The sequence below is a fragment of the Paractinoplanes globisporus DSM 43857 genome (assembly GCF_000379645.1).
Classification (GTDB): domain Bacteria; phylum Actinomycetota; class Actinomycetes; order Mycobacteriales; family Micromonosporaceae; genus Actinoplanes; species Actinoplanes globisporus.
The window spans coordinates 109,476-164,738 of record NZ_KB903310.1 but is presented as its reverse complement, the minus strand read 5'-3'; the positions used below and the strand labels follow the sequence as shown (position 1 = coordinate 164,738).

The 55,263-nt window shown below is 71.8% G+C and carries 56 protein-coding genes (2 of these 56 running past the window's edge); 31 read left to right on the top strand and 25 right to left on the bottom strand.

Annotated features, from left to right (window positions below; all coding sequences use genetic code 11):
- Positions 1-945, top strand: the end of a protein-coding gene (locus A3CQ_RS0125820) for a beta-glucosidase family protein (RefSeq protein ID WP_245577327.1). The gene continues 1,296 nt to the left of window position 1, outside the view; only the last 945 of its 2,241 coding nucleotides appear in the window; its start codon lies beyond the left edge, outside the window; its stop codon occupies positions 943-945.
- A 231-nt stretch (positions 946-1,176) separates the two neighbouring features.
- Here A3CQ_RS0125820 and A3CQ_RS53990 read toward each other — a convergent pair whose 3' ends face one another.
- Positions 1,177-2,706 (bottom strand): MFS transporter, encoded by a 1,530-nt coding sequence (locus A3CQ_RS53990; protein WP_020513845.1) that lies wholly within the window; start codon positions 2,704-2,706, stop codon positions 1,177-1,179.
- Between the two features lie 86 nt (positions 2,707-2,792).
- On the opposite strand from A3CQ_RS53990, the gene A3CQ_RS0125810 reads away from it, so the two are divergent.
- From A3CQ_RS0125810 to A3CQ_RS0125795, 4 genes are read left to right on the top strand one after another with little or no spacing between them, the layout of a single operon-like run.
- On the top strand, positions 2,793-3,554 hold the full coding sequence (locus A3CQ_RS0125810) for a TetR/AcrR family transcriptional regulator (protein ID WP_020513844.1): 762 nt from the start codon (positions 2,793-2,795) through the stop codon (positions 3,552-3,554).
- 34 nt (positions 3,555-3,588) lie between these two features.
- Complete coding sequence (locus A3CQ_RS0125805; RefSeq protein ID WP_020513843.1) at positions 3,589-4,353, top strand: class I SAM-dependent methyltransferase; 765 nt, start codon at positions 3,589-3,591, stop codon at positions 4,351-4,353.
- Between the two features lie 46 nt (positions 4,354-4,399).
- The gene (locus tag A3CQ_RS0125800) at positions 4,400-5,296 is read left to right on the top strand and encodes a MerR family transcriptional regulator (RefSeq protein WP_040432821.1); all 897 of its coding nucleotides are present in this window, start codon (positions 4,400-4,402) and stop codon (positions 5,294-5,296) included.
- Positions 5,297-5,323: 27 nt separating this feature from the next.
- Positions 5,324-5,866: a GNAT family N-acetyltransferase gene (locus A3CQ_RS0125795; protein WP_020513841.1), complete on the top strand. Its 543-nt coding sequence runs from the start codon at positions 5,324-5,326 to the stop codon at positions 5,864-5,866.
- Between the two features lie 302 nt (positions 5,867-6,168).
- Here the strand turns inward: A3CQ_RS0125795 and A3CQ_RS0125790 are convergent, their stop codons facing one another.
- The 7 genes from A3CQ_RS0125790 to A3CQ_RS53985 all read right to left on the bottom strand — a co-directional run bounded on the left by A3CQ_RS0125790 (position 6,169) and on the right by A3CQ_RS53985 (position 15,997).
- Positions 6,169-7,212: a succinate dehydrogenase/fumarate reductase iron-sulfur subunit gene (locus A3CQ_RS0125790; RefSeq protein ID WP_020513840.1), complete on the bottom strand. Its 1,044-nt coding sequence runs from the start codon at positions 7,210-7,212 to the stop codon at positions 6,169-6,171.
- Positions 7,212-9,134, bottom strand: a complete 1,923-nt coding sequence (locus tag A3CQ_RS0125785; protein WP_020513839.1) for a fumarate reductase/succinate dehydrogenase flavoprotein subunit — start codon at positions 9,132-9,134, stop codon at positions 7,212-7,214. Before A3CQ_RS0125785 ends, A3CQ_RS0125790 begins: the two co-directional genes overlap by 1 nt.
- A gap of 14 nt (positions 9,135-9,148) precedes the next feature.
- A complete protein-coding gene (gene sdhC, locus A3CQ_RS0125780; protein ID WP_026206190.1) occupies positions 9,149-9,958 on the bottom strand; it encodes a succinate dehydrogenase subunit SdhC in 810 nt (269 codons plus the stop codon).
- Between the two features lie 243 nt (positions 9,959-10,201).
- The gene (locus A3CQ_RS60195; protein WP_026206189.1) at positions 10,202-11,161 is read right to left on the bottom strand and encodes a hypothetical protein; all 960 of its coding nucleotides are present in this window, start codon (positions 11,159-11,161) and stop codon (positions 10,202-10,204) included.
- Positions 11,162-11,197: 36 nt separating this feature from the next.
- Positions 11,198-12,649: a TldD/PmbA family protein gene (locus A3CQ_RS0125770; protein WP_020513837.1), complete on the bottom strand. Its 1,452-nt coding sequence runs from the start codon at positions 12,647-12,649 to the stop codon at positions 11,198-11,200.
- Complete coding sequence (locus tag A3CQ_RS0125765) at positions 12,646-14,082, bottom strand: TldD/PmbA family protein (protein ID WP_020513836.1); 1,437 nt, start codon at positions 14,080-14,082, stop codon at positions 12,646-12,648. Before A3CQ_RS0125765 ends, A3CQ_RS0125770 begins: the two co-directional genes overlap by 4 nt.
- Positions 14,083-14,128: 46 nt before the next feature.
- Positions 14,129-15,997 (bottom strand): S9 family peptidase, encoded by a 1,869-nt coding sequence (locus tag A3CQ_RS53985; RefSeq protein WP_020513835.1) that lies wholly within the window; start codon positions 15,995-15,997, stop codon positions 14,129-14,131.
- An 83-nt stretch (positions 15,998-16,080) separates the two neighbouring features.
- On the opposite strand from A3CQ_RS53985, the gene mshB reads away from it, so the two are divergent.
- The 3 genes from mshB (at position 16,081) to A3CQ_RS0125745 (ending at position 18,075) form a co-directional block, all read left to right on the top strand.
- Positions 16,081-16,983 carry an N-acetyl-1-D-myo-inositol-2-amino-2-deoxy-alpha-D-glucopyranoside deacetylase gene (gene mshB / locus A3CQ_RS0125755; RefSeq protein WP_040432851.1) on the top strand — a complete coding sequence of 301 codons (903 nt, stop codon included), beginning with the start codon at positions 16,081-16,083 and terminating at the stop codon, positions 16,981-16,983.
- 2 nt (positions 16,984-16,985) lie between these two features.
- Positions 16,986-17,471 carry a hypothetical protein gene (locus A3CQ_RS0125750; RefSeq protein WP_245577326.1) on the top strand — a complete coding sequence of 162 codons (486 nt, stop codon included), beginning with the start codon at positions 16,986-16,988 and terminating at the stop codon, positions 17,469-17,471.
- A gap of 133 nt (positions 17,472-17,604) precedes the next feature.
- The gene (locus A3CQ_RS0125745; RefSeq protein WP_020513832.1) at positions 17,605-18,075 is read left to right on the top strand and encodes a hypothetical protein; all 471 of its coding nucleotides are present in this window, start codon (positions 17,605-17,607) and stop codon (positions 18,073-18,075) included.
- Here A3CQ_RS0125745 and A3CQ_RS0125740 read toward each other — a convergent pair.
- Positions 18,072-19,037, bottom strand: a complete 966-nt coding sequence (locus A3CQ_RS0125740) for a GNAT family N-acetyltransferase (protein ID WP_026206188.1) — start codon at positions 19,035-19,037, stop codon at positions 18,072-18,074. The genes A3CQ_RS0125745 and A3CQ_RS0125740 overlap by 4 nt on opposite strands.
- Before the next feature lie 99 nt (positions 19,038-19,136).
- Between A3CQ_RS0125740 and fdxA the strand changes: the two genes are divergently transcribed.
- The 7 genes from fdxA (at position 19,137) to A3CQ_RS0125705 (ending at position 24,553) form a co-directional block, all read left to right on the top strand.
- Positions 19,137-19,460 (top strand): ferredoxin, encoded by a 324-nt coding sequence (gene fdxA / locus A3CQ_RS0125735; RefSeq protein ID WP_020513830.1) that lies wholly within the window; start codon positions 19,137-19,139, stop codon positions 19,458-19,460.
- Entirely contained in the window at positions 19,457-20,548 is a 1,092-nt protein-coding gene (gene dapC, locus A3CQ_RS0125730; protein ID WP_040432849.1) for a succinyldiaminopimelate transaminase, read from the top strand. The genes fdxA and dapC overlap by 4 nt, the downstream gene beginning before the upstream one ends.
- A 301-nt stretch (positions 20,549-20,849) precedes the next feature.
- The gene (locus tag A3CQ_RS0125725) at positions 20,850-21,422 is read left to right on the top strand and encodes a hypothetical protein (protein ID WP_020513828.1); all 573 of its coding nucleotides are present in this window, start codon (positions 20,850-20,852) and stop codon (positions 21,420-21,422) included.
- Positions 21,422-21,751 (top strand): hypothetical protein, encoded by a 330-nt coding sequence (locus tag A3CQ_RS53980; RefSeq protein WP_020513827.1) that lies wholly within the window; start codon positions 21,422-21,424, stop codon positions 21,749-21,751. Before A3CQ_RS0125725 ends, A3CQ_RS53980 begins: the two co-directional genes overlap by 1 nt.
- Positions 21,751-22,503, top strand: coding sequence for a hypothetical protein (locus A3CQ_RS0125715; protein WP_157296294.1), 753 nt, complete (start codon positions 21,751-21,753; stop codon positions 22,501-22,503). The genes A3CQ_RS53980 and A3CQ_RS0125715 overlap by 1 nt, the downstream gene beginning before the upstream one ends.
- Before the next feature lie 20 nt (positions 22,504-22,523).
- Positions 22,524-23,174, top strand: a complete 651-nt coding sequence (locus A3CQ_RS0125710) for an SIMPL domain-containing protein (RefSeq protein ID WP_020513825.1) — start codon at positions 22,524-22,526, stop codon at positions 23,172-23,174.
- 29 nt (positions 23,175-23,203) lie between these two features.
- On the top strand, positions 23,204-24,553 hold the full coding sequence (locus A3CQ_RS0125705) for a DUF4407 domain-containing protein (protein ID WP_020513824.1): 1,350 nt from the start codon (positions 23,204-23,206) through the stop codon (positions 24,551-24,553).
- A gap of 2 nt (positions 24,554-24,555) precedes the next feature.
- On the opposite strand, the gene A3CQ_RS0125700 is transcribed toward A3CQ_RS0125705, so the two are convergent.
- Positions 24,556-25,182, bottom strand: coding sequence for a hypothetical protein (locus A3CQ_RS0125700; protein WP_020513823.1), 627 nt, complete (start codon positions 25,180-25,182; stop codon positions 24,556-24,558).
- Between the two features lie 515 nt (positions 25,183-25,697).
- Positions 25,698-26,048: a RidA family protein gene (locus tag A3CQ_RS53975; RefSeq protein ID WP_245577325.1), complete on the bottom strand. Its 351-nt coding sequence runs from the start codon at positions 26,046-26,048 to the stop codon at positions 25,698-25,700.
- A gap of 30 nt (positions 26,049-26,078) precedes the next feature.
- On the opposite strand from A3CQ_RS53975, the gene A3CQ_RS0125690 reads away from it, so the two are divergent.
- Complete coding sequence (locus tag A3CQ_RS0125690; RefSeq protein ID WP_026206187.1) at positions 26,079-26,429, top strand: class I SAM-dependent methyltransferase; 351 nt, start codon at positions 26,079-26,081, stop codon at positions 26,427-26,429.
- Between the two features lie 4 nt (positions 26,430-26,433).
- On the opposite strand, the gene A3CQ_RS0125685 is transcribed toward A3CQ_RS0125690, so the two are convergent.
- The 6 genes from A3CQ_RS0125685 to A3CQ_RS0125660 all read right to left on the bottom strand — a co-directional run bounded on the left by A3CQ_RS0125685 (position 26,434) and on the right by A3CQ_RS0125660 (position 30,404).
- A complete protein-coding gene (locus A3CQ_RS0125685; RefSeq protein WP_020513822.1) occupies positions 26,434-27,141 on the bottom strand; it encodes a carbon-nitrogen hydrolase family protein in 708 nt (235 codons plus the stop codon).
- A gap of 36 nt (positions 27,142-27,177) precedes the next feature.
- A complete protein-coding gene (locus tag A3CQ_RS0125680; protein WP_020513821.1) occupies positions 27,178-27,921 on the bottom strand; it encodes a methyltransferase domain-containing protein in 744 nt (247 codons plus the stop codon).
- Positions 27,922-27,989: 68 nt separating this feature from the next.
- Positions 27,990-28,370: an SRPBCC family protein gene (locus A3CQ_RS0125675; protein ID WP_020513820.1), complete on the bottom strand. Its 381-nt coding sequence runs from the start codon at positions 28,368-28,370 to the stop codon at positions 27,990-27,992.
- The gene (locus A3CQ_RS0125670) at positions 28,351-28,683 is read right to left on the bottom strand and encodes a metalloregulator ArsR/SmtB family transcription factor (protein WP_020513819.1); all 333 of its coding nucleotides are present in this window, start codon (positions 28,681-28,683) and stop codon (positions 28,351-28,353) included. Before A3CQ_RS0125670 ends, A3CQ_RS0125675 begins: the two co-directional genes overlap by 20 nt.
- 33 nt (positions 28,684-28,716) lie before the next feature.
- Positions 28,717-29,748, bottom strand: coding sequence for a DNA polymerase III subunit beta family protein (locus tag A3CQ_RS0125665; RefSeq protein ID WP_020513818.1), 1,032 nt, complete (start codon positions 29,746-29,748; stop codon positions 28,717-28,719).
- Between the two features lie 59 nt (positions 29,749-29,807).
- Positions 29,808-30,404: a LysE/ArgO family amino acid transporter gene (locus A3CQ_RS0125660; protein WP_020513817.1), complete on the bottom strand. Its 597-nt coding sequence runs from the start codon at positions 30,402-30,404 to the stop codon at positions 29,808-29,810.
- A 71-nt stretch (positions 30,405-30,475) separates the two neighbouring features.
- On the opposite strand from A3CQ_RS0125660, the gene A3CQ_RS0125655 reads away from it, so the two are divergent.
- The gene (locus A3CQ_RS0125655) at positions 30,476-31,303 is read left to right on the top strand and encodes a LysR family transcriptional regulator ArgP (protein WP_026206186.1); all 828 of its coding nucleotides are present in this window, start codon (positions 30,476-30,478) and stop codon (positions 31,301-31,303) included.
- Here A3CQ_RS0125655 and dapD read toward each other — a convergent pair.
- Positions 31,300-32,247 carry a 2,3,4,5-tetrahydropyridine-2,6-dicarboxylate N-succinyltransferase gene (gene dapD, locus A3CQ_RS0125650; protein ID WP_020513815.1) on the bottom strand — a complete coding sequence of 316 codons (948 nt, stop codon included), beginning with the start codon at positions 32,245-32,247 and terminating at the stop codon, positions 31,300-31,302. The two genes, A3CQ_RS0125655 and dapD, sit on opposite strands and share 4 nt — an antisense overlap.
- 98 nt (positions 32,248-32,345) lie before the next feature.
- Here dapD and dapE point away from each other — a divergent pair, with 98 nt between their 5' ends.
- Positions 32,346-33,428, top strand: a complete 1,083-nt coding sequence (gene dapE / locus A3CQ_RS0125645) for a succinyl-diaminopimelate desuccinylase (protein WP_020513814.1) — start codon at positions 32,346-32,348, stop codon at positions 33,426-33,428.
- 12 nt (positions 33,429-33,440) lie between these two features.
- On the opposite strand, the gene A3CQ_RS0125640 is transcribed toward dapE, so the two are convergent.
- Complete coding sequence (locus tag A3CQ_RS0125640) at positions 33,441-33,626, bottom strand: hypothetical protein (protein WP_026206185.1); 186 nt, start codon at positions 33,624-33,626, stop codon at positions 33,441-33,443.
- A 191-nt stretch (positions 33,627-33,817) separates the two neighbouring features.
- Between A3CQ_RS0125640 and A3CQ_RS0125635 the strand changes: the two genes are divergently transcribed.
- From A3CQ_RS0125635 to A3CQ_RS0125615, 5 genes are all read left to right on the top strand, one after another.
- Positions 33,818-34,594 carry an LOG family protein gene (locus A3CQ_RS0125635; RefSeq protein ID WP_020513812.1) on the top strand — a complete coding sequence of 259 codons (777 nt, stop codon included), beginning with the start codon at positions 33,818-33,820 and terminating at the stop codon, positions 34,592-34,594.
- Between the two features lies 1 nt (position 34,595).
- Positions 34,596-35,144, top strand: a complete 549-nt coding sequence (locus tag A3CQ_RS0125630) for an LOG family protein (RefSeq protein ID WP_020513811.1) — start codon at positions 34,596-34,598, stop codon at positions 35,142-35,144.
- A gap of 309 nt (positions 35,145-35,453) precedes the next feature.
- Positions 35,454-36,476: a LacI family DNA-binding transcriptional regulator gene (locus tag A3CQ_RS0125625; protein WP_020513810.1), complete on the top strand. Its 1,023-nt coding sequence runs from the start codon at positions 35,454-35,456 to the stop codon at positions 36,474-36,476.
- A gap of 29 nt (positions 36,477-36,505) precedes the next feature.
- Positions 36,506-40,504, top strand: a complete 3,999-nt coding sequence (locus A3CQ_RS0125620; protein ID WP_020513809.1) for an ATP-dependent helicase — start codon at positions 36,506-36,508, stop codon at positions 40,502-40,504.
- A complete protein-coding gene (locus A3CQ_RS0125615; RefSeq protein ID WP_020513808.1) occupies positions 40,501-43,887 on the top strand; it encodes an ATP-dependent helicase in 3,387 nt (1,128 codons plus the stop codon). Before A3CQ_RS0125620 ends, A3CQ_RS0125615 begins: the two co-directional genes overlap by 4 nt.
- Here the strand turns inward: A3CQ_RS0125615 and A3CQ_RS0125610 are convergent.
- Positions 43,884-44,294: a hypothetical protein gene (locus tag A3CQ_RS0125610; protein WP_020513807.1), complete on the bottom strand. Its 411-nt coding sequence runs from the start codon at positions 44,292-44,294 to the stop codon at positions 43,884-43,886. The two genes, A3CQ_RS0125615 and A3CQ_RS0125610, sit on opposite strands and share 4 nt — an antisense overlap.
- Positions 44,295-44,517: 223 nt before the next feature.
- On the opposite strand from A3CQ_RS0125610, the gene cspE reads away from it, so the two are divergent.
- Positions 44,518-44,721, top strand: coding sequence for a transcription antiterminator/RNA stability regulator CspE (gene cspE, locus A3CQ_RS0125605; RefSeq protein ID WP_020513806.1), 204 nt, complete (start codon positions 44,518-44,520; stop codon positions 44,719-44,721).
- A gap of 64 nt (positions 44,722-44,785) precedes the next feature.
- Here the strand turns inward: cspE and A3CQ_RS0125600 are convergent, their stop codons facing one another.
- Positions 44,786-45,499, bottom strand: a complete 714-nt coding sequence (locus A3CQ_RS0125600; RefSeq protein ID WP_040432818.1) for a lysophospholipid acyltransferase family protein — start codon at positions 45,497-45,499, stop codon at positions 44,786-44,788.
- Between the two features lie 112 nt (positions 45,500-45,611).
- On the opposite strand from A3CQ_RS0125600, the gene A3CQ_RS0125595 reads away from it, so the two are divergent.
- Both A3CQ_RS0125595 and A3CQ_RS0125590 read left to right on the top strand, forming a co-directional pair.
- Complete coding sequence (locus A3CQ_RS0125595) at positions 45,612-45,812, top strand: hypothetical protein (RefSeq protein WP_020513804.1); 201 nt, start codon at positions 45,612-45,614, stop codon at positions 45,810-45,812.
- Positions 45,813-45,862: 50 nt separating this feature from the next.
- Positions 45,863-46,753 carry a hypothetical protein gene (locus A3CQ_RS0125590; protein ID WP_020513803.1) on the top strand — a complete coding sequence of 297 codons (891 nt, stop codon included), beginning with the start codon at positions 45,863-45,865 and terminating at the stop codon, positions 46,751-46,753.
- A 161-nt stretch (positions 46,754-46,914) separates the two neighbouring features.
- On the opposite strand, the gene A3CQ_RS0125585 is transcribed toward A3CQ_RS0125590, so the two are convergent.
- From A3CQ_RS0125585 to A3CQ_RS0125570, 4 genes are read right to left on the bottom strand one after another with little or no spacing between them, the layout of a single operon-like run.
- Positions 46,915-47,781 (bottom strand): ABC transporter permease, encoded by an 867-nt coding sequence (locus A3CQ_RS0125585; protein ID WP_020513802.1) that lies wholly within the window; start codon positions 47,779-47,781, stop codon positions 46,915-46,917.
- Entirely contained in the window at positions 47,771-48,547 is a 777-nt protein-coding gene (locus A3CQ_RS0125580; RefSeq protein ID WP_020513801.1) for an ABC transporter ATP-binding protein, read from the bottom strand. The genes A3CQ_RS0125585 and A3CQ_RS0125580 overlap by 11 nt, the downstream gene beginning before the upstream one ends.
- 32 nt (positions 48,548-48,579) lie before the next feature.
- The gene (locus tag A3CQ_RS0125575) at positions 48,580-49,653 is read right to left on the bottom strand and encodes an ABC transporter substrate-binding protein (protein ID WP_020513800.1); all 1,074 of its coding nucleotides are present in this window, start codon (positions 49,651-49,653) and stop codon (positions 48,580-48,582) included.
- Between the two features lie 8 nt (positions 49,654-49,661).
- A complete protein-coding gene (locus A3CQ_RS0125570; protein ID WP_026206183.1) occupies positions 49,662-50,069 on the bottom strand; it encodes an RrF2 family transcriptional regulator in 408 nt (135 codons plus the stop codon).
- 191 nt (positions 50,070-50,260) lie between these two features.
- Here A3CQ_RS0125570 and A3CQ_RS0125565 point away from each other — a divergent pair, with 191 nt between their 5' ends.
- The 5 genes from A3CQ_RS0125565 to A3CQ_RS0125545 all read left to right on the top strand — a co-directional run.
- Entirely contained in the window at positions 50,261-51,568 is a 1,308-nt protein-coding gene (locus A3CQ_RS0125565) for a M16 family metallopeptidase (RefSeq protein WP_020513798.1), read from the top strand.
- A complete protein-coding gene (locus A3CQ_RS0125560; protein WP_020513797.1) occupies positions 51,565-52,884 on the top strand; it encodes a M16 family metallopeptidase in 1,320 nt (439 codons plus the stop codon). The genes A3CQ_RS0125565 and A3CQ_RS0125560 overlap by 4 nt, the downstream gene beginning before the upstream one ends.
- Positions 52,881-53,834, top strand: a complete 954-nt coding sequence (nudC, locus tag A3CQ_RS0125555) for an NAD(+) diphosphatase (protein WP_020513796.1) — start codon at positions 52,881-52,883, stop codon at positions 53,832-53,834. The genes A3CQ_RS0125560 and nudC overlap by 4 nt, the downstream gene beginning before the upstream one ends.
- Before the next feature lie 102 nt (positions 53,835-53,936).
- Complete coding sequence (locus A3CQ_RS0125550) at positions 53,937-54,830, top strand: phytanoyl-CoA dioxygenase family protein (protein WP_020513795.1); 894 nt, start codon at positions 53,937-53,939, stop codon at positions 54,828-54,830.
- A gap of 21 nt (positions 54,831-54,851) precedes the next feature.
- A protein-coding gene (locus A3CQ_RS0125545; protein ID WP_020513794.1) for a hypothetical protein crosses the window boundary here: on the top strand, positions 54,852-55,263 show its 5' portion. It continues 65 nt past the right edge of the window; the window shows 412 of its 477 coding nt (coding positions 1-412); the start codon lies at positions 54,852-54,854; the stop codon falls past the right edge of the window.

Sequence of the window (55,263 nt, the reverse complement as noted above, 5' to 3'; positions counted from 1 at the left end):
CTCGACGCGATCACCGCCCGGGCCGCACAGTCCGGCCAAACCGTCACCTACAGCAACGGCGCCGACCCGGCCGCCGCGGCGGCGGTTGCCCAGAGTGCCGACGTCGCGGTGGTCTTCGGCTACGCGAAGCAGGGCGAGTTCGCCGACCGTACGACCCTGGCCCTGGACGGCAACGGCGACGCCCTGATCTCGGCGGTCGCCGCCGCGAACCCGAACACGATCGTGGTCCTGGAGACCGGCACGGCCACCACGATGCCCTGGCTGGCGAACGTGAAGGGCGTCGTCGAGGCGTGGTACCCCGGTGACCAGCAGGGCAACGCCATCGCCCGCCTGCTTTACGGCGACGTCGACTTCACCGGCCGTCTCCCGATGACCTTCCCGAAGTCGCTGGCCGACACCCCGGCCAACACCCCCGCCCAGTACCCCGGCACCTTCGCCGACGGCTCGACCACCCGCCCGGCCGGCAGCACCGCGATCCGCCAGGTCAGCTACAACGAGGGCCTCAAGGTCGGCTACAAGTGGTACGACGCGCAGGGCATCGAGCCACTCTTCCCGTTCGGCTACGGCCTGTCCTACACGAGCTTCGCCTACCAGAACCTGAAGGTCACCCCGCACCTGCACGGCACCACCGGCAAGGTGACGGTGACCTTCGACGTCCGCAACACCGGCACCCGCAGCGGCACGGCCACCCCGCAGCTCTACCTGACGCTGCCCTCGACCACCGGTGAGCCCGGCAAGCGCCTGGTCGGCTACGACAAGGTCACCCTGAAACCCGGCAAGACCACCAAGGTGCAGATCACGATCGACGCCGCCTCACCCGACCACCCCCTGAGCTTCTGGAACACCACCGCTCACGCCTGGGACACGGCACCCGGCACCTACCAGCTCCAGGCCGGCGCAAGCTCCCGCGACCTGCCCCTGACCACCTCCTTCACCATCTCCTGAACAGTTCCACCACGCTGTCCGGCCGGTCTCACCCGGCCGGACAGCCGATTCCGTTCCACGGCCCGCTCAACCGCCGATCACCCGTGACGACGCCGTCGCCGGCCCGGCGTGCTGGGCGCAGGCCTGGCCGTCGGTGCTGCGCACGGGGCCGTCCGCCGTGCTGGGGCGTGACGGCTGGTCGTGCCTGGCATTGGCCGGCCGTCACCAGCGCACTTCGATGTCGGTGGGCTATCAGTGCTGGTGCTCGGGGACCGGGACGGGCTCGTCGGCGGGCGTTGCGGGCGTCGGCTCGGCGGGCGGCTTCGGCTTCGGACGCAGGACCGAGACCGCGACCACCGCGGCCGCGATGCCGCCGAACACCCCGATCAGCGAGGTGGTCGCGACCGCCTGAACGAACGAGTCCTTCGCGACCTGGGCCAGGGCCGCGTCGCCGGTCTGGGCCGCGATCCGGAGCGCGTCGCCGATCGAGTCGCGGGCCTGGGCGACCACGTCGGTCGGCATCGCCGACCGATAGGCCGCGGTCAGCACGCTGCCCAGCACCGCGATGCTCAGCGCCGTGCCGACCTGCTGCACGGTGTCGTTGACCGCGGAGCCGACACCCACCCGATCGGGCGGCAGCGCGCCGAGCAGGGTGCCGTAGGCCGCAGGACCGGCCGTGCCGCTGCCCATGCCGATCACGACCAGCGCGGCGGCGAGCTTCAGGTAACCATCTCCCGGGTTGAGCGAGGCGAGCACGCCGAACCCGCCGGCCATCAGCAGCATGCCGATCGCCAGCGTCGCGCGGGTACCGAGCCGCTTGTCGACGACCACGCCGATGCCGTTGAAGATCATCACCGTCACGATCATCGGGATGAACGCGAGACCCGCCCTGATCGGCGAATAGCCCAGCACGAACTGAATGTGCTGCGTCAGCGCGAGCACCACGCCACCGGCGGAGAACGACAGCAGGACGATCGAGAAGCTCGCGCCCGCGAAGTTGCGGTCGCGGAACAGCGCGAGCGGCAGCATCGGCTCGGCGACCCGCCGCTCCCACAGGACGAACGCAATGATCCCGACCGCCGCGACGACGAACCCACCGATGGTCTGCGGCGAACCCCACCCGTCGCGGGACGTCGAGATGACGGCCCAGACCAGGGCGGTCATGCCGATGAAGGAGAGCAGCGCGCCGAGCAGGTCGGGCCGGCTGGCCGCGCCGCGCGACTCCGGGATGATCAGCAGCGCCGCGACGATCGCAAGCGCCGCGACCGGCACGTTGATGAGGAAGACCGAGCCCCACCAGAAGTGCTGCAGGAGCAGGCCGCCGATGACCGGGCTGCCGAGCGCGCCGAGCGCGAGCACCGAGCTCCAGATGGCGATCGCCTTTTTGCGCTCCTGCTCGTCGAAGACCGTCGTGATGATCGACAGCGTGCCCGGCATCAGGAACGCCCCGCCGACACCCATCAGGCCGCGCGCGGCGATCAGCTGCTCGGGCGTCTGGCAGAGGGTGGCGAGCGCCGACCCGGTCCCGAAGACGATGAGGCCGATGATCAGGCCCCGCCGGCGACCGTGCCGGTCGGAGAGACTGCCCGCGGTGAGCAACAGGCCGGCGAAGACCAGGATGTAGGAGTCGACGATCCACTGGATCTCCGACGTGCTCGCGCCGAGGTCGCGGATCAGCGACGGGATCGCGATGTTGAGCACCATGTTGTCGATGACGACCACGAGCAGGCTCAGGCAGAGCACGCCGAGGATCAACCAGCGGCGGGGATTGCGGTCGGGCATGGCGAGCCTCCCTCGTACGGTGTGCGATTGACTCGTACACCGTACCATCGAAGTCGCACGCTGTTCGACCCCGGCTAGGATGGGGCATGCCTTCGAAGCCGGATTTCGTCCACTCGGTGTGGACGCGTCCGCCCCGCGCCCGCAGCGGCCAGCCCACACTCAGCCGCGAGCAGATCGTCCGCGCCGCCATCGAGCTGCTCGACGCCGAGGGCACGACCGGCCTGAGCATGCGTCGCCTCGGCACCCGCCTCGACGCCGGCGCCACCTCGCTGTACTGGCACGTCGCGAACAAGGACGAGCTGCTCGAGCTGGCGGTCGACGAGGTGATGGGCGAGGTCTACGTCCCCGAGCCCGGCGACGCGCCCTGGCGGGTCGGCGTCTCGGTGGTGGCGACCGGCATGCGCGCCACCATGCTGCGCCACCCCTGGATGATCGCCCAGCTCGGCACGAAACCCACGCTGGGGCCGAATGCGATGCGTCTCGGTGACCGGCTGATCGGGCTGCTCACCCACGCCGGGTTCAGCGGCATGCCGCTGGCCTTCGTCAGCAGCCTGGTCAACGCCCACGCCATCGGCTCGGCCACCACCGAGGCGGCGGCACTCGCCTCCATCGCGCGGGCCGGTCTCCCGGTGACGGAGATGTACCAGCACCTGGAGCCCTATCTCGAGCAGATGGCCCCCGACCATCCGCATTTCGACCAGTGGCGCCGGGAAAACCCGTATTCGGACCTCGATCCGCGCAAACAGTGGGACGAGGGCTTCGCCTTCGGGCTCGACCGCATCCTCGACGGCCTCGAGCATTGGCTGGCCGCCGACAAACCCGCGACGCCGGCGCCCGAATCGGCTTGACTCGTCCCCTGGGGTAGAGGTTTAGCTTCCAGGCATGACGCAAACGCTCGCCGGAGACTTCGACTACGACACCCACGGCCAGGGCTATGCCCGGCGCCGTCGCCCCGACCCACGGATCGCCGCGATGATCCGTACGGCGCTCGGCGACGCCCGGACTGTGCTGAATGTCGGCGCCGGCGCGGGCTCCTACGAGCCTGACGACCGATATGTGCTGGCGGTCGAGCCCTCGGCGGCGATGCGTGCCCAGCGACCACCGGGTGCGGCGCCGGCGCTGGCGGCGACCGCCGAGTCGCTGCCCTTCGACGACGACGCCTTCGACGCGGTGATGGCGACCGTGACCGTGCATCAGTGGCGCGACGCGGCGCGGGGTCTCGCCGAGATGCGCCGGGTCGCCCGCGGCCCCGTGGTCGTGCTGACCTTCGACGGTGACGAGTTGGAAAGGCTGTGGCTGGCGGCCTACGTCCCCGAGCTGGTCACCGCCGAGCGCCGCCGCTACCCACCCGTGGCGACCGTCGCGGCCGCGATCGGCCGCAGCACCGAGATCATCGAGGTGCCGATCCCCATCGACTGCGTGGACGGCTTCACCGAGGCGTTTTACGCCCGTCCCGAGGCCTTCCTCGATCCGCAGGTGCGCGCGGCCCAGTCGGCCTGGGGCTTCGTCACGCCGGCGGCGACCCAGCGCGCCGTCGATCGCTTGCGCGCCGATCTGGCTTCCGGTGCGTGGCAGCAGCGGTACGGGCACCTGCGCACCCAACCGCAGTTCCTCGGCTCCCTGCGCCTCCTGGTCGGCCACCCGTGAGCGCGGGTTTGACCCGGACCTTGAGGTTCGGGTTTAGGGTCCCGGCATGCGGGTCGGAGAGTTGGCACGTCGGACCGGGACCACCGTGCGGGCGCTGCGGTACTACGAGGCCGCCGGCCTGGTTGTGCCCCGGCGGCTGGGCAACGGCTACCGGGAGTACGAGCCGATCGCCGTGCGCTTGGTCCAGCAGATCCGGGAGCTGACCGCGCTCGGGCTGAGCGTCGACGAGACTCGGCCGTTCGTGGAGAGCCTCGCCGAGGGGCGGGACGCCGACGTGTGCGCGGCCGCGGTCGCCACCTACCGCAGCGCGATCGACGGCCTGCAGGAGCGGATCGGCCGGCTCACCGCTCAGCGGGACGGGTTGCACGACCGGCTCGACGCGGCCGCCGGGCGGGTCCGGCCACCGGCGCCCGGCCGGGCCAGCGCCGACCCGGCCGACCTGGTCGGGGCGAGATTGCCGAGCCTCCGCTTCTACGCCACCGACGGGCGCCCGGTCGACCTGGCCGCGCTCGGGCCCGGTCGCAGCGTCGTCTTCGTCTACCCGCTGACCGGCCGCCCCGGCGTCGACCTGCCCGACAGCCTCCTGGAGATTCCCGGCGCCCGCGGCTCGACCGAGCAGGCGTCGTGGTTCCGCGACCACCACGCCGAGTTGCTCGCGGCCGGCGCGGCGCGCGTGTTCGGGCTGTCCGCGCAGTCGACGGGCTACCAGCGCGAGCTGGTGCACCGGCTGCGCCTGCCCTACCCCCTGCTGCCCGACCCGCGCATGACGCTGGCGACCACGCTCGGCCTGCCCACCTTCGGCGCGGGTGACATGGTTCTCTATCGCCGCCTCACGCTGGTCATCCGCGACGACGTGATCGAGCATGTCTTCCATCCGATCGCCGCCCCCGCGATGCACGCGCTGGAGGTTCTCCAATGGCTGAGCAAACGTCGCCAGAGCTGACGATTCGCGACGCGGCGGAGGTCCTGCGTGGCTGAGCAGACATCGCCGGAGCTGACGATTCGCGACGCGGGGGAGGGCGACGCGGCGGCGTGCGTCGCCATCTATCGGCCGTTCGTGCTCGACACGGCGGTGAGCTTCGAGATCACCCCGCCGACGGAGGCGGAGATGGCTGCCCGCATCCGGGAGGCGTCCGGCACGCACGCCTGGCTGGTGGCCGAGGCCGGCGGCGAGGTGGCCGGCTACGCCTACGCCCGCCCGTTCGCGGCCCGCGAGGCCTACCGCTGGTCCTGCGAGACGAGCATCTACCTGTCCTCGCGGCATCGCGGCGCGGGCGTCGGCCGCTCGCTCTACCAGGCACTTCTGGATCGGCTGACCGAGCGCGGCTTCCGCGTGGCGGTAGGGAAGATGACGCTGCCCAACCCCGCGAGCGAGGGCCTGCACGCCGCCCTCGGATTCCGCCCGGTCGGCGTCCATCGGCGCATCGGCTTCAAGAACGGCGCCTGGTACGACGTGGCCATCACCCAGCGCGAGCTGACCACCGACGAAGACCCGCCGACCGAACCACGCTGAGCAAACCACCGCCGGCCCGCGCCAGGTCGCAGGCCCGCCCGAACCGGGCACCGGATCGTCGGGCTAAGGCCGGCGGTCAGCCCCGCCTGGAGCGGGCGCGCGGAGCGCAACGGATCGCCGGGCCGGGCTGGCACGTGGGCCCGCCCGGAGCGGGCGCGCGGAGCGTGACCAATCACCCAGCCGGGCGCGGCACGGTGGGACGGACTGGCTGCGGTTGGGGACTGGGATCACGCGTACGGGGAAAGAAGGAGGCCGCCGCTTGTGAAGCGACGGCCTCCCACCTGCATGGAGTTGCAGCAGGCTTAGTGGTCTTCCTTGGAATCCGGGTCTTCCTTGGACGGCGGGTTGTAGGTGAGGTCCTCGACGGGGAGCGGGAACTCCTGGTCGTCGCCGAAGGGGGACGGGCCGCCCTGGTGGGGCAGCGCGAGCTCGGCGACGTCCATCTTGCCGTCGTCGCGGACGGGTGGGGCCTCGCCCTGGCGGGCGCTGGTGAACGGGGTGCCCGAAGTGTGGACCTCGGGAGTGCTGTCGGCCGAGCCCCCGCCCGAGGCTGAGGCGGAGACCGTGGCGGGGACGCGGGCCGGCTCGTCGAGCTGGTCGCGGCGGAAGATTTTGCGGCCGAGCCAGACCAGCGGGTCGTAGCGGCGGTCGACGACGCGTTCCTTCATCGGGATGATCGCGTTGTCGGTGATCTTGATGTGCTCGGGGCAGACCTCGGTGCAGCACTTGGTGATGTTGCAGTAGCCGAGGCCCTGGTGTGCCTGCGCGTATTCCTTACGATCCTCGCGGGCGTCGAGCGGGTGCATGTCGAGCTCGGCCGCGCGGATGAAGAAACGCGGCCCGGAGAAGGCCGTCTTGTTCTCCTCGTGGTCGCGCACGACGTGACATGTGTTCTGGCAGAGGTAGCACTCGATGCACTTGCGGAACTCCTGCGAGCGCTCGACGTCGACCTGCTGCATGCGGTACTGGCCGGGGGCGACCCCCTCGGGCGGCGCGAACGCGGGGGTCTCGCGTGCCTTCTCGTAGTTGAACGAGACGTCGGTGACCAGGTCGCGGATGACCGGGAAGGTCCGCAGCGGCGTGATCGTGACGGTCTCGTCCTCCTCGAAGGTGGACATGCGGGTCATGCAGCCCAGCTTGGGCATGCCGTTGATCTCCATCGAGCAGGAGCCGCACTTGCCGGCCTTGCAGTTCCAGCGGCAGGCCAGGTCGGGCGTCTGGGTGGCCTGCAGCCGGTGGATGATGTCGAGCACGACCTCACCCTCGTTGACCTCGACGTCGAAGTCCTGGATCTCGCCGCCGGACGAGTCGCCGCGCCAGACGCGGAAGTGGCGCTTGGTGCCCATTACTTCGCCTCCGTCTTGCCCGCGCCGGGCAGTGCATCGAACTCGACCATCTCGCCGTCGGTCAGGTATTTCGACAGCTCGGTGCGGTCGAACAGGGTGATCAGCTCCTCGCGCATCTTCGGCAGCGGTTTGCGCTCCAGGTGCACGTCGCCGGACTTGTCGACCGAGCAGACCAGGTTGACCTTGCGCCAGTCGGGGCTCATCGCCGGGAAGTCCTCCCGGGTGTGGCCGCCGCGCGACTCCTCCCGCTCGAGTGCCGCTTTCGCCGTGCACTCCGAGACGACCAGCATGTTGCGCAGGTCGAGGGCGAGGTGCCAGCCCGGGTTGTACTTTCGGCCGCCGGTGGCGCCGACGTTGGCGACCCGCTGCTTGAGCTCCTGCAGGCGCTTGGCCGCGTCGGTCAGCTCGCCGGCCCGGCGGATGATGCCGACCAGGTCGCCCATCACAGCCTGCAGATCCTGCTGCAACGTGTACGGGTTTTCGCCGCTCTGTCGGTTGAGCGGGGCGAGCGCCACGTCGACGGCCGACTCGACGTCGGAGGTCGCGACCCGGGGGCGCTTGGCCAGGGCGTCGACGTACGCCGCGGCGTGCTCGCCGGCGCGCTTGCCGAAGACCAGCAGGTCGGAGAGCGAGTTGCCGCCGAGCCGGTTGGAGCCGTGCATGCCGCCGGACACCTCGCCGGCCGCGAACAGGCCGGTCACCTTGCCGAACGCGGCGGCCGAGTCGGGGTCGACCTCGACGCCGCCCATCACGTAGTGGCAGGTCGGACCGACCTCCATCGGCTCCTTCGTGATGTCGACGTCGGCCAGCTCCTTGAACTGGTGGTACATCGACGGGAGGCGCTTGGTGATGGTCTCGGCCGGCATGCGGGTGGAGACGTCGAGGTAGACGCCGCCGGCCTTGGTGCCCCGGCCTTCCTTGACCTCGCTGTTGATCGCCCGGGCCACCTCGTCACGGGGCAGCAGCTCCGGCGGGCGGCGGTTGTTGTCGGGGTCCGTGTACCAGCGGTCGGCCTCCTCCTCGGTGTCCGCGTACTGCTTGCGGAACACGTCGGGGACGTAGTTGAACATGAACCGCTTGCCCTCGGAGTTGCGCAGCACGCCGCCGTCGCCCCGGACCGACTCGGTGACCAGGATGCCCTTGACACTGGGCGGCCAGACCATGCCGGTCGGGTGGAACTGGAGGAACTCCATGTTGATCAGCGTCGCGCCGGCCCGCAGGGCCAGGGCGTGGCCGTCGCCCGTGTACTCCCAGGAGTTGGACGTGACCTTGTAGCTGCGGCCGACGCCACCGGTCGCGAGGACCACGGCCGGCGCCTCGAGCAGCAGGAACTCGCCGGTCTCGCGGTAGTAGCCGAAGGCGCCGGCGACGCGGTCGCCGTCGAGCATCAGCTCGGTGATCGTGGTCTCGGCGAAGACTCGGATCTTGGAGTCGTAGCTGCCGGTCTCGGCGAAGTCTTCCTGCTGCAGCGAGACGATCTTTTGCTGCAGGGTGCGGATCAGCTCGAGGCCGGTGCGGTCGCCGACGTGGGCGAGGCGCGGGTACTCGTGGCCGCCGAAGTTCCGCTGCGAGATCTTGCCGTCCTTGGTGCGGTCGAAGAGCGCGCCGTAGGTCTCCAGCTCCCAGATCCGCTCCGGCGCCTCCTTGGCGTGCAACTCGGCCATGCGGAAGTTGTTGAGGAACTTGCCGCCGCGCATCGTGTCGCGGAAGTGCACCATCCAGTTGTCGCGCGAGTTCACGTTGCCCATGGCGGCGGCCGCGCCGCCCTCGGCCATGACCGTGTGCGCCTTGCCGAACAGTGATTTCGAGATGATCGCGGTGCGTTTCCCGGCCAGCCGGGCCTCGATCGCCGCGCGCAGGCCGGCGCCGCCGGCCCCGATCACGACGACGTCGTAGTGGTGCCGTTCGATTCGGGTGGTCATCGTCGTCGCTCCTCTCAGCCGATGAAACGCAGGTCGTCGAACCAGTGCGCGGAAACGGCCATGACGTAGAAATCGGTGAGCGCGAGCGTGCCCAGCGTGATCCAGGCCAGCATCATGTGCCGCGTGTTCAGCTTCGACACGAAGGTCCAGAAGCGGTACCGCAGCGGGTGCTTGGAGAAGTGTTTGAGCCGGCCGCCGGCGATGTGGCGGCAGGAATGGCAGGACAACGTGTATGCCCAGAGCATCACCACGTTGCCGACCAGGATGATGTTGCCCAGGCCGAAGCCGAACCCGCTCGGGCTGTGGAACGCGCGGATGGCATCCCACGTGTTGATCAGCGAGATGATCCCGGCGGCGTAGAACGCGTACCGGTGGACGTTCTGGAAGATCAGCGGGAAGCGGGTCTCACCGGAGTATTTCTGGTGAGCGTCTGGTACCGCGCAGGCCGGCGGGGAAAACCAGAACGAGCGATAGTACGCCTTGCGGTAGTAGTAACACGTCAGCCGGAACAGCAGCAGGAACGGCAGCGTGAAGGCGGCCTCGGGGATGAACCAGGCGCTCGGCAACGGGGTGCCGAACTCGGCCGAGCCCTCGACGCACCGGTCGGTCAGACACGGTGAGTAGAACGGCGTGAGGTAGTGGTAGTCCTCGACGAAATACCACTTGTGCATGAAGACGCGGACGGTCGCGTAGAGGACCCATGCCGCGAGACCCACGAAGGTGACAAGTGGGGGAAACCACCATCTGTCGGTGCGCAACGTTTTCGCCGCGATCGCCGCGCGGTTACGCCCCGCCGCGCCCGGCCTCGTTGCCGTCGTCGTCATTCGATCTCCTGACGTGCCTGTCATGTGACCCGGCTGTTAACGGGCGGGGGAGCCCCACAGCCGCCGTGCGTCCGTGATGTGTGGCACACGTTACGCCGGGGGTCGGACAGTTTGCGGCGCAGGGATGATGTCTAGGTCACAAAATCGAGCCCCACTCGCATCCACCTGCGCAAACGCGGTAGTCGATCTTAGCTTTCGGCGCCGGTTTGCCGCCCTTTCGCCGCCCGGTTTCGGAGCCCGGTTTCAGAGTTCCGGCGCGGCCAGCCGTCGGATCGCTCCGGCACAGGACGCCGGAGACCATTGGGCGAGCTCGTCGGTCACGGCAAGGCCGTCGGTGGTCCGGGGGGCGACATAAAACGCGGGCGTACGGGATTTGGCCTGCCGGTCGAGTGCGTCGGCGTAAACGGTGCGCGCGTCCAGCAGCTGCCGCCACGCGTCCTCGTCCCGCTGGTTGTCCAGCTGATCGACGTAGATGCGGACGGCCGAGTTCTCGTCGCGGATCGCGGTGGCCCGCGCGGCCGGCCCGCTCGTCGAGCCCGGCGGGACCAGGCGGTTGAGCCGTCGCTCGAGGTCGAGGCAGTCGGTCTCGCGCTGTGCCCGCGCCTCGCGGGCGTCGGCCGCCCGGTCGCGAGCCCCGTCGATCGTCGAGACGATGGAGAGCCCACCCGCGCAGATCGCCACGACGATGACGGCGGCGGCCACCGCGATGCCGACGATGAACCAGCGCCGGCGACGCCGTTGGCGCTCGTCGCCGGGCGCCGCCGGCGGTGGCCCGAAGCCGAGCAAACGCCGGCCGGCGGCGGGTCCCTCCGCCGGCCGGGCGAACGCGGGACCGTTCCCGCCCGAGACCGGTGTCGCCCCGCCCGGATCGGCCTCGGCCGGCTGCTCCGGGCTTCCGGCCGAGGCCGGCGCGCCGCCAAAGGCGCCCGCGGACGAGCCACCCGAAGCCGGCGAGCCGCCGACGGTCCACGCCGCCGAGCCACTCGACGCCGGCGAGCCGCCACCCGTCCACGCGGACGAGTCACCCGAAACCTGCGCCCCGCCGCCGGCGGTCCAGGCGGACGAGCCGCCGAGGTCGGACGACGAGGCGCCGGCCGGGGCGCCCGTCACGGGCTCGTCGGCGCTGTCGCGCCAGCCCCGGCCGGCCGAGAAGCGGCTGGTCGGGGCCTCGTCATCGCCCGGGTCGCGGGGTGCGTCGCTCACCGGCCCAGTGAAGCACGCCGGTCAATGTGCAGGTGATCAGCCGGAGGCATTGCCGGTCAGGTTCCAGCTGGCCAGGTGCAGGGCGGGGGCCGCGAACCGCACACCGGACCATCGATCGGGCAGCAGGATCGACTCGGCGCCGATGCCGCGGACCATGCCGATGCCCAGCGCCTGCGGATAGGACTGGGTGAACCGCATGTTGCTCACCGCGGAGGTGACCTCGCCGTCCTCCACCAGCCACACGCCGTTGCGGGTCAGACCGGTGATCACCAGGCTCTTCGGGTCGAGGACCCGGGTGTACCAGAAATCGGTGATCAGCAGGCCGCGCTCGACGTGCTCCACCAGCGGCCGGGCCGACTCGGCGGTCGGGCCCGGCTCCGCCGTCGGGCTCGGCTCGGCGGGTGGCGACTCGGTCCCGGCGGGCGCCGCTTCCAGCCGCATGCTCGTCGCCATCGGCCCCCACGAGCGGGAACCGTCCCAGGCGTGCCCGGTCGATTCCGTGCCCGCCTCGGCCGCCGACCGCCGGTCGTGGGTCACCGCCTTGGTCACGCCGTCGCGCACCAGCACCAGCGTCGCGCGCGGGGTGCCCTCCCCGTCGAACGGCACCCCGGGCGCGGGCTCGCCCCGGCTGCCGAGCGGATCGTCCACAATGGTCACCGACGGGTCGAACTGCTCGGCGCCGATCTCGGCGAACGACTGCCGCTGGTTGAACAGCTTGCCGTTGAAGCCGAAGAAGGCGAAGTTTCCCAGCAGGTCGGCGACCGCCTCAGGCTCGAGCACCACCTCGTAACGCCCGGGCGGCAGCTCGACCGGGCCCCGGGCCGCGCGCGCCTTGGCCGCGGCCCGTGCGCCGAGCACCGCGCCGTCGATGTCGGCCAGACGGCCACTCGCCAGGCGTGCCACGCCGTCGGAGCCGTCGACACGGGCGATGCCGTCCATCGCGGCCTCGGCGGTGCGGCCCTCGACCGCGTGGCCGGCGCTGTTCGCGAAGGCGGCCGAGACGTACACCGTGCGGCAGAAACCGGCCGTCTCGAGCCCGCCCGCCGCGCGCACGAAGTCACGCACCCGCGCCGCCCGCTCGCCCGGGTCGGACCGGGCGGTCGCCTCGTCGAAGCCGAAGTCGAGGCCCGAGTGGATGCCCGAGCCGGGGTGGCCGGCCGAGACGTGCAGCGGGGTGGGCTCGGTGAGGCCGGGCCAGGTCGGGTCGGCCGGGCTCACCCGGGCGGCCGCGATCGTGCGGTCGACCAGCGCCCGCAGCCCGTCGGGGCCGGTGATCGTGGTGGAGCCGGCCGAGCTGCGGCCGTCGAGGTGCAGCCGCAGCCGTACGACCGTGGTCGCGTCCGCGACGTTCTGATGGATCGCCGAGTTCGCGAAGCGGGTCAGCGCCTCGGCGTTGTGCTCGACCATGACCTCCGTCCGCGCGGCCGGGCCCGCCGCGGAGCGGACCAGCTCGACGACCCGGCCGGCGAGATCCAGCTCGACGCTCATCCGCGCACCCCCACGCGTACGTTGGTGAAGCGGGCCGGGGCCGACGGGTGGCCGGTGTGACCCACCTGGCCGGGCTGACCCTTTCCGCAGTTCGGCGTGCCCCAGGCGATGGTTTCCGAGGAGAGCATGTCCATCGACTGCCAGAACTTGGGGCCGATGCCGGTGTAGGTCGGGTTGCGCAGCAGGCGGCCGCGCTTGCCGTTCTTCACCTCGTAGCCGATCTCGCAGCCGAACTGGAAGTTGAGCCGGCGGTCGTCGATGGACCAGGAGCGGTTGGTCTCCATGTAGACGCCGTCGTCGGTGGCCGCGATGATCTCGTCGAGCGTGTGCGGGCCGGGCTCGAGGCCCACGTTTGTCATCCGGACCATCGGCAGCCGCGCCCAGCCGTCGGAACGGACGCTGCCCGCGTAGTCGAGCCCGGCCACGGCGGCCGAGTCGCGCCCGGCGAGCACGCCCACCCAGATGCCGTCGCGGACCGCGTCGCGTTTCCCGGCCGGGGTGCCCTCGTCGTCGTACCCGAAACTGCCGAGGGCACCCGGGATGGTCGGGTCGATCGTGATGTTCATGAGGTCGGAGCCGTAGCGCAGCGAGCCCAGCTTTTCCAGGTCGAGCCAGCTCGTGCCGGCGAACGCCGCTTCCCACCCGAGGATGCGGTCGAGCTCGATCGCGTGGCCCACGGACTCGTGGATCTGCAGCGCCAGCTGCTCGCCGCCAAGGATCAGGGCGGTCTCACCGGCCGGGCAGAGCGGCGCGGTCACCAGGGCGCGCGCCTCCTCCGCCATGCGCGGCGCGTGGGTCAGCAGGTCGAGCTCGTCGACCAGTTCCCAGCCGCGGGTGCCGAACTGGCCGCCGTACGACGGCCAGGACCGGCGCTGCACCTCGCCCTCGCCGATGACGCTGGCCCAGACGCCCGCGCCGCACTCGCGGATGTGCTGGTCGATGCGGTGACCCTCGCTGGAGACGAACCACTTGCGCGTGTCCCAGATGTGGTAGAGGGCCTCGGCGATGTCGGCGCCCGCCGCCTTGGCCGCGGCGGTCGCCCCGACCAGCAGGTCACCCTTGGCGGACAGCGGCACGCCGAGCGGGTCGACCACGCAGTCGCTGGCCCAGCTCGCCTCGCCGGCGCCGGCCGGCACCAGGTCGATCGGCGGCCCCGGCACGGTCGCGCTGGCCGCGGCGATCAGCGCGGCCCGGCGCCCGGCCGCGCGGGCGGCGGCGTCGGACAGGTCGGGCACCGCATAGAAGCCCCAGCTGGACCCGACCAGGGCCCGCACGCCGAGACCGGCGCTCTCGTCGGAGCTCAGATCCTCGACATCCCCGTCGCGCGCGGTCATCGATTCCGTGCGACGCACCATGACGCGTGCGTCGGCATAACGCGCCCCGGCGTCCAAGGCGGCCTGCACCGCCGACAACGCCTCATCGAAGTGGCTCATGCACCGACCCTAGGGGACCGGTACGACAAAACTCAGCGCGGCGGCGCTATCCCGGACCTCCGTCGTGGCCTCGCAGGAAGGCCAACTCCTCGTCCAAGGACGCGGCCGGGACCGAGGTGAGGCCGGGGAGGGCGGTGCCGATCAGCAGGAGCGGGCGGGAGCGGTCGGACTGGGCCGCCGCCTCGGCCAGGCTGTGGTGGGCGTAGACGTCGGCCGCGTCCGAACGGTCGCCCAGATACCGCTCCGCGAAGGGCGCCGGCAGGTGGTACCAGTCCGTCACCGGCTCGCGGGCGACGGCCCGGTGGAAGACGTCGGGGCGCCGCAGCACCGCCATCGCGGCCAGCCATCCGCCCAGGCCCGTGCCGCGCACCGACACCGCCGTCATGTCCAGATCCGGGTGCTTGCCGACCAGCGAGTGCAGGGCGTCCACCTGGTCGGCGAGGGCCACGTCGCCCAGGCGGCGGTGCACCACCTTCTCGAAGCTGGGCGCGACCCCCGGCGTACCCCTCGAATCGACGCTGACCACCGCGAAGCCGGCGTCGGCCCACCACTGCCGCTCCTGCCACGCCGCCGGGTCGGTGACCACCTGCTGATGGCCGGTGCCGTCGCCCAGGGTGACCAGCACCGGGATCTTCCCGCCCCCCACGAAGCCGGCGGGGTAGAGCACCGCGGCCGGCAGGCGACGGTCGGTCACGCGTTCGAGGATCGGGCTCGGGTGGTACGGCAGCGGCGCCGCGAAGTTGCGCAGCGTGGCCACCCGCTCCTCGCCTCGCCAGACCGTGTCGTCGAGGACCAGCACGTCGCCGTTGGCCTCGGCGCGGTGCCAGCCGGGGGTCATGCTGATCTTGCGGGCTTCGGCGCCGCCTCCGCCCAATGCCGTACGGACGCGGAAGACCGACTGGGCCGACGGGTCGCCGTCGGTGCCCTCCACGACCAGATCGGGCGCGCCGGTCGGGGCGTCCGAGCGGGGCAGCGTGCCGACGACCCGCCGCACGTAGAGCCCGGGCGGGGTGAGCAGGCTCCCGTCGGCGAACAGGCAGCGCGCGTCGAAACCGTCGTGCGCCAGTTCCCCGCCGACCAGAACCCGCCCGTCCGGCAGGTGTCGCGGCGTGCCGGCCACCGGCTCGACCCAGCGGGCGTCGGCCAGCTCCGCGTGCACCTGCGTCTCCCCGGTGCGCGGATCGATCGCCAGCACCAGCCCGTGCTGCTGCATCCGGCGCAGCACGGTCATCAGCGGCCCGCCGCCGTCGGCCCAGCGCACGTTCACCACGTACGGATAGGTCTCCCGGTCCCAATGGACGTCGACCCAGCCCTCGTCGAGGTCGAGCAGGTGCAGGCTGGTCGCCCCGGCCGTGCGGGTGGCGAGGATCTGCGAGCCGTCGGGCGCCCACCACCAGCCGCGCCGCCGGCCGAACTGGACCGCGGCCGGGTCGGGCACGCCCCACGAGATCAGACCGCCGTGCTCGCGCCACGCGTTGCCGGGCTCGCCGGCCAGCAGCCGGTCGCCGCCCCGCCCGGCGACCCGCAGCGACGCGGACCCGCCGGTGACGGTCACGTACCCGATGTGCCGCCCGGTCGGGTCGGGCCGCGGATCCTCGGCGACCCCGTCCACCGGCACCTCGGTGACCCCGCCCTCGGCCAGGTCGGCGCGGAAGAGCCGCCCGTCGCGGGCGAACGCCGCCGTCCGCGCGTCGCGATCCACCGCGTACGTCTCGACGGGCCCCTCCGCGATCAGGGTCTCGTCCCCGGTGGCGACCGTCAGCGTCCAGAGCGCGGCCGCGGGGTCCTCCGGCCCGGCCGAGCGCAGGAAGGCCACCCGGGCGCCGTCCGCGCCGATCGTCACGGCGCGCGGGGCGCCGTAGCTGAAGTGACCGGTGCGACCGGCGAGTCCGGGGTAGTCCACGCTGTCCAGCATCGCTGATCAAGGGCTCGGTCCGCCTCGCAAACTCGCAGCCCGGCTCCGAAAAGCTCGGCGTGCTCCCGCGTAAAGTGGCGGCCGTGACTGACACCCTGCCCGCACGCCGCCTGCTGCTGGTGCACGCCCATCCCGACGACGAGGTCACCGGCACCGGCGCGACCATGGCGCACTACGCCGCCCTGGGCGCCCACGTGACGCTCGTGACCTGCACGCTCGGTGAGGAGGGCGAGATCCACGTCCCCGAGCTCGCCCAGCTCGAGGCGAAGCAGGCCGACCAGCTCGGCGGTTACCGGCTGACGGAGCTGGACCGGGCGTGCGCGGCGCTGGGCGTCACCGACCACCGCATCCTCGGTGGCGCGGGCCGCTACCGCGACTCGGGCATGATGGGCCTGCCGACCAACGATCATCCGCGGGCGTTCTGGGGCGCCGACCTCGACGAGGCCGCGGGTCATCTTCTGGAGATCATCCGGGAGATCCGGCCGCAGGTCATGATCACGTACGACGAGAACGGCTTCTACGGCCATCCCGACCACATCCAGGCGCACCGGGTGGCCATGCGCGCGGCCGAGCTGGCCGGCCCGGACGGCCCGGAGAAGATCTACTGGACCGCGATGCCGCTGAGCGTGCTCCGCGAGGGCATGGAAGCGTTCCGCGAGCTCGACGACAACCCGTTCGCCGAGGTGGAAAAGGTGGAGGACCTGCCGTTCGGCCACACCGACGAGGAGATCGCGGCCCGGATGGACGGCACCGACCACTACAACCAGAAGGTGGCGGCCATGCGTGCGCACGCCACCCAGATCCCCGACAATTCCTGGCTGTACGGGATCGCCGGTGACTTCGGCGGCGAGTTCATGGGCGTGGAGTACTTCCTCCTCGCCAAGGGCGAGCGCGGCCCGGGCGAGGGCCCGCACAACTGGGAGAGCGACCTGTTCAGCGGGCTGGAGATCGACGAGCCGGCGATAGCGGACGCGGCTGCGAGATGACCATGAGCCAGCAGAAGCAGGAGACGCCGGCCGAGGCGGTCGCGCCCGAGCCGGAGCGCCGGGGCCTCGACCGGGTCATCGTGGTCGGCGGCGTGCTGGTCGCGATCGTCGCGACCTTCGTGACCGGCGTGCTCGAGCTGTTTCTGACCCCGCTGCGCTGGGGCGACCTCACCACGATCTGGCGGGGCGACTCGATCGGCTCGGGCGACGGGCCGGTGCTCGGCCTCGCGATCCTGCTCGCCGCGGTGGCGAACTACGCGATCGCCTGGTTCGCGGTGAGCACCACCGGCGGCAAGCGCTGGGCGATGGCCCCGCCCTGGGCGCTCTGGACGCTGATGATGTTGTTCGCGGCCGGCGTACGCACCAGCGAGGGCGACTATCTGCTGGCCGGCAACGACTGGGTCGGCCTCGTCATGATCCTCGTCGGCAGCCTGAGCTTCGCCGTCTACTCGTACCGAATGATCCTGAAACGCGTGTCTCGGCCCTAACTCGCAGCCGACTCCCAGCTTTCACCGAGGGCGCGTGGCGCGTCATCCGCAAAGATGGCCCGGAGGGTCGAGCGCCGAACGTTCACCTGGCGTTACGATCCCGTGCCACAGGCAGCGGTTTCGGGGAGGACTCATGAGGCAACAGCGCTGGTTCGCGCCCACGGCGCTGGCGATCGGTTTGTTCGCGATCAATGTCGTGGCACGTCTGGTCATCCGTCTCGGCTTCGACGGCGACGACTCGGCCGAGAGCAACGCCTCGATCGTGATGTTCGGCGTGATCGGTTTGTCCCTCGCGGTCTGGACGTTCTTCGCCTGCCAGCGCAAGCGCCCGTCCGACTGGCTGCTGCCCGACCTGGTCTTCGGTGCCGTCGGCGGGATGCTGCTGACCGTCCTCGTCGGACCGTTCATCAGCGGCGGGGAGCCGTTCTCGAACGGCGCGGGCGACTTCTTCTCACAGATCTGGCTCTACGCCGGCTTCGCGATCGTGGGCACGCTGCTGGGTTACTGGGTCGCCATGATGCTCGGCCGCGACTACCGGTCCCGCTCGCTCAAGGCGTTCACGGAGACCCGCGCCGCCAAGCCGCGCAAGGTCGTCCGCCGCTAACCGGCGGGTGCTTCCCGGGTCAGATAGGTGTGGTGGGTGCTGAAGCCCAGCCGCCCGTACAGCGCGACCGCGGCCGTGTTGCGCTCCTCCACCTGCAGGTAGGCGCGGGTGCTGCCGCGCTGCGTCGCCCACTGCGCGAGGCCGCCCACCACCTGCTGGGCGATGCCGCGGCGGCGTGCGGCCGGCGCGGTCTGCAGCAGCGAGACGCCGAGCCATCGATCGGGCCCGGTCACCGCACCGCGAGCGACGGCGATCAGCTCACCGTGCGCGTCCCGCACGTGAGCAAAAACAATTTCCCGTACGCCGGTGAGAATGCGCACGGCGATCGGCGGCAGCGTGCCCTTGTGCTCGGCGACCATCGCGAACCAGTCGTCGCCGGGCGCGTCGGCCAGCTCGACCGGCGGCAGGTCACCACGCGCCGGAACCGCCGTGAGCAGCGGCGCTATCCGCGCCGTCTGCACGAGTGTGAGCGGCCGGGCCGTCCAGCCGCGCTCGTCGAGGGCCGCGTTGACCGGCGCCGCGAGCGGCATCGGCGCGTTGATCAGCGGCTGCTGGCCGTGTGCTTCGTACCACTGCGTGACCGCGTCGATCGCCGCATCGAGCGGGCGGTCGGGGTCGCCGACGGCGAGGGCCGAGTTGGCGCGGCCGGTCCAGTTGCCGGCGGCCCGCAGGATCCAGCTGCCCAGCCGGGACTGGATCGGCGCCGGCCAGGCGTCGTTGGCCGCGAGTTCGAGAGCGATCACGTCCGCCGCTGGTGGACGGCGTGCCGGTGGGACCCGCTTGGCCCGGTGGACTGCCTCCAGCGGCACCCGCAACGTCCCCTTCTCGGTGGCGATCGTGAGATCCGTCTCGGTGAGCTCGACGAGTTCCCCGAGCGCGTCTGAATACAGCGTTCGCTCCTGGGATACGCCTACAATCCGGCGTACCACCACCCGGTGTCCCACATCCTGCCGACGGAGCACGTGTCACCTCCTCCGGCGGAGATACTAGGCTCTGCTGTTGTCGCCGATGGTTCCACGTCGTAGAGGACCAGTCCGGCGTGGCTTTGGAGGGAAAGACCCGTGACCTACATCATCGCTGAGCCCTGCGTCGATGTGCTCGACAAGGCATGCATCGAGGAGTGCCCGGTCGACTGCATCTACGAGGGCAACCGGATGCTCTACATCCACCCCGATGAGTGTGTGGACTGCGGTGCGTGCGAGCCGGTCTGCCCGGTTGAGGCGATCTTCTACGAGGACGACGTGCCGGAGCAGTGGAAGGACTACACGAACGCGAACTACGAGTTCTTCGAGGACCTCGGTTCGCCCGGTGGCGCCGCCAAGAAGGGCAAGATCGACAAGGACACGCCGTTCATCACCGCCCTGCCTCCGATGGGCGACCACTGAGCGCCCTCGCGTCGGCTCTGCCGGATTTCCCCTGGGACCTGCTGGAGCCGGCGAAGGCCAAGGCCGCCGCGCATCCCGGCGGCCTCGTCGACCTGTCGGTCGGCACGCCGGTCGACCCGGTTCCCGCCTTGATTCGCACGGCCCTCGCCGACGCGTCGGACGCGCCGGGGTACCCGCTCACCGCGGGTACCCCGGCGCTCCGCGCGGCGATCGCCGGCTGGGTGTCCCGGGCCTGCGACGCCTCGGGTGAGTTCGGTGTGCTGCCCACGATCGGCTCGAAGGAACTGGTCGCCTGGCTGCCCACGCTGCTCGGCGTCCGGCCCGGCGACGTCGTGGTGATCCCGTCGGTCTGCTATCCGACGTACGAGGTGGGCGGCCTGCTCGCCGGCGCGACCGTGGTGCGGAGCGACTCGCTGACCGCCCTCGGGCCCGATCCGAGAGTCAAGCTGCTCTGGATCAACTCGCCGTCCAACCCGACCGGCAAGGTGCTCCCGGTCGAGCACCTGCGCAAGGTCGTCTCCTGGGCCCGCGAGCGTGGCGTCACCGTGGTCAGCGACGAGTGCTACCTCTCGCTCGGCTGGGAGACCCGCCCGGTGTCGGTGCTCGACGACGCGGTGACCGAGGGCGACTACACCGGCGTGATCGCCGTGCACTCGCTCTCCAAGCGCTCCAATCTCGCGGGCTACCGGGCCGGCTTCGTCGCCGGCGACCCCGCGCTCGTCGGCGATCTGCTCGCGGTCCGCAAGCACGCCGGCATGATCGTCCCGGCGCCGGTGCAGGCCGCGATGATCGCCGCGCTCGGTGACGAGACCCACGTCGGCCGTCAGCGTGAGCTCTACGCGGCACGACGCGAGACCCTGCGTACCGCCCTGGTCAAGGCCGGCTTCGAGATCAGCCACTCGGAGGCGGGCCTCTACCTGTGGGCGACCCGGGGCGAGGACTGCTGGCAGACCGTCGACGCCCTCGCCGACAAGGGCATCCTCGCCGCTCCGGGCGTTTTCTACGGCCCCGGCGCCGCCCAGCACGTGCGGGTCGCGTTGACCGCCACCGACGAACGGATCGCCGCCGCGGCCGCCCGCCTGACCTGAGCGGTCCAGACCTAAATGGACGCCACGGCGGCCGCAGGTTCTCCCCGTTGCTGTTCGTGGCGATCGTGATCGTCGCCGTGGCCACCTTCACGATCGCCGGAGCACGTCGAAACCGCTGATCAAAGAGCGCGAATTGGCACGAACGCATCGCGGCCGGGGTCTCGAATGCGTGACCGCCGTGCGTTACTCTCAGTGCCGCTCAGATCTGGGGGGATCGACGTTGTTTCCATCCGTTCAAGCGGAACGGGACGACGACGCGCGCGTGGGGGACGCGCGCCGGTTCGTGACCGAAGTAGAGAATATGGCGATTCGCGCCAGAGATGGCGGCCCGCCGCCACGGCTCGATCGCATCACCGGCCCCGACCGCACGGGCACGGCGTTTGCCGTGGTCGACGCCGTGGGCCGGTTCGTCGACGTGAGCCTGCAGCCGGGCTGGTGGTCGGCGCTGGGCGCGGCCCGCGTCGCGGCCGGCCTGCTCGAGGCGCTCGAGACCGCCCGGCTCAAGGCCGCCCTCGTTCCGATGATCCTGCGCCGGAACGGCTACGAAGAGTCACCGTCGAAGCATCGCATGCCCGAGGAGTTGCGGCCCGGGGACGAGGGCTTCCTCGACGCCGCCCGCGGCCGGATCACCGAGGCGTACCGGCTGATCGACGACGCCGGCAAGCGCCTGCGCGAGCGCGAGGCCGTCCGGATGGTGGGCGGCCCGCGCGGCCTGTTCCGTGTGCACGCCCGGGGCGGCCGGATCGAGCGGGCCGAGGCCATCGGCGTGCAAGGCCCCGACGACACCGACCGGCTGCTGGCCGACGCGCGGGCCGCGCTGGCCGAGCTGGCCCGGGTGCGCGGGGAATTGGCCCGAGCGCGCGGGGAGCTCTGATGGCCGATCACGACATCGTCGCGGCCGGCGCCGCGATGCGCGAGCAGGCCCGGGGCTGGGACGACCTGGCCGACGCGATGACCCGGGCCCGGGCGCGGGTCGCCGACCTGGCGCTGCACGCCGGCGCGTTCACGGTCGTCGACCCGGCCGCTGCTCCGGCGGCGCGCGGCCTGGCCGAGGCGTACGCGACCAGCAGCGACGGCCTCGTCGGCCTGCTCCGGCAGGCGGGTGAGGAGTTCGACCGGATGGCCCGGTCGCTGCGCGCCGCCGCCGAGGAGTACGACGAGGGCGACCGGGCCGTGGCCGACCGGATGCGGGGGGTGTGGTGATGGCGGCCGAACCGGTTCGTGCGGCGTTTCGCGAGGCCACCGACCTCGTGCAGGAGTCGACTGGCAAGGTCCGCGACGCCTGGTCCGCGCTCGACACCGCGCTCCGCGACCTGCTGCGTCGATCCCGCCGGCGGCTCGGCGACGACGCGATGGCCCGGGCGTTCGGCACCGAGATCGAGGCGGCGAACGCCACGGTCGACGAGCTGCTGTGCCGGATGCGGCCCGACGTCGAGGCGATCGTCGACACACTGACGGCGACCGCGGACCGGTCCGTGCCGGTGCTCGCCCTTTTCGACGCCGCGATCGCGCTCGGCGACGCGGCCGAGCACCTGGCCGGCCTCTCCGCCGAGATGACCGGCCGTGGCGATCTCGAGGCGTGGAGCGGCGCGGCTCGGGAGGGCTACGACCAGCGGGTCCGCCGCCAGATCGGTGCCGCCGACGCGACGGCGGACGAGGTCGCCGCCGCGGCGGGCTGGCTTTCCTCCATCGGTGCGGCCAATACGGCGTACGTGACAAATGTCGGCCATCTCGGCGCGGAGCTGGTGGGCATGCTGGCCGAGGCGGCCGTCGAGGCCGTCGAGGCGAGCCCGGGCGAGGTCCCGCGGCTGGTGACCAGGCTCGAGCGGATCGCCGCGTTCCTCGACTCGTCGCGTGAGCGGGTCGCCGGTTGGACCCGCGATCTGCAAGATCACTTCACCGCGGCCCGCGAGAATGTGCCACGCTTCGGCGACTGGCCCGCCGCGACAGCCTGACGCGGCCGGAGGGAGGGCTCATGCAGCCGACGATCACGGTACGCGGCGAGGCGACCCGCGAGGTGCCTCCCGAGCTGGCCGTCTTCTCCGTCTCGGTGTCCTCCCGGGGCCGCGACAAGGAGTCGGTGGTGGCCCGGCTCGCCGAGCGGTCGGACGAGTTGCGGGCCGCGCTCGACTCCTACGGCGCGGCGATCGAGCGTCGCGAGACCGGTCACGTGCAGGTCTACCCCGACTTCAAGGGCGGCAGCACGCGCCCGTCCGCGTACGTCGGCACGATCGAGACGACGGTCACCGTGGCCGACTTCGGCGCGCTCGGCGAGATGCTGCCGAGCCTCGCGAGCATGGACCAGGTCTCGATCTTCGGCCCGTGGTGGCAGCTGCGGCGCGGCAGCACGGCCGGCGCCGAGGTCCGCCGGGCCGCGATCGCCGACGCCCTCGACCGCGCGCGGGAGTACGCGGCGGCCGTCGACGCCCGGATCGACCGGCTGGTCGAGATTTCCGACGAGGTGGCCGGCGCCGGCGGCATCGTGCCGATCGCGGCCCGGGGCTTCGCCGCCCAGAGCGAGTCCGCCCCCGTCCTCCAGCTCGACCCGCAGCGGCAGACGGTTCAGGCATCGGTGCTGGTCCGGGTCACGATCACCGAGCCCGATATAACCGGAAAAGCTGAATAAAACCCAGATTATCCGGAACACTCGGGATCATGCCCAACGGTCGCCGGCACATCCTGCTGAGGGTGGCGAACGTCAACCCGGAGAGCGTGATCACCCACACGGATCGGGTGCTCTACTCGGCGATCGGCGTCTTCGTCCTGCTGTACTTCGCCTACGCCACGGTCGGCGGCGCGGCCTTCATCGACGCCAGCTCCAACTACCAGCAGCCGTGGTACCGCTGGCTGGTCGGCCCGCTGGTGGCGGCCGGTGTGGTCGCGTTCGACCGGGCCGTCGTCGGCCGGGTGTCGATCAGCTACGACAAGCTGGACTCGACCGACCCGTGCGAGTTCCTGCGCAAGCCGACCGCCGGCCTCTACATCGGCCGGCTCGGTCTCGCCGTCCTCTTCGCCGTGATCATCACCGAGCCGCTGATGCTGGCCCGCTACCAGGGCGAGATCGACGCCCGGCTCAACGAGGTGCACAACCAGCAGCTCAGCCGGATCGACACGAGCGGCGTGGTCGGCACCTGGACCGCCCGGCTCGACCAGCTCAAGCGGGAGACCGTGGCCGACGACGCGGCCGTGCGCGACCTGACCGACCGGGCCGCGCAGAAGCGGCGGGACGCGCGCCTGCTCTACCAGCAGGCGGTCCAGGACTCGGCCGGCGACGGCGTCTCCCGCTCGGCCGGCTGCCCGGTCGGCGGCTACTGCGACCAACTCGTCCGGCGCTCCCGCGGGCTCGACACCGAGGCCGCGCTGCTCGACCGGCAGGCCGGCGACCTGCTCGCCACGCAGCGGGCGGGCCGCGACGCCCGGGCCGCCGAGCAGGCCCAGCTGACCCGGCAGATCGGCGACCAGCGGCTGGCCAACAACCGGGCGATCGAGGACGACGCCGGGTTCGGGGCGCGCACGGCGGCCATGTGGCACCTGGTGACCAGCGACTTCTGGGGCGTCGGCGTCTTCTACCTGGGCATCACGCTGCTGCTGGTCTCGCTGGATTGCGCCGCGGTCGGCCTCAAGTTCGTCTCCCGCGGCAACGCCTACGAGCGCAACGAGGCCCGGATAGCCCGGCGGCGGGAGCACGAGGCGGCGCTGCTGCACGAGCGGGAGATCCAGGACGCGCGGTCGTACGGCGTGGCGATGGCGAAGGTGGTGGCCGAGGGCATCGAGGCCGCGACCCACGACGAGCGGGTGGCCCGGGAGTCGGCCGAGCGGGCGAGCGCGGTGCTGCGCAGGTCGGTCGTCGTGCCCGACGAGGTGCGCCGGCTGACCGCCCATCGCGGCCGGCATCATCGCTCGCTGAGTGGCGAGCTGGTGGAGGGCGGCGGCCGGCATCGCCGCACGCCGGTCTTCTTCCGGGAGGAGGACGTTCGAGCCCTGCCGGGGTTGGACAGCGATTAGAGCTACGTCGGATTGTGCCGGGCGCCGGAGGCATGGATCGGCACGGTGAACACGGCGCCGCTGCAGACCGTAGGGGCATCCGGCCGCATCGACAGCCCGTCCACGATGGTGAAGGCGCCGATCGTGTTGCGCGGCACCTCCCACGACACCTCGAAACGGTCCCGGCTCAGGCCCACCCCGGGCGCCTTGCAGCCGGCGTCGCGATGCTCGAGGTCGGCCACGATGTTGCCGGCGCCGGGCGTGATCGAGGTGATCCGGATCGGGTAGTTGTAGTCGTTGGTGACCGTCACGCTGAGCGTTCCGGTGTGCCCCGCGATCAACGGACGGTTGAGATCGGAGCGGGCGCGCAGGGCGATCTCCACGGTGGTCGGACCGTCCCAGTGCCCGGTCTCCGAGCCGGTGATCCGCCAGTACATCCAGGCGGCGCCGGCGTTCACCACGACCGCGGCCGCCGCGGCCAGCGACAGGATCGCCCGGGTCCGGCCGTCGAGGCGACGCCGCCGTTTGTCGCCGGGTTGGCGGACCTCCCAGGTCGGCTCCTCGTGGTCGGCCGGGCGCAGTTCGATGTGCCCGTTCCCCAGCCGGTCGGCCTGGGCGCGGCGGCGGGTCAGCGCGTCGAGCCGAATCACGGTCGGGCCACACGGTCGAAAGCGTCGAGTGCGGCGGGCCGTCTGCCGAGCGTTAGCATGCGGGCGCGTTCCTCCCTCAAGGACCGATAGAACTGGTTGTTCAACGGTCCCCGACGAGCAACGGTCATGTGATCGGCAATCCGTCCGCCGTTGTGCGCGCATATATCGCACAGGTGCGCCTGTCCGGCCTAACTCCAACGGGGGACGCCGCAGGTCATCGGCCGGATCGCCGCTGTTCCAGCGGCATCGGCAAATCCCCGGTGGTCAGGCGCGGCGAGCCGGTCACGCCCCTTTTCCCGTACGCCCCGAGCACCGTCCCTCCCGGACCGGAAGGTCACCGCCGGAAAGGCACCCGGACGGGCTAATCCGTACGCGCCCAAGGAATTGATCGAGCACCCGCACCGTCCAATCTTCCCGCCCGGCGCGAGGGAGTCAAGGCGATTCCCCGGAAAGAGGTAAAGCAGAGACGGCTCTGTCAGTCGATCGGTGGGCGGACGGCCGCCATCGCCTCGATCTCAACCCGGAACGCCGGGTGGACCAGCCCACTGACCTGCACCAGCCGGCGGACGTTCCCGATCGACGAACTCGTCGCGCACCGACCGGAACGCGTCCAGGTCGGCCATGGTCGTGAGGAACACGGTCAGCTTGACCACGTCACCCATCGTGGAGCCGGCCGCGGCCAGCGCGTTCTCCAGGTTCCGGAACACCTGCCGGGTCTGTTCCTCGCAGTTGTCGTACCCGACGAGGCGGCCCTCGGCGTCCAGCGGGACCTGCCCGGAGACCATCACCATCGGGCCGGCGAACGACACGGCGTGGCTGTAACCGTTGGTCGGGGGCGATCCCTCCGGCCGCACATGGTGCTGCATGCGGGCAGCGTAGCCGCTAGCGTCGGCCGGGTGACCCGGATCTTCGGCGAAGTGGCGTCCCCCTATGACGACGCCCGTCCGGGCTACCCCGACGACGTCCGCCGCGCGATCCTCGACTACCTCGGCCGGCCGCCCGCCGACGCCGTGGAGCTCGGCGCCGGCACCGGCAAGGCCACCGGCCTGCTGCTGCGGCTGGGCGCGCCGCTCACCGCGATCGAGCCCGACCCGCGGATGGCCGCCCTGCAGACCTTCTCGCCGTTCCGCCGGCACTCGCCCGAGCTGCGGCGTCGCACGCTGGACGGTCTGGGCGAGCTGCTCGACGGCTTCGGCGGCTCGGTCGTCCTCGACCTGCGAACCACACTGGTGCTGGCCCGGCCGTAGGACCTCAGACCTGGGCGAGGGACTCGGCGACCATCGTGGCCCGCGCGATCTCGCCCGGCGTCCGCCCGGCCCGGGCCGCCACGCGACCGTCCGGCGTCCAGATGCCCGAGCGGCCGGCCGACTCGGTGTACCCGCCGCCGGTCGGTCCCGCGAACGAGGCGATCGCCGTCCACACGCCGAACTCGGCGCCGACCCGCTTGGCCCGCTCGGCCACCACCACGTCACCCGCGGGCTCGTCGAGCACCCCGGCGACGTACGCGTTGATGCCCAGCGCCGCGGTCTGCGCGACCTGCTCGGCGACGCCCGTGTCCCGGCAGATCGCGAGGCCCAGCCGCCAGCCGTCCACCTCGAGCACCTCCGGCGACGGCCCGGGCAGGAACCGCTCCTCGCTCGTGTGCGGGTGCTGCTTGCGGTAGGCGACCCGGGCCCCGGTCGCGTCGATGGCCAGCATGCCGATGTACGGCCCGTCGACCGGCGCGCCGGCCAGCACCACCGTGTCGGTCGCCGCGCACGCCTCGACCAGCGGCGCGAGTCGCGGATCGTCCGGCGCGAGCTCCGGCGCGTCCAGCTCGTACCCGGTCAGCGACATCTCGGGGAAGACCACGACCCGGGCGGCGGCGGCCCGGACGGCGGCGGCGTGGCGGGTCGCGTTGACCGCGACGTCGTACGCCTCGATGCGGGGCTGGGCGACGGCGATGACCAAGGAGCGCATGGGCCGATCAATCCTTCGGGGGGTAGGCGGAGCGGGCTAGCTGCGAACGGCTTGGACCAGGAAGCGATGCGTGGACACGGCGAGCGCGCCGTGCAACCGGATGAACGAGTCGACCCGGCCGAGGGCGTCCTCGTACTTCTCCGCGGTGAAGTCGCGAATCTGCCAGGGCAGGTCACGCAGCTGCCGCACCACCGACTCGACGTCGTGGAACACGATCTCGGGGTGTTCCTCGCGCACGTCGGTCACGTGCAGGCCGGCCGCCTCGAACGCGGACACCGCGACCTCGGCGTTCCAGTGGTGGGGATGGGGCGCGGGAGCGCCGAGCGCGGCGTTGAGCCCGGCCAGGTCGTCGCTGCCGACCTGCTGGGTGAGCACGTGGCCGCCGGGGCGCAGGAGCCGGAAGATGTCCACGGCCGGCAGCCGGCCGTGCCGGCTGAGCACCACGTCGAACTCGTCCTCGCCGCCGGGCAGCTCGGTGAGCACGGCCACGCCGAGCGGCGCGAGCCGGTCGCGGGCGACCGGGATGTTGCGGGCCCAGCTCTCCACCGCGACCGTGTGCGGCGGCAGCGGGGCGAGCTCGGCGAGCAGCTCGCCACCGCCGGTGTCGAGGTCGAGCAGGGCGCCGGCGTTGCGCAGCAGCGGGCGGGCGAGATCAGGGTACGACCACGACGGCTCCCCGGGGCGGCCGTCCAGCCAGGCGAACTCCCAGCCGGTGGCGCGCTCGCCGAGGGCGGCCAGGGCCGGGTCGACCCGCTCGCCGTGATGCTGCCTGCTGCGCACAAGCCGACGGTAGTCAGGGCACCTGTGTGCCTGCCGCCGTTGTGACGTGTCTCAAGCCCGAAACATGGTCACGGTATGACAACGGCCAGGTGGGCGAGGAGGCCCGGCCAGCCGTTGCCCATCCCCTCGAGCGCCTGCGAGCCCGGCTCGAAGCCGTCGTGCACGAGGAAGAGCCGGGTGCCGGTGCCCTCCGGCTCGAGCCGCCACGTGATGACCGTGTCGAGTGCGCCCTCGGCGAACGTGTAGCGCAGCAGCCGCTCGGGCTCGACCTCGAGCACCTCGCACGGCTGGTGACCCCACTCGGCCATGTCCATGGTGAAGCGGTGGCCGACGATCGGCTTGATGTCGCCGGGCGCCCACCAGGAGGCGAGCTGGTCGGGCTCGGTGAGCGCCCGCCACACAGCGGCGGGCGGCCGGGCGATGAACTGGTCACACTCGATCTTGCTCATCTGGTGGTTCCCCTTCGACGAAGTCGCGCAGGGCGGTCAGGCGCCGGCGCCAGTACCGCTCGAACGGATGCAGCCAGTCCTGGACGTCGGCGAGCGGCTCGGCGGCCAGGTGGTAGTACCGATGCCGACCGCGTGGCTCCTCGGTCACCAGCCGGGCCTGGCGCAACACGGCCAGGTGCTCGGAGATCGAGGGCCGGCTCAGCGCGAACCGCGCGGCGAGCTCACCCGCGGGGAGCGGCCCGCCGCGCAGGGCCTCGAGCAGTTGGCGGCGCACCGGGTTGGCCAGCGCGCCGAAGACGTCCATCTCCGGCATGCCCCCGATAATGCGTCGGAAATCTCCGACACGTCAAGGGCGTACCGGCATCAGGATCGAGAATCGCGACCCGCCCGGCACGCGGACCGCGAGCGGCCGGATCGGCCCGTCCAGCTCCAGCACGAGCTGGCCCGCTCCGCCGGCGTCGAGCGCCTGCAGCAGGAACTCGCGGTTCACCGCGACGTGCTCGTCCGACCACTCACCCTCGGCGGCGAGCCGCAGGCTCCCCGCGGGGTCAAGACCCAACAGCGTGATCTCGTACGCCGTTCCGTGGTGCTCCCGGGTCGGGGCCGGGGCCGCGGCCACCATCTCGCGCAGCCGGGCGGTGTCGACCGTGACGCGGGCGGCGGGCTCGTCCTCCCGCGCGACGAGACGGCGGTAGTCGGGGAAGTCGACGGGCAGCGGCTTGCCCTCGACGACCGTGCCGCCGGCCTCGGCCCGCACCGCGTCGGCGCCCAGATCGAGCACCACCTCGCCGGCGCGTAACGCACGCAGGTCGTCGACGAACGGCAGCGGCAGGCACAGTCGTGCCGGTGGCCCCTCGATCAATGCCTCGGCCCGGGCCGTCGCCATCCGGTACCGGTCGGTGGCGACCAGCGTGAGGTCGCCGCCCGTGGTGTCGAAGAGCACGGTGGGCAGCAGGCCGGCCGGGTCGCTGCCCGCGGCGAAGCGCACGGCGTCGAGGCTCGCGGCGAGCGCGGCGGCGGGCAGGGTGATCCGGGTCATGAGCTTTTCCTCCAGGTCGAGCAGGGCGTGGACGCGGAGGAGCTCACGCTTGGCATCGGCCAGACCGTCCTCGAGACGCCGGCGATGACGGTCGAGCCGCCGGCGGATCGCCTCGGGCTCGCGCATCTCGCGCACCGCCTCGGCGATCTCCGCCACCGGCAGGCCCACCCGGCGCAGGCCGGCGATCAGCCGGGCCGCGCGGACCTGCTCGTCGGTGTATCGCCGGTAGCCGGTCGCGGCATCCACCTCGGCCGGGACCAGCACGCCCGCGCCGTCGTAGAACCGCAGCGCGCTGACCGCCAGGCCACTGGCCCGGGACACCTCGCCGATGCCGCGCATTTCTCCTCGCACCCCGTCGACCCTGGAGTCTCACCCTGGGTGAGAGTCAACCCCGGACCCTAACCGGCGAGAAGATTTACTGCCACGCCCAGCATGACCAGGGCGATCAGGCCGTCTAGCACCCGCCAGGCCGCCGGGCGGGCCAGCACCGGGCCGAGCCGGTGTGCGCCCGCGCCGAGCGCCGTGAACCAGGCCAGGCTGGCCGCCGCCGCGCCCAGGCCGAAGAGCCAGCGGTGCGGGTGCTGCTGGGCGATCGAGCCGAGCAGCAGGACGGTGTCGAGGTAGACGTGCGGGTTCAGATAGGTCAGCGCCAGGCAGGTGAGCAGGGTCGCGCGCAGCGTGGCGGGCGCGCGCTCGGCCGGGTTCAGGTGGGACGGGCGCACCGCCCGGCGGCCCGCCATGATCGCGTACGTGACCAGGAACGCCGCGCCGATCCAGCGGATCGCGGTCACCGCGTCGGGCCGGGCCGTCACGACCGCGCCCAGGCCACCGATCCCGGCCAGGATCAGCACCAGGTCGGAGACCGCGCAGACCGCGACCACGGCGAGCACGTGCTCGCGGCGCAGGCCCTGGCGCAGGACGAACGCGTTCTGCGCCCCGATGGCGACGATCAGGACGGCGGAGGCGGCGAATCCGGCCAGGACGGAGGTGAGCACATCATCGACGCTAAGCGGTGCTCGGGGCGTACACAAACTAAAGATTTTGACTTTGGTTTAGAATCTCTTACGTGGATCAAGTGCAGTTGGCGACCTTCCAAGCGGTGATCGGCACGGGCAGTTTCGAGGCGGCGGCGCGTCAGCTGCACGTCACGCCCTCGGCCGTCAGCCAGCGGATCAAGGCGTTGGAGAGCGCGGTCGGTCAGGTGCTGGTGCGGCGGGCCCGGCCGTGCGTGGCGACCCCGGCCGGCGAGGCGCTGGTCCGTTTCGCCGGGCAGGTCGAGCTGCTCGAGCGGGAGGCGCTCGCCCAGGCACGGGACGGCGCCCGCGTCGCGATCGTGGTGAACGCGGACTCGCTCGACACGTGGTTCCTGCCGGCGCTGGCCGCCGTGCCCGGGCCGGCCTACGAGTTGCACACCGACGATCAGGACTACACGGCCGACCTGCTGCGCTCGGGCACCGCGATGGCCGCCGTCACCGCCGAGCACGTCGCCGTCCAGGGCTGCCGGCTCGAGCCGCTGGGCGCGATGCGCTACCTGCCCGTCGGCGCCGCCACGCTGCCGTCCGATCCGGCCGAGGCGCCGATGATCGTCTACAACCGCAAGGACCAGCTTCAGCACCGGTTCCTCGCGTCGCTGCGGCGTCGCGGCGAGCCGTCGGCGCACTACGTGCCGGCCGCGGCGGCCTTCGTCGAGGCGATCCGGCTGGGGCTGGGCTGGGGCATGGTTCCCGAGCAGCGCGCCCGGCCCGACATCGCGGCCGGCCTCTATCGTCCACTTTTTCCGGACAAATACCTCGACGTGCCGCTGTACTGGCAGTACTGGAAGATCGAATCGGCCGTGCTCGGCGACCTCACGGCGGCGGTCAAAGCGGCCGCCGCCGCGACGCTGCGAAGTTAGTCGTTCGCGTGCAGGGCCGAGTTCAGCTCGATGCCCGTGCCGGTGCGCGGCCGCGCCTCGAGGGTGCCGGAGACCGAGTTCTGCCAGAAGAGCAGGTTGTCCTGCCCGGACAGCTCGCGCGCCTTGACCACCCGGCCGTCGGGGAGGGTCAGCTTGGAGCCCGCGGTGATGTAGACGCCGGCCGCCACCACGCAGTCGTCGCCCAGCGAGATGCCGATGCCGGAGTTCGCCCCGATCAGGCTGCGCTCGCCGACGCTGACCCGCTCCTTGCCGCCGCCGGAGAGGGTGCCCATGATGGACGACCCCCCGCCGACGTCCGACCCGTCGCCGACCACGACGCCCTGGGTGATGCGGCCCTCGACCATCGAGACGCCGAGCGTGCCGGCGTTGAAGTTGACGAAGCCCTCGTGCATGACCGTGGTGCCGGCCGCGAGGTGGGCGCCGAGACGCACCCGGTCGGCGTCGGCGATCCGCACGCCGCCCGGGGTGACGTAGTCGGTCATCCGGGGGAACTTGTCGAGGCCGTAGACCTGCAGGTGACGGCCCGCGGCCCGCTCCAGCAGGCGCAGCTCGTCGACCCGGTCGGCCGGGCACGGGCCGGACGACGTCCAGGCGACGTTGGCCAGGGAGCCGAAGATGCCCTCAAGATTGATCGAGTTGGGCACGACCAGCCGGTTCGAGAGCAAATGCAGCCGGAGGTACGCGTCGGAGGCGTCCTTGATCGGGTCGGACAGCGAGCCGATCGTGACCGTCACCTCGATCACTGACAGGCCCGGCAGCGCGCGCGGTCCGGTCAGTCCGGCCGGCAGCACCGGCGGCTCGGCCGGAGCCGGGCCGAGACCGAGAAAGCCGGTCGGGAACCAGGTGTCGAGAACCTGGCCGTCGGCCGTGACCGTGGCGAGGCCGATGCCCCAGGCGGGCGAGGTCGAGATCGCGGTTTCCACGTAGCAGACCCTACTAAAGGGCCCAGGGAGGCCGCGGCGCGCGTGACGAGGATCGTAACTCCGAGGGTGATTCACTCTTGGCCGGTATGGTGCGGCCTATGGCCAACCCGCTTACCCCGGACGTGCTGGTCGACCCGGTCGTGCTGACCCGTGCCCTGGTCGACGTCGAGTCCGTTTCCCGCAACGAGAAGGTGATCGCGGACTGCGTCGAGGAGGTCCTCCGCAGGGCGCCGAACCTCAGCGTGGACCGTCACGGCAACACCGTGATGGCGCGCACGGATCTGGGACGGGAACAACGGGTGGTGCTTGCCGGTCACCTCGACACGGTGCCGATCAACAACAACTTCCCGTCGACCGTCGTCGATGACCTCATCTATGGCTGCGGCACCTCCGACATGAAGTCCGGTGTGGCCCTCGCCCTGCACCTGGCCGCGACCCTGCCCGATCCCGGCTACGACATCACCTACCTCTTCTACGAGGCCGAGGAGATCGATTCGCAGTACAACGGGCTGGCGCTGGTCGCCGAGGCACACCCGGACTGGCTGGTGGCCGACTTCGCGGTGCTGCTCGAGCCGACGTACGGCGTGGTCGAGGCCGGTTGTCAGGGGACGCTGCGGGCGATGGTGCGCACGCACGGCCGGCGGGCGCACACCGCCCGGGCCTGGCGGGGGGTCAACGCGATCCATGCGGCCGGCGAGGTGCTGCGGCGCCTCGAGGACTACCGGCCCCGCACGGTCACCATCGACGGCTGTACGTTCCGGGAGGGGCTCAACGCCGTACGGATCGTCGGCGGCGTGGCGGGCAACGTCGTGCCGGACGAGTGCGAGGTCGAGGTCAACCTGCGCTTCGCGCCCGACCGCACGGAGAAGCAGGCCCTGGAACACGTGCACGAGGTCTTCGAGGGGTACGAGCTGGAGCTGACCGACTCGGCGCCCGGCGCGCTGCCCGGGCTGGACGCGGCGCCGGCCCGCGACTTCCTGGCCGCCGTCGGCTCGGAGCCATCGGCCAAGCTCGGCTGGACGGACGTGGCCCGCTTCGCGGCGCTGGGCATTCCGGCGCTCAACTACGGGCCCGGCGACCCGTTGCTCGCGCACGCGCCGGACGAGCATGTGGAGATCGGCAAGATCCGGGACGGCGCGGCGACGCTGCACCGCTGGCTGGCCTCCCCGGCTGGTTTCTAGATCGCCCTTTTTCTAGATCGCTTGCACCTGCACTCGGCCGATGGCGCGCAGCGCCTGCGGCGGGATTTCCACCGTTTTTTCCACATCACTGGGCGGCTGGGGTGACTCGTCGCGAGCGATCCGCCGTTCCTCGACCACCATGCGGATGCGCCGCTGCATGCGTCGCTGTGCCTTCAGCCGTTCGTATCGGTTCGTCACGGTGGCTCCTTAAGCCCAGGAGCCCGGCCGGAGCCGGGCGCCGCGTGCCGTCGATTTTCGTAACTGTACAGACGCTTCAGAGCTACCGTCCGTTGCTTCAATTTGGCAAAAAGGTTCGCTCGTCGCAATCCTCTTACCGAAACCCAACCGGTTATTCACCGGCTACTGACCGTCCGCACTACCTTGGTGGCATGACGGACAGCACCAACGGACGCCGGCACGAGCCGGAGCGTCATCGCGGGGCGGTCACCCTGCGCCGTGAATCCATCCCGCCGAGCACCGCGGACGAGAAGCTGCTCGACTCGCATCACCGGCGGGAATGGAAGACCAAGGACGCCTGGCGGGCACTGCGCATCCTGTCCGAGTTCGTCGAGGGATTCGACACTCTGGCCGATCTGCCGCCCGCGGTGAGCGTTTTCGGCTCGGCTCGCAGCAAACCCGACAGCCCCGAGTGCGAGATGGCCGCCGACCTGGGCGCCGCGCTCGCCGAGGCGGGGTACGCGGTGATCACCGGCGGCGGGCCGGGCGTGATGGAGGCGGCCAACCGCGGCGCCACCGAGGCCGGCGGCATGTCGGTCGGGCTCGGCATCGAGCTCCCGTTCGAGCAGGGCCTCAACGACTGGGTCGACGTCGGCATCGACTTCCGCTACTTCTTCGTCCGCAAGACCATGTTCGTCAAGTACGCCCAGGCGTTCGTGGTCCTGCCCGGCGGCTTCGGCACGCTCGACGAGCTGTTCGAGGCGATCACGTTGGTGCAGACGAAGAAGGTGACCCGCTTCCCGGTGATCCTGATGGGCGCGGACTACTGGTCGGGCCTGCTCGACTGGATCCGGCAGACGCTGCTCAAGGACGGCAAGGTCAGCGAGTCCGACCTCGAACTCCTCCAGGTGACCGACGACGTCGAGGAGGCGGTCCAGATCATCGTGGACGCCGACGCGGCGCTGGCCGCGGCCGACGGGAAGCGGTGACGTGGCTGCCATCTGCGTCTTCTGCGCCTCCTCCAGCACCCTCGACCAGAAGTGGCTGGACCTCGCCACCAGTACCGGCGCCGAGATCGCGGCCCGCGGGCATTCGCTCGTCTCCGGCGGTGGCTGCGTCGGCATGATGGGCGCGGTCGCCGAGGGCGCCCGCGCCGGCGGGGCGCACACGCTCGGCGTGATCCCGCAGGCGCTGGTCGATCTCGAGGTCGCCGACCTCAACTCCGACGAGCTCATCGTCACCGACGACATGGGCGTCCGGAAGAACCTGATGATCGAGCGGTCGGACGCGTTCATCACGCTGCCCGGCGGCCTCGGCACCCTCGACGAGCTCTTCGAGGTGTGGACGACGGCGACGCTCGACCTGCACACCCGGCCGATCGTGCTGCTCGACACGGACGGCTTCTACGACGGGCTGCTGACCTGGCTGGACGGGCTCGCCGGCATCGGTTTCGCGCGTACCGCGGCGCTCGGACGGCTCACGGTCGCCAAGTCGATCGGCGCCGCCCTGGACGAGATCGAGGATCGCCTGGCCGGGTGATCGCCACGCCGGAGTGGGTGTCACCACACCCACTCCGGCGTGACTTCGGCCCCGGTGAGCCCGTCGGGAGAACCGGGGGCGCGCCAGACGCACGCTCTCACCGGACGCGCTCGGTGCGCTCGCACCGGTCACCCGACGGGGTCGCAACTCGCCGGGGCACGCTGTTGCTGGATGGGTTTAGCGTGACCCTGCCCCCCGATCGGGTGACCGTCAAGACATGTCGATCAGTAATTGAGTGGTTACTTTTCGTCTATGTGAGCCGGTGGAGCCCGGCTATTACCTACCGGTCCGCTGTGGAACACTCCAGTCATGCCGCCGCAACGGGCGACCCTCCTGCAGGTCGCGCAGCGGGCCGGCGTGTCCCGCAGCACGGCCTCCTTCGTCCTGGCTGGACGCCACCAGGACATGAGGATCTCCGAAGACGCCCGGCAACGGGTGCTCCGGGCGGCCCAGGAGCTGGACTACCGGCCCAACCTGATGGCCCGCAGTCTGCGGACGAAGGTCACGAAGACGATCGCGTTGGTCTCCGACACGATCGCTTCCGACCCGTACGCGGGCCGCGCCATTCATGGCAGCCTCGCGGCCGCCGTCGCCCACGGGCACCTGCTGCTGATCGGCGAGACCGACGGCGACCCGGTCGTCGAGGAGCGCCTGATCTCCGACTTCCTCGACCGGCAGGTCGACGCGTTTCTCTACGCCAGCATGTTCACCCGGTACGTGCGCCTGCCGAAGAAGCTGCGCGGGCGGCCGGTCGTGCTGCTGAACTGCCTGACCAAGGAGGCCGAGCCGAGCCACCACTCGATCATCCCGGACGAGCTGGCGGCCGGGCTCACGGCGGCCCGCGCGCTGCTCGAGGCCGGTCATCGCCAGGGCATCTACCTGGTCGGGCATCCGGGCGGGGGAGTCTTCGCGAGCCGGGAACGGCTGGCCGGCATCAAGGAGGGGCTCGGCGAGGCCGGGGTGCGGCTGGCCGGGGTGGTCGACTGCGACTGGTGGCCCGATTCGGCGTACGACGCGGTCAGTGGCGCGATCGGGGACGGGCTCGACCCGCGGGCGCTGATCTGTATCAACGACCGGGTGGCGCTGGGGACGTACCAGGCGCTGCGCGAGGCCGGCGTGGCCATCCCCGACGACATCTCGGTGATCTCCTTCGACGACTCCGAGCTGGCGGCGTGGTTACGGCCGCAGCTGACCAGCATCGCGCTGCCACACTACGAGCTCGGCTGGCGCGCCGTCGAGACCCTGCTCGGCCCGGCCGCGCCGCCGGCCGTCACGCGGTTGCCGATGCCGATCCGCCGCCGCCACTCGGTGACCAAGCCGCCCGTCGAATAACGTCGTACCCCCATGGTTTCCTTGATGCCGTGAGCACGCCGGCCCCCTCCGCCTCGGTGCGCCGGCCTGTCTACCGTCTGGTCCGGCGTCCCGCCGCCGCGCCGCCGGTTCTCACCGCCGACGAGCTGCAGCGATACGTCGCCGGCCACGTCGACGGCCCCCTGCTGGTGGTCGGCGGCCCCGGCACGGGCAAGACCACCATGCTGGTCGAGGCCGTCGCCGCCCGCATCGCCGAGGGCGTCGACCCCGAGCGCATCCTGATCCTCACCTTCGGCCGGCGCGGGGCGATGGCCCTGCGCGACCGCATCGAGGCCCGCATCGCCGGCGACCGCGGGCGCATCATGCACGAGCCGCTCGTGCGCACTTTTCACGCCTATTCGTATGCATTGCTGCGCAGGTCGGCGGCCGAGCGGGGCGAGCCGTCGCCCCGCCTGCTCACCGGCCCCGAGCAAGATCTGATCATCCGCGAGCTGCTCGAGGTGGTGGCCGACCCCGACGCCGCCGACGAGATCGGCTGGCCCGAGGGTCTGCGGCCCGCGTTGCCGACCCGCGCCTTCGCCCAGCAGCTGCGCGATCTGATGCAGCGCGCGGCCGAGCGCGGGGTGGGCCCGGCCGAGCTGGCGCGCCTGGGCGAGCGCCTCGGTCGTGACGACTGGCCGGCCGCCGCCCGCTTCCTCCGGGAGTACGTGGCGGTTCTGGCCCTGCGCGACGTGACCACGCGCGGCTCGACGGCCTACGACCCCGCCGAGCTGGTGCGGGCCGCCTCGGGTCTGCTGGCCGACGACCCCGGCCTGCTGACGGCCGAGCGCGACCGCTTGGCGTATGTCTATGTTGACGAGCTGGCCGATACCGACCCCGCCCAGGTCGAGTTGTTGTCGCAGGTCGCGGGCGGGGGAAAGCCGTTGGTCGCCTTCGCCGACCCGGATTCCTCGATCTACGCCTTCCGCGGTGCCGATCCGGCCGCTGTCTCCACGTTCCCGTCCAAGTTCCGCACGGTTTCGGGCGCGCTGGCCGAGACGATCACCCTGCACACCAACTACCGGGCGGCGTCGCCGCTGCTGACCGCGACGTCCCGCGTGGCCCGCCACATGCGCGGCCCCATCACCCACCGCCCCATGCACCCCCCACCCCCGCCCACCAGCGCGTCGCCGGCCGCCGGGTCGCCCGCGCCCGCCGCCGGAGTTGGGCCCGCGGCGGCATCACCCGCCGCACCCGCTGCATCACCCGGGTTGCCCGCCGGGCCCGATGCCGGGGTTGGGCCCGCCGCTGCATCACCCGCCGCGCCCGGTGCATCACCCGCGTCGCCCGCTGCTTCACCCGTGTCGCCCGCGGCGGCATCACCCGCCGCGCCCGCTGCATCGCCCGTGTCGCCCGCGTCGCGCGCTGCATCGCCTGCGTCGCCCGGTGGATCACCCGTGTCGCCCGCCGGGCCCGATGCCTTGCCTGACGCGTCCGACGCGTTGGCCGTGCCCGGGGCGCCGGGCGTTGCCGATGGCTTGGCCGAGGGGGCCGTCGTTCGCACATTCCGGGCGACCACCGCCGAAAGCGCATATGTCGCCCATGCCCTGCGCGAGGCGCACCTCCTGCACGGCGTCCCGTGGTCGCGCATGGCGGTTCTCATGCGGTCCACGTCCCTGCAGCTGCCGTCCTTCCAGCGGGCGTTGGCGGCCGCCGGTGTCCCCACGGTCACGCACGCCGAAGACCTGCCGCTGCACCTCCAGCCGGCGGTGGCACCCTTCCTCCTGCTGTTGCGCTGCGCCCTCGACCCGGCCGTGCTCAACGAGGAGGCCGCCGTCGCCCTGCTCCACTCCCACCTGGGCGGCGCCGACCCGCTGGCCGAGCGGCGTCTTCGCCAGGGCCTGCGCGCGCTCGCCCTGGCCGCCGGCGATCGTCGTCCCTCGGGCGAGCTGCTGGTCGACGCCGTCCGCGACCCGACCGGGCTCGATCTGGTCGACCGTCGCTGGGCGCGTCCCGCCCAGACCGTGGCCCGCCTGATCACCACCGCCCGCGAGGCCGCCGCCGAGCCGGGTGCGAACGCCGAGCAGGTCCTGTGGACGGTCTGGCGAGAGAGCGGCCTGTCCGATCGCTGGTTCGGGATGAGCACCCGGGTCGGACTCTCCGACGACGCCGACGTGGCCCGCGCCCGCCAGTGGCGCGCGGAGGCGGCCGATCGAGACCTCGACTCCATGGTGGTGCTCTTCGACGCGGCGGCCCGCTTCGTCGACCGGCTGCCCGGCGCCCGCACCGAGGTCTTCCTCGACCATGTGCTCGGCCAGGACCTCCCGGCCGACTCGATCGCGCCCAGCGCCGACCGGGGCGAGGCCGTGCGCCTGCTGACCGCCCACGCCGCCAAAGGCCTCGAGTGGGATGTGGTCGTGCTGGCCGGCGTCCAGGAGGGCATCTGGCCCGACCTGCGCCTGCGCGGCAGCCTGCTCGGCTCGGAACGCCTGGTGGACGTCCTGGCCGGCCGGGCCGCCACCGGCGCCGCCGCCGTCGTGGGGGAGACGTCCGCCCTGCTGGACGAGGAACGCCGCCTGTTCTACGTGGCCGCCACCCGCGCCCGCCGCAAACTCATCGTCACCGCCGTGGCCTCGGCCGGCGTCGGTGGCTCCGAGGGCGAGGAACAGCCCAGCCGCTTCCTCACCGAGCTCTCCTTCCCGATCCCGGGCCGCGGAACGCCCCCGCCGGCCGCCCCGACCGACCCCGACGAGCCGCCACCGGACGAGCCGCCGGACCCCGACCCGTGGGACACCGGCCCGCCCGACCCGACCCCCTCCGACCCGACCGCAGCCGGCTCGCCCCCGCCCGACGCGGCGCAAGCCGGCGCGGCGCGGCCCGAGGCGGCACAAGCCGGCGCGGCGCGGCCCGAGGCGGCGCGAGCCGACGCGGCGCGGCCCGACGCGTCGTCACCCCGCTCCACGCGGCCCGACCCGGTGCCGCCTGACCCCGCCTCGGCCGGGCCCGCTGAGGCTCCTGCCTCGGCAGATGAGGTGGCAACGCGGGACGCGGGCCGGTCGGCTTCTCCCGACGGGGAGATTCCGGTGGGACGGGCGCCGCGGGCGCTCACGTTGGCCGGGCTCGTGGCCGAGCTGCGTACGGTCGTGGTCGGGAGGGACCAGACGCCCAGCCGGCGGTGGGCCGCCGCCGCTGAATTGGCACGGCTTGCCGCCGCCGGCGTCCCGGGCGCGCACCCCGACGAGTGGTGGGGCCTGCGCCCGCTCTCCGACGACCGCCCGCTGATCGACGAGGGTCAGCCCGTCAAGGTCACCCCCTCCTCGATGGAGAGCGCCCTCCGCTGCAGCCTGCGCTGGCTGCTCGAGCGCCACGGCGGCGCCGCGCCGCCCGGTCCGGCCCAGGGCGTCGGCAACCTCGTGCACGCCGCCGCGATGCTCGCCGAGGACGCCAACGCCGATCGGGAGAAGCTGGTCGAGTACGTCTCGGCGCGGTTCGACGCGATCGAGCTCGCCGCGCACTGGCTGGCCGGCCCGGAGCAGGAGCGGGCCCAGGGCATGGTGGACAAGCTGCTGCGCTGGCTCGCCGCCAACCCGCGACGGCTGCTCGCGATCGAGCACGAGTTCACCGTGCGGCTCGAGGACGAGCGGCGTCCCATCCAGCTCACTGGGCGGGTCGACCGGCTCGAGGTCGACGAGCACGGCCGCCTGGTCGTCATCGACCTCAAGACCGGCAAGACCACCACCGTCTCGTCCGCCGACGTCGAGGAGCACGCCCAGCTGGCCGGCTACCAGGCCGCGGTGGAGGCGGGCGCGTTCGGCGACCACGGCAGCGAGAGCGGCGGCGCCGCGTTGGTGCAGCTCGGGCCCGGTAAGGACGCGCGCGAGCAGATGCAGGTGCCGCTCACCGACGCGACCGACCCGCAATGGGCGTACGCGATGGTCCGCCGCACCGCCGAGACCATGGCCGCTTCCACCTTCTCGGCCGTGGCGAACAGCCGATGCCGGGTCTGCCCGGTCCGCACCAGCTGCCCGATCTCCGGCAAGGGGCGTCAGGTAGTAGAAGATACGCAGTGACCCAGCCCAGCCTCTTCGCCGACGAACCGGTGGCGCCGCGCCGCCGTGCCGACTCGGGACCGCGCTACACGCCGGCCGAGCTGGCCAGGCTGCTGCGCCTGCCGCCGCCGACGACCGAGCAGTCCGACATCATCTCGGCGCGGGTGGAACCGCTGCTGGTGGTGGCCGGCGCCGGCTCCGGCAAGACCGAGACCATGGCGTCCCGGGTCGTGTGGCTGGTCGCCAACGGCTATGCCCATCCCGATCAGATCCTCGGTCTCACCTTCACGCGCAAGGCCGCCGGCGAGCTGGCCCACCGGGTGCGTACCCGCCTCGGTCAGCTGGTGCGCCGCCTCGGCCGCGACGACGCCCTGGTCGGCGAGGCCACAATCTCGACCTATCACTCGTACGCGGCCCGCATCGTCACCGAGCACGGACTGCGCGCCGGCTTCGAGCCGTCCGCCCGGCTGCTCACCGAGGCCGCCCGCTGGCAGATCGTCGACTCGCTCGTCCGGTCGTACACGGGCGAGATGACCGGTCTCAACCGGGCGCCCGGCACCGTCACCGACGATGTGCTGGCGCTCGCCGCCGAGCTCGCCGAGCACCTGATCACCCCGGATGATCTGGCCGCCTGGACCGGCCGCTTCTTCGCCGAGGTGCAGGAGCTGCCCGGCCGGGTCTACAAGGACGTCGCCGACGCGCTGCAACGGCAGCGCCAGCGGCTCACCCTGCTGCCCCTGGTGCGCCTCTACGAGCAGCGCAAGCTCGACCTGGAGGCGATGGACTTCGGCGACCAGATGGCCCGGGCCGCGCGGGTCTCCCGCGACCACCCGGAGGTCGGCGAGATCGAGCGCGGCCGGTACCGGATCGTCCTGCTCGACGAGTACCAGGACACCAGCCACGCCCAGGTGACGATGCTGAACGCGCTGTTCGGCGGCGGCCACCCGGTGACCGCGGTCGGCGACCCCTGCCAGTCGATCTACGGCTGGCGGGGCGCCTCGGCCGGCACGCTCGACCGATTCCCGCGGGAGTTCACTCGCAAATCGGGCGAAGACGCGGAAATGCGAAGCCTCACCAAGAGCTGGCGCAACCGGCCCGAGATCCTCGAGGTGGCCAACGAGCTGTCCCGGCCTCTGCGGGACTACGGCGCCCAGGTGGCCACGCTGCAGGCGGCGCCCCGGGTCGCGGCGAGCGTCGGCGGCCGGACGGTGACCTGCGCGCTGCTCTCGACGTACGCGGACGAGGCCGATTGGATCGCCGACCAGATGCTCGCCGCCTGGCGGATCACCGCGGGGATGCTCGACGCCTCCCCGGAGCAGATCCCGGTCGAGAAGCGCCCGACCAGCGCCGTCCTGGTGCGCGTGCGCAGCCAGATCGCCGTGCTCGAGCAGGCCCTGCGCGCCCGCGGCCTGCCGGTCGAGGTGGTCGGCCTGGGCGGCCTGCTGGACACCCCCGAGGTCCGCGATGTGGTGTCGACACTGCGGGTGCTGGCCGACCCGACCGACGGTGCCTCGCTGCTGCGGCTGCTGACCGGCGCCCGCTGGCGGATCGGCCCGCGTGACCTGGTGGCGCTGCACCGGCGGGCGCGGGGGCTGGCCACGGCCCGCGCCGAGGTGGTCACCCGCGCCGACCCGGAGGAGTTCCTGGCCGACCGGCTCGACGACGCCACGCTGATCGAGGCGATGGCCGACCTGGGCGCCCCGCAGCAGTACTCGGCCGAGGGCTACCTGCGCCTGCGCGCCTACAGCCGGGAGCTGAGCGCCCTGCGTCAGCGCCTGGACCAGCCGCTGCCCGACCTGGTGGCCGACATCGAGCGCACCACCGGCCTGGACGTCGAGGTCGCCGTGCGCGGCTGGCGGGCCGGCGACGCGGGCCTGGCCCGGGGCCACCTGGACGCGCTGGGCGACGTCGCGGCCCGGTACGCGGCCGAGACCGACGGCGGCACGCTCGCCGGCTTCCTCGCCTTCCTGGCCGCCGCCGAGGAGGAGGAGCGGGGTCTCGAGCCCGGCCAGGTCGACGTGGTCGAGGGCGCGGTGCAGATCCTGACCGCGCACGCCGCGAAGGGCCTGGAGTGGGACGTGGTGTCGGTGGCGGGCCTGAGCCGGGGCGTGTGGCCGGGCCTGGTCCGCGGCACCGACCACTACCTGATGGGCATCGGCGTGCTGCCGTTCCCGCTGCGGGGCGACTCGGAGGGCCTGCCCCGGCTCGATCTGGGCGAGGCGGTGGACCAGAAGGGCGTGCTCGCCGCGGTCTCCGCCTTCGGCCGGGCCTGGCGGGAGCACGACGAGCGGGAGGAGCGCCGCCTGACCTACGTGGCGGTGACCCGTCCCCGCCGCCTGCTGCTCTGCTCGGGGTACTGGTGGGGCGAGGGGGTCAAACGTCCGCGCGGGCCGTCGGTCTTCCTCGACGAGATCCGCGCGACCTGCGAGGCCGGATCGGGCCTGGTGGACGCCTGGGAGCCGGAGCCCGCCCCGGACGCGACCAACCCGTCCGGGGCCGAGGTCGCGTCCGGGGAGTGGCCGTTCGACCCGCTGGGCCGCCGCCGGCCGGCCATGACCGCCGCGGCCGACCTGATCCGCCGGATGATCGCCTCTCCGGACGCCGCCGCCGCGACCGCGTTCGCCGAGCTGGCCGCGGAGGAGCCCGAGATCGCCGCCCGGGCCGGCTTCGCGGCCGACCTGGTGGGCCTGCCGGCGACCGACGAGGACGATCCCGACATCGTCCGCTGGCGGCGGGAGGCCGAGATGCTGCTGGCCGAGCGCGACGAGCGGTCCCGCCGGGACGGCCCGGTCGAGGTCGCACTACCCGCGCACCTTTCGGTGTCGCAGCTGGTGGTGCTGCGCCGCGATCCGCAGGGGCTGGCCCGCTCGCTGCGCCGCCCGCTGCCGCAGCGGCCGGCGCCGTACGCCCGCCGGGGCACCGCCTTCCACTCCTGGCTGGAGCAGCGGTTCGGCTCGGCGCGGCTGATCGACATCGACGAGCTGCCGGGCGCGGCCGACGACGACGCGGCCGGCGACGAGGAGCTGGCCGCCCTGCAGGAGGCATTCCTGACCGGGGAGTGGGCCGAGCGCACCCCGATCGAGGTCGAGGTGCCGTTCGCGACGTCGGTGGCCGGGGTGGTGGTGCGCGGCCGCATGGACGCCGTCTTCGCCGAGTCCGGCAACCGGTACGACGTGATCGACTGGAAGACCGGCCGCCGGCCCACGGGCGTCGAGGCCGAGGCGGCGGCGGTTCAGCTCTCCGCGTACCGGATCGCCTGGGCCTCGCTGGCGGGCGTGCCGGTCAACCGGGTGCGGGCCGGCTTCCACTACGTGCGGGAGCAGGTCACCGTCCGCCCGGCCGACCTCATGGACGCGGACGCGCTCGCGGCCCTCGTGTCCGAAGTCCCCGAGATGGGTGACTAGCCCACTCCCGCCGCCGCCAGCAGATGCAACAGCGCTCCCGCGTACGCCTGCTCGGCACTGTCACCCTCGAAGCGCCGCCGCTCGCCCAGCAGGTCGATGGTGACCTCGAAGGCGGCGCCGTCGCGGCTGAGGCGGCGGAAGGTGCCGCCGAGCAGTTCCCGCAGCTGATCCTCGCGCGGCAGCCAGATCGCCTCCTCGAGCTCCACGTCGTCGAGGGCCCACTCGGTGGTGCCGTTGAAGCCGATCACGCGGCCTTCGGGCATGTTGTGTACCTGGATGGTCATGTTGCTGAGCACGAAGACCTCGTCGTCCAGATCCCGGTCGGGAATCGCGAAGCGGTCGCCCAGGGCAGGTTTCCAGCTCAGACCCGCTTCCCTGAGTCTCTGTGCCAGTTGTACGCCGATCACCGCTGAATCCCCTCTTCCGTGCTACGCTCCGCTCGTTGTTCGTTTGGTTCCCAAGTACTCAGGAGCGCCTGTGGGGAAGTCTGCCCCAGGCGCTCTTTGTCGTAACCCGGGTTTCTCCGGTACGGGCGATCAGTACGGCGACACGAGACTCGGAGAATCCGGGTTTTACCACCTCGCTCCTGTCCATAATGGTCGGGAGCGATCGACCGTCGAGGAGACGATCATGGTTACCGGCGTTGTGAAGTGGTTCAACGCGGACAAGGGCTTCGGGTTCATCACCCCCGACGACGGCGGTGCGGACGTCTTCGCCCACTTCTCCGCGATCCAGATGTCGGGCTACCGCAGCCTGGAGGAGAACCAGCGAGTCGAGTTCGAGGTCACCCAGGGCCAGAAGGGCCCGCAGGCCGCGAACATCCGCGCCCTCTGATCTTGTAAAGGGTCAGAACTGCCCGCGGCGGCGCCGCATCCGTGGTGATGCGGCGCCATCGCGGTCAGACAGCTGCTGCCTCCGGCAGCGGCGCCGTCCCACCGAGGTGGGCGGGGAGCCACCAGCGGTCCTCGGGTCCGGCGGGCTTATCTGGGTACGCCCGTTGCACCGCGTCGAGGAGACTCGAGAGCCGCTCCTTCAGCGTGGCCGTGAGCGCGTCGGGCGAGACGCCTTTGGGCAGCTCGATCGCCTGGCCGACCTTGATCAGCACGGGGACGTGCCGCTTGGTCAGCTCCTTCTTGTGCCCCTTGGTCCACAGTCGGTGCGGTCCCCAGACCGCCATCGGGATCAGCGGCACCTTGGCCGTGCGCGCCAGCCGCGCCGCGCCCGATTTCAGCTCCTTCACCGTGAACGACTCGCTGATCGTCGCCTCGGGGAACACCCCGACCACCTCGCCGCCCTTGAGCGCGTTGGTCGCCGCGCGGAACGACGCCGCGCCCGCGTCCCGGTCGACCGGGATGTGCCGCATGCCGCGCATCAGCGGGCCGCTGACCTTGTGGTCGAAAACCGAGCTTTTCGCCATGAAGCGGACCAGCCGCTTGGCGGGCTGAGCGGCGAGGCCGCAGAAGATGAAGTCGAGATAGCTCACGTGGTTACTCGCCAGCACCGCCCCACCCTCCCGCGGGATGTGCTCGGCGCCGTCGACCTCGATACGCAGGTCGAGCGCGCGGAACATCGTCTTGGCGAAGGCGATGACCGGGGGATACACGAGTTCCATGTAGAGACGGTAGCCGACCTTACTGAAGATCGGCTGGATCGGGGTGCAACCAGCGGAGCTCCTGGTGCGTCTTTACCTACGACGTCTTTGTCCGCAGCCCGGGAGGACCCGCATGCGCAGCACGCCCGCCCGTCGCGAGCTGGCGTTCGTGCTCGCCGTGGCCTGCGCGGGCCTGGCCGTGGTGCTGGTCGTGGTCTTCGCGCCGTGGTACCCCGCGACGCCTCCCGCCGCGGCCGACCTCTCCACGGTCCGTGACCACCTCGCCCAGCTCATCGCCGATCAGGCGGCCGGGGGCGCCACGCTGACCCGGTGACTCGATCTCCACTCACGTGACGTTCAGGTCCGTGGTGTTCACTGGGATTCATGTCTGAGCCGACCCCGGAGACGTTCGCCTGGCAGCGCCCGGGCGACCGTTTCGCGTCGGGCATGGTGACGGCGCCGGCCGGTCCTCCGATCGCCCCGCCGGCCCCGCCCGAGCCGCCTCGGCCGGAGCGCCCCGACGGTCCGCGCCGTCGCCGGCGTCAGATGCAGATCTTCGCCGGCATTGCGGGTGGCGTCCTCGCGATCGGTCTGACGATCATCCTGGTGCTCGCGATCTCGGGCGATACCAGCATGTTCAGCAGCAAGGCGTCGGCGCCGACCGACGTGCGGCCGCCGCTGGCCCAGGCCTGCCCGGCGCCCACCTCGTCGCCGAGTGCCGCGCCGACCCAGGCGCCGAGCGCGCCGCCGCCGGCCACCGGCGCACGCACGGTGGACCAGGAGGCGGGGATCTCCTACAAGGCGTACGGAGCGCCGTGGGTCCCCTGGGACGAGGTGTGGCGGGCCGGGACGCTCGAGGTGCCGTACCGGGTCGGGCAGCACTTCGTGACCGAGAAGTACAACGGCGGCGACTACCACGCGTCGATCCTGTCGGCCGCGGTGCCGGCCGCCGACAACGACGCCGTGACGCTCGATCTGGAGTGCGTGGGTCGGCAGGTGGCCGCCGACGTGCGCGCCGAGTACTACCCGCAGCCGAACACGCTCGAGCGGATCAAGGACGGGCTCACCACGCTGGGCGGGCGGCCCGCCTACCTGAGCGAGTTCCGGCTGCACTTCCACGCGGCCGGACTGACCGCCACCGACGAGCTCTCGGCGGTGGCGGTCATCGACGTCGGCAAGCCGACCGCGGCGGTTCTGTACGTCTCGATCCCCGGCACCCACAAGCAGTGGGACTACGTGGTCGACGACGTCATGCAGTCGGTGCGCCCGGTCTAGGGCCTGTCCTGCCGATCACGCGGGGCTGCGGCGTGGCCCAGGCGGCGCCTGACGGCGTCCGCGAAACGGCCACATACAACACCGGTATGCGACCGCTTCGCGGCCGACGCCAGCCACCACCTGGACCTCGCCTCGCTCCCACGCGACCGACAGGACAGACCCTAGGAACCGGTCAGGCCCCAGCGCTTGCGCAGGGCGTTGTCGGCGGCGTTGAAGATGACGTCGATCAGGATGCCGATCACCAGCACGACGATGATGTAGCAGATCACCAGGCTCGAGTCCGACAAATCACGAGCTTGCTGCATCCGTACGCCGATGGAAAGCGCACCCGGCACGATCACCAGCAGCTCGCCGGCCATCAGGCTGCGCCAGGAGAACGCCCAGCCCTGCTTGAGCCCGGAGATGAACGACGGCAGCGACGCCGGCAGAATCAGGTGCCGGTACTTCGCGATGCCCTTCATGCCCAGCACCTGCCCGACCCGCAGCCAGGTACGCGGCACGTAGTCGATGCCGCTGATCAGACCGTTCGCCACCGACGGCGCGGCGCCGATGACCACCACGAACATGATCGCGCTCTCGCTGATCTGGAACAGCAGGATGGCCAGCGGGAACCACATGATCGACGGCATCGTCTGCAGGCCGGTGATCAGCGAGCCGATCGCGGCCCGCAGCGGCGCGAACCGGGAGACGGCCGCGCCGACCACCGTGCCGATCGCCACCGCCAGCAGGAAGCCGGTGAGCGCCCGGGTCAGCGTCAGGCGTACGCCGTCCCAGAAGTCGCCCGTGGTGATCACGTCTTTCAGGTCGGTGAAGACCGTCTGGGGGCCGGGCAGGACGTACTCCGGCTTCCACCCCGACCAGACCACGATCTGCCAGGCGAGCAGCACGATCGCCACGGCCAGCAGCTTGGGCCAGGTGTTCTTCCAGATCCGGGTACCGATCGTGCCCTTGTCGGTCTTGGGCGCGAGCTCGAGGTTGTCGAGGCCGCTGACCTCGGCGGACTCGGCAACGGCGGTCTCAGTTGGCATGGCGGGCCACCTCCGCGCGGAGCCGGTCGGTGATCTCGGCGGCCTGGCCGGCCACCTCGGGGGAGTCGATGCGCCGCGGCCGGCCCTGAGTGACCGGGAAGTCCTCGATCACCCGGCCGGGCCGGCTGCTCAGCAGCACGACCCGGTCGCCGAGCCGCACCGCCTCGCGCACGTTGTGGGTCACGAACAGCACGGTGAGATCCTGCTCACGCCAGATCCGCTCGAGCTCGTCGTGCAGGATGTCGCGGGTCATCGCGTCGAGCGCGCCGAACGGCTCGTCCATCAGCAGGATGTCGGCGTCCTGCGCCAGCGCGCGGGCGAGGGCCACGCGCTGGCGCATGCCGCCGGAGAGCTCGTGCGGCCGCTTGTCGCCGAAGCCGCGCAGCCGCACGATCTCCAGCAGCTCGGCCGCGCGCTTCTTGCGTTCCGCCTTGCCGATCCCCTGCAGCCGCAGCGGCAACTCGACGTTGCCGGCGACGGACAGCCAGGGGAAGAGCGCGGCCTCCTGGAACATCAGCGAGACTTTCCGGCCGCCGATGTCCAGGGTGCCGCCGCTGATCTGGTCGAGCCCGGCGACGAGCGAGAGCAGCGTGCTCTTGCCGCAGCCGGAGGCGCCCAGCAGGCAGACGAACTCGCCCTGCCGCACCGTCAGCGAGACGCGGTCGAGCGCCAGGAGCGCGTGGGCGCCCGACCCGTACTGCTTGGAGACGTTCTCGAGGCGGACGACCGCGTCGGTACGGACTTCGGTGTGTTCCAGGAGGCTCATGCTGCTGTGCCTTTCCGAGACTGGGGCGCCTTTCAGGCCGCGGCGTCGCTAACCTCGGGCTGACCGGCCGCCTTGAGCAGCTCGTTCAGCGGGCCGAGGTCGTAGATGCCCTTGAGGTCGACCGGCTTGAGGAGGCCGACGTCCTGGGCGTGCTGAGCGCTGGTGAACAGGGAGGAGGCGATCGGGTCGGCGGTGAAGCTCAGGTTCTTGAAGGACGCGGCGAGGATGTTGTCCTTGAGCGGCTTGCCGGAGAGCGCCTTGATCTGGTCGTTGGCCGCCGCCTGAGCGCCGGCGTTGTCGGTCTTGATGTAGTCCAGCGCCTTGAGGTGACCCTGGAGGAGCTTCTTGACCGTGCCCGGGTACTTCTTCAGGAACTCCTGGGAGACGACCAGGTGGGTGGTGACGAACTGGCCGCCGGGCCACAGGTCCTTCTCGTTCACCAGCACCTTGCCGCCGGACTCGATCTGCAGGCGGCTGAAGTACGGCTCGGGCACCCAGGCGCCGTCGATCGCGCCCTGGGCGAACGCCTGGAGCGCGGTGGCGTTGTCCTGCGGGAGGATCGAGACGTCGCCGCCGCCCTGGGCATCGGCGTTGAGGCCGTTCTGCTTGAGCCAGGCGCGTAGCGCCACGTCCTGGGTGTTGCCCAGCTGCGGGGTGGCGATCTTCTTGCCCTTGAGGTCGGCCGCGGTGTTGATGCCCGGCTTGACGACCAGGCCGGCGCCGGCCGAGGTGCTGCCCGCGATGATCTTCAGAGCCGTGCCCTTGGACTGCGACCATCCGTTGATCGCCGGGTTCGGGCCGATGTAGGTGGCGTCGATCGCGCCGGAGAGCAGCGCCTCGAGCGCGGCCGGGCCGGCGTTGAAGGTCTTCGCCTCGAGCTTGGTGCTGCCCAGGGCGTCCTGGAAGAAGCCCTTGTCCACCCCGATCAGGGCCGGCGCGTGGGTGATGTTCGGGAAGTAGCCGAGCCGGATCGCCGACGCCTCGGCGGCCCCTCCGGAGGTGGAGGCGGTGCTCTTGTCGTCGTCGCCCCCGCACGCGGTGAGGGCGGTCGTGGCAATGAGTGCGGTGGCGGCGAGGGCAAGCGCACGTATGGTGCGGGAGCTCATGCTCACTCCTAGTTCTTCGTAATCGGGGAGAGTTCGGCCAGGGTCTTGTGGTCGACGACGCCCTCGATGGCTTCCTCGACGGCGACCCACACGTCGCGCAGGCCGGTGGCCGCGCCGTGGTAGGTCGTGGTGGCGGTGGGCAGCCCGCGCACGGTGGTCAGCGCGCCGCCGACGGCCCGGACGACGTCGCCCACGGTGATCTCGTCGGCCGGGCGGGCCAGCGCGTACCCGCCGTCCACACCGCGGTGGCTGTGCAGGAGCCCGGCACGGCGCAGGTCGAGCAGGATGCCCTGGAGAAAGCTGAGCGGGATGTCCTGGGCGGCGGCCAGCCCGGCCGCCTTGACCAGGTGTGGCTGCTCGGCGGTGACCGCGAGCATGGCCCGTACGGCGTAGTCGGTGCGCGCCGAGACGTACACGGTCCGGTCCTCCTCGCTGATCAATACCCTGCTTTCCCTATCTGATGCATGGGAATGATGTATGAAGTGGGAATGGGTCGTCAAGCGCGGCCCGTATCGCGGGACCCGCGCCCGATAGATCGAAATTGGCGCACTGCCAGTTGGTGACCTGCAGTCGCGACGACGAACACGGAGCGCGCTAATGTCAGTCCGTGGCGCGCAGAAGCAAGATCCCCGCAACGAAGTACCCGGTCGAGCGATTCACCCTGGACAACGGCCTGCGGGTGGTTCTCACGCCCGACCGCAGCGCCCCGGTCGTCGGCGTCGCCGTCGTCTACGACGTGGGCATCCGCTCGGAACCGGAAGGCCGCACGGGCTTCGCACACCTCTTCGAGCACCTGATGTTCCAGGGCTCGGAAAACCTGGAGAAGCTCGCCCACTTCCGGCACGTCCAGGGCTCCGGGGGCACCTTCAACGGCTCCACCCACCTCGACTACACCGACTACTTCGAGGTGTTGCCGGCCGGCGCGCTCGAGCGGGCGCTCTTCCTCGAGGCCGACCGCATGCGCGGCCCCCGCCTGACCGAGGAAAACCTTCTCAACCAGATCGACGTGGTCAAGGAGGAGATCCGGGTCAACGTGCTGAACCGGCCGTACGGCGGCTTCCCCTGGCTCAAGCTGCCGCCGGTCATGTTCTCCACGTTCGCCAACTCGCACGACGGCTACGGCTCGTTCGGCGACCTGGACAGCGCCACCGTCGAGGACGCGGTGGCGTTCTTCGACCGGTACTACGCGAGCGGCAACGCCACGCTCGCGGTCGCCGGCGACTTCGACGTGGCCGAGGCCAGCGCGATGATCCAGCGGCACTTCGGGGACGTGCCGGCCCGGCCCGCGCCCCCGCTGCCCGACTTCGACGAGCCCGGCCCCGAGGCCGAGCGGCGCGACGTCTACACCGACCGGCTCGCTCCGCTGCCCGGCGTGGCCTCGGCCTGGCGGGTGCCCGACCCGATCGCCGCCTTCGACGACTACCTGCCGTACGTGGTTCTCGCCGAGGTGCTCACCGACGGCGAGGCGTCCCGGCTGGTCGAGCGCCTGGTCCAGCGCGACCGCTCGGTCACCAGCATCGGCGGCTACATCGGCTTCATGGGCGACGAGTTCCAGGTGCGCAACCCGACCGCGCTGCTGCTGCAGGCGCACATGCCGCCCGGCGGCGACGCGGAAAAGGTGCTGCGCACCGTCGACGAGGAACTCGAGCGCCTCGTACACGACGGCCTCGCGCCGGGGGAGCTCGAGCGGACCCAGGCCCGCATCGCCACCCACCTGCTGCGCGACACCGACGCCGTGCTCGGCCGGGCGCTGCCGATGGCCGTGCTGGAACTGCAGCGTGGCCGTCCCGAACTGCTCAACGAACTACCCAAGCTGGTCGGCGAGGTCACCGAGGCACAGATCGTCACCGCCGCGGCCGCCCTGCGCCCCGACCGGCGAGCCACCGTCGAGGTCCTCCCGGGAGCCGCCCAATGACCAACAAGACTCTGCCCGACCTGGTGCCCGACGCCAAGATCAAGCTGCCCAGGCAGGCCGAGCGCTCGCTACCGGGCGGGCTCACGGTGATCGCGATCCGGCGCCCCGCGGTGCCGCTGGTCGAGCTGCGGCTGCGGGTTCCGTTCAGCAAGGCGCCGTTGCCGCGGGCCACGCTGCTGTCCCAGGCGCTGTTCACCGGCACCGGCGCGATGTCGAGCGTCGACATCGCGGCCGAGTTGCAGGCGGTGGGCGGCGGCCTCTCCGCCGGGCTCGACCCCGACCGGCTCCTGATCACCGGCAACGCGCTGGCCAGTGGGCTCGACCGGGTGCTCGAGATCCTCGCCACGGTGCTGACCGACCCGGCGTACCCGAACGCCGAGGTCGGGACGGAGCGCGACCGCCTGGTCGACCACATCAACGTGGCGTTGAGCCAGCCCGCGCACATCGCCCGCACGGCACTGCTCAAGCGGGTGTACGGCAGTCATCCGTACGCGGTGCAGACGCCCGAGCCCGAGCAGGTCCGCGCGGTCCGCCCGGCCCAGCTGCGCAAGCTGCACGCCGACCGGGTCCGCCCGGACGGCGCCGTGCTGGTGCTGGTCGGCGACATCAACCCGGAGAAGGCGATCGACGCCGCCGAGAAGGCGCTGGGCAGCTGGACCGGCCCCGGCCGGGACGAGACCGTGCCGGAAGCCCCGCCGCTCGAGCCCGGCCCGCTGCTGCTGGTCGACCGCCCCGGCTCCGTGCAGTCGTCGCTGCGGATGGCGCTGCCGGCGCTGCCGCGCACCGACCCCCGGTACGCGGCTCTCCAGCTGGCCAACATGATCTTCGGCGGCTACTTCTCCTCCCGCTGGGTGGAGAACCTGCGCGAGGACAAGGGCTACACGTACGGCCCGCACACCGCGATCGAGCACTACCTGGCCGGCTCGACGCTGATGGTCGCGGCCGAGGTCGCGACCGAGGTGACCGGCCCGTCCCTGCTCGAGACCCTCTATGAGCTGGGCCGGATAGCGAGCCTTCCGCCCGGCGAGGACGAGCTCGAGCAGGCCCGCCGCTACGTGCTGGGCACGCTGCGGCTCGGCATGTCCACCCAGGCGGGCCTGGCCGGCCTGGCGAGCATGTACGCGAGCTTCGGCCTGCGCCTCGAGCACCTGCGGGAGCACTCGGCGGCCCTGGCCACGGCGACCCTGGACCAGGTGGCCGAGGTGGCCGCCCAGTTCCTGGCGCCGTCGCAGGCGGTCACCGTGGTGCTCGGCGACGCCGAGAAGGTCGAGGCTCCGCTCGCCGCCCTCACGCAGGTCGTGCGCGGCACCGCGTGAGCACACCCGAGTTCCCCGCGACACCGCCGCTGGCCCGCACCACGCTCGACCGCGCCGGCCTGCGCCGCCGGGACGACGCCTGGCTCGCCGACGCCTGGTCCCGCGGCCTGGTGCTGGTCGTCGACGACCGCGGCCGCGCGCTGGCCGAGGACCGGCCCGACGGCAGCGTCGGGCTGCTGCTGGTCACCTCGGACGAGGCGCCGGCCGACGTCGAGCACTGGTTCCTCGGCGTCGACCCGGAGGGCATCGCCCTCTGGGCGGTCGTGGCGCCGCTGCCCGAGGTCGAGGGCGCCCGGGCGGTGTCCCTGCGCGACGTGGGCCACCAGCTCGACGCCCGCGACGCCGGGATGTTCACGACCGCCGCGGCGCTGGCCAACTGGCACGCAAGTCACGGCTTCTCGCCGCGTACCGGGCAGGCGACCACCGCGGTGGAGGCCGGCTGGGTGCGGCGCGACCCCGACGGCAACGACATGTGGCCGCGCACCGACCCGGCGATGATCGTGCTGGTGCACGACGACGTCGCCGGACCGGACGGCCGGTGCCTGCTCGGTCACAACGCCCTGTGGCCGGTCGGCCCGGACGGCGTGCGCCGCTTCTCCTGCCTGGCCGGCTACGTCGAGCCCGGCGAGTCGGCCGAGGCGGCCGTGCTGCGCGAGGTGGCCGAGGAAGTGGGCATCAAGCTGGCCGGCCTCACCTACGCGGGCAGCCAGTCCTGGCCGTTCCCCGGCTCGCTGATGCTCGGCTTCCACGCCGTCGCCGACCCGGCCGAGCCGCTGCGGCTCGACCCGGAGGAGATCGACGAGGCGCACTGGTTCACCCGGGAGGAGATCGCGAAGATGATCGCCGGTGGCTTCGTCCACCCGGAGACCGGTGTCCGGATGAGCCTGCCGATGCGATCTTCCATCGCGTTCTTCCTGATTGAGACCTGGTTGGGGGGTTTCGACCGGTAACGCATCGATATCACTCAAAGTAGAAAAGTTTTCTGCTTCGCGGGTAACCAAATCCCGCCTCCGCTGCGTCTCGAACTACAAAGACCGAGAGGCGGATTTTCGATGACGCAGGTGGAGGCGCCCGCCTGGGCGCCCATGACGGACGACGAGCGCGCCCGGTTCGACCGGGACGGGATCCTCGTCATTCCCGGGGTGCTCAGCGAGAGCGAGGTCGAGGTCGGGCGCACTGCGATCCAGGGTGCGTACGAGCGGGCCCAGGAGCCCGGCGGCCACGGGCTGAACGCGACCGGCGCCCTGCACCAGCTCTCCGCGGTGACGTCTGTCCCCGAGCTGGCCTACCTGATCGACCACCCGGTGGCGTTCAAGTACATCTGGTCGATGCTCGGGTGGAACATCCACATCTACCACTCCCACGTGGACGTGCACCCGCAGATCCACGAGAAGCAGAAGGAGTGGTGGCACTGGCACCAGGACGGCGGCCGGCAGAACCGGGAGATCGAGACCGATCCTCGCCCGATGTTCTCCGTGAAGCTCGCCTTCTGGTTCTCCGATGTCAGCGAGACCGGCCGCGGCAACTTCACCGTCATCCCCGGCAGTCACAAGACCAACTGGCTGCCCGGCCCGCCGAGCCGTGGCGTTCCGTGGCCGCAGCCCGAGGGCGCGACCCAGATCACCGCGAACCCCGGCGACCTGGTCGTGTTCGACCGCCGCATCTGGCACGCGCGCTCCGACAACTACTCGACCTTCACCCGCATGGGCGCCTTCTTCGGGTACACGTACCGCTGGATCGCCGGCCGCGACGACGTCGCCCACCTGCCGAACGAGCCGTGGTTCGACAAGCTCAACCCGGTGCAGAAGCAGCTGCTCGGCCACTGCCCCGAGGGCGACGGCACCGGCGACCACGCCTGGGGCCACTACCCGGCGACCACGCCGCTCTACGGCGCGCTCAAGGAGCGGGGCCTGCTCGACTCGAGCATTCCGGCTCTCATCCCGTAAGACCCCGTTAGAGTCCCCTATGTGGGGCAAACCGGGACATTAGACAAGGCGGCGACCGCGGCGGGCCGGCTCATCCTCGAGGCACTCGGGGAGGAGCGCCCGGCGCGGTCGCTGTCTCGTCTCAGCGACTCGCCGCGGGCCGTCCGGCTGCTGCGCGAGCTGTTCACCGTGGCCGTTCGGCGCAGCTTCGTCGGGCGCGAGCCGCGCGACATCACCCGCTACGTGCGGGACCTGCTGGAGTACCAGGCGCTCCCGGCCGGCGGCGAGCTGGCCCGGGAGGCCGAGGCCATGATCCGCGCGGCGATCGGCGAGCCGGAGCTGGCGCACGGCGTGCCCGAGCTGCGCCGCTTCGAACTTATCTGCCACATGGTCGGCGACCTGGTCCGCCCGCCCGGAGCGCCGTCCGGCGAGCTCACCGCCCTGGTCGATCAGG

What these genes read in the sequence shown, in the direction of transcription:
- A3CQ_RS53990 (WP_020513845.1), bottom strand. Translation starts at nt 2,706, where the DNA reads ATGCCCGACCGCAATCCCCGCCGCTGGTTGATCCTCGGCGTGCTCTGC.
- A3CQ_RS0125810 (WP_020513844.1), top strand. Translation starts at nt 2,793, where the DNA reads ATGCCTTCGAAGCCGGATTTCGTCCACTCGGTGTGGACGCGTCCGCCC.
- A3CQ_RS0125805 (WP_020513843.1), top strand. Translation starts at nt 3,589, where the DNA reads ATGACGCAAACGCTCGCCGGAGACTTCGACTACGACACCCACGGCCAG.
- A3CQ_RS0125800 (WP_040432821.1), top strand. Translation starts at nt 4,400, where the DNA reads ATGCGGGTCGGAGAGTTGGCACGTCGGACCGGGACCACCGTGCGGGCG.
- A3CQ_RS0125790 (WP_020513840.1), bottom strand. Translation starts at nt 7,212, where the DNA reads ATGGGCACCAAGCGCCACTTCCGCGTCTGGCGCGGCGACTCGTCCGGC.
- A3CQ_RS0125785 (WP_020513839.1), bottom strand. Translation starts at nt 9,134, where the DNA reads ATGACCACCCGAATCGAACGGCACCACTACGACGTCGTCGTGATCGGG.
- sdhC (WP_026206190.1), bottom strand. Translation starts at nt 9,958, where the DNA reads ATGACGACGACGGCAACGAGGCCGGGCGCGGCGGGGCGTAACCGCGCG.
- A3CQ_RS0125770 (WP_020513837.1), bottom strand. Translation starts at nt 12,649, where the DNA reads ATGAGCGTCGAGCTGGATCTCGCCGGCCGGGTCGTCGAGCTGGTCCGC.
- A3CQ_RS0125765 (WP_020513836.1), bottom strand. Translation starts at nt 14,082, where the DNA reads ATGAGCCACTTCGATGAGGCGTTGTCGGCGGTGCAGGCCGCCTTGGAC.
- A3CQ_RS53985 (WP_020513835.1), bottom strand. Translation starts at nt 15,997, where the DNA reads ATGCTGGACAGCGTGGACTACCCCGGACTCGCCGGTCGCACCGGTCAC.
- A3CQ_RS0125750 (WP_245577326.1), top strand. Translation starts at nt 16,986, where the DNA reads ATGAGCCAGCAGAAGCAGGAGACGCCGGCCGAGGCGGTCGCGCCCGAG.
- A3CQ_RS0125745 (WP_020513832.1), top strand. Translation starts at nt 17,605, where the DNA reads ATGAGGCAACAGCGCTGGTTCGCGCCCACGGCGCTGGCGATCGGTTTG.
- A3CQ_RS0125725 (WP_020513828.1), top strand. Translation starts at nt 20,850, where the DNA reads ATGGCGATTCGCGCCAGAGATGGCGGCCCGCCGCCACGGCTCGATCGC.
- A3CQ_RS53980 (WP_020513827.1), top strand. Translation starts at nt 21,422, where the DNA reads ATGGCCGATCACGACATCGTCGCGGCCGGCGCCGCGATGCGCGAGCAG.
- A3CQ_RS0125715 (WP_157296294.1), top strand. Translation starts at nt 21,751, where the DNA reads ATGGCGGCCGAACCGGTTCGTGCGGCGTTTCGCGAGGCCACCGACCTC.
- A3CQ_RS0125710 (WP_020513825.1), top strand. Translation starts at nt 22,524, where the DNA reads ATGCAGCCGACGATCACGGTACGCGGCGAGGCGACCCGCGAGGTGCCT.
- A3CQ_RS0125705 (WP_020513824.1), top strand. Translation starts at nt 23,204, where the DNA reads ATGCCCAACGGTCGCCGGCACATCCTGCTGAGGGTGGCGAACGTCAAC.
- A3CQ_RS53975 (WP_245577325.1), bottom strand. Translation starts at nt 26,048, where the DNA reads ATGCAGCACCATGTGCGGCCGGAGGGATCGCCCCCGACCAACGGTTAC.
- A3CQ_RS0125685 (WP_020513822.1), bottom strand. Translation starts at nt 27,141, where the DNA reads ATGCGCTCCTTGGTCATCGCCGTCGCCCAGCCCCGCATCGAGGCGTAC.
- A3CQ_RS0125675 (WP_020513820.1), bottom strand. Translation starts at nt 28,370, where the DNA reads ATGAGCAAGATCGAGTGTGACCAGTTCATCGCCCGGCCGCCCGCCGCT.
- A3CQ_RS0125670 (WP_020513819.1), bottom strand. Translation starts at nt 28,683, where the DNA reads ATGCCGGAGATGGACGTCTTCGGCGCGCTGGCCAACCCGGTGCGCCGC.
- A3CQ_RS0125665 (WP_020513818.1), bottom strand. Translation starts at nt 29,748, where the DNA reads ATGCGCGGCATCGGCGAGGTGTCCCGGGCCAGTGGCCTGGCGGTCAGC.
- dapE (WP_020513814.1), top strand. Translation starts at nt 32,346, where the DNA reads ATGGCCAACCCGCTTACCCCGGACGTGCTGGTCGACCCGGTCGTGCTG.
- A3CQ_RS0125635 (WP_020513812.1), top strand. Translation starts at nt 33,818, where the DNA reads ATGACGGACAGCACCAACGGACGCCGGCACGAGCCGGAGCGTCATCGC.
- A3CQ_RS0125625 (WP_020513810.1), top strand. Translation starts at nt 35,454, where the DNA reads ATGCCGCCGCAACGGGCGACCCTCCTGCAGGTCGCGCAGCGGGCCGGC.
- cspE (WP_020513806.1), top strand. Translation starts at nt 44,518, where the DNA reads ATGGTTACCGGCGTTGTGAAGTGGTTCAACGCGGACAAGGGCTTCGGG.
- A3CQ_RS0125600 (WP_040432818.1), bottom strand. Translation starts at nt 45,499, where the DNA reads ATGGAACTCGTGTATCCCCCGGTCATCGCCTTCGCCAAGACGATGTTC.
- A3CQ_RS0125595 (WP_020513804.1), top strand. Translation starts at nt 45,612, where the DNA reads ATGCGCAGCACGCCCGCCCGTCGCGAGCTGGCGTTCGTGCTCGCCGTG.
- A3CQ_RS0125590 (WP_020513803.1), top strand. Translation starts at nt 45,863, where the DNA reads ATGTCTGAGCCGACCCCGGAGACGTTCGCCTGGCAGCGCCCGGGCGAC.
- A3CQ_RS0125585 (WP_020513802.1), bottom strand. Translation starts at nt 47,781, where the DNA reads ATGCCAACTGAGACCGCCGTTGCCGAGTCCGCCGAGGTCAGCGGCCTC.
- A3CQ_RS0125580 (WP_020513801.1), bottom strand. Translation starts at nt 48,547, where the DNA reads ATGAGCCTCCTGGAACACACCGAAGTCCGTACCGACGCGGTCGTCCGC.
- A3CQ_RS0125575 (WP_020513800.1), bottom strand. Translation starts at nt 49,653, where the DNA reads ATGAGCTCCCGCACCATACGTGCGCTTGCCCTCGCCGCCACCGCACTC.
- A3CQ_RS0125560 (WP_020513797.1), top strand. Translation starts at nt 51,565, where the DNA reads ATGACCAACAAGACTCTGCCCGACCTGGTGCCCGACGCCAAGATCAAG.
- A3CQ_RS0125550 (WP_020513795.1), top strand. Translation starts at nt 53,937, where the DNA reads ATGACGCAGGTGGAGGCGCCCGCCTGGGCGCCCATGACGGACGACGAG.